Raw genomic sequence first — 57,671 nt, 5'->3', positions numbered from 1 at the left:
CCGCCGGCGATGCCAAGGATATTTCCGGACCGGACGGTCTTGCCCATCTGCACCGCTGCCGGGCGCTGGTCGATGCCGTCATCGTTGGCCTCAACACGGTCAAGGCCGACAATCCGCGTCTTTCCGTGCGGCTTGTCGACGGACCGTCACCAGTTCGCGTGGTGATCGATTGTCATGGTGGACTTGAGGGCAGCGAGGGCCTGTTTCACGACGGCGGCACGCCGGTGATCGTGATCGAGAGCACGGCCGCCGCCGAACGCGCTCTGCCGAACGCCACGATCCTGCGCCTGCCGCTCTCCGAGAACGGCCTCGCGACCGCCGCCATCGTCAGCGCGCTTGCTGATCGTGGCCTCAGCCGCCTTCTCGTGGAAGGCGGATCACGCACAATTGCCCGCTTCATCGAGGAAGGTCAGGTCGACCGGCTGCATGTCGCGATCTCGCCGCTGATCATCGGCGCAGGACCAAGCGGCATCAACCTTCCTCCGATTGCCCGCCTTGCCGACGCTCTGCGTCCGCCGGCAGATGTCTACAGCCTCGGCAGCGATATCCTGTTTGATTGCGCGCTTTCAGGAAGGCAGGGCGAGTAGATCGGCATGGCCCACCGTGCACAGGCTGCCGGGCTCTTCCATCACCGCGAGACGGAAGGCGATCCAGTCCTCGATATCGCCCGATGTCAGCCCGCCGATTTCTTGAAGCGGCTGACGGAAGCCCTCTATGAAGGCGCGTTGAAGAGCCGCGTTTTCCCCTGAGAGACGCCAGGAACTGTCCGCCGTTGAAACTCGAAAGCCGCGACCCGAGAAGAGCGAGGCAAGCCGCCCGGCAGCCGCCGGGCCAAGCGCGACGCCAAACCCCTTGTCGGTCTGCTGATGCCGGTTGAAGGCGGCAACCACCACGTCATCCAGCGGATGGGACAACGACCATACGATCCGGCCATCGTAATTGAGCGCGGCATAAAGTCCGACAGACCGGTCGGCAAGCTTTCCGGCGAAAGCAGCCGAGAAGGCCTCCGAGCAAAGGTCGAACAATGCCGAAGCGCTTACCATGGCGGCCTCTTGAAGCGGCAACCCGCCAAGATCGTTCAGATCCAGCCTCTGGAAGGAGATATGCGCCGCGCCCCCGCTTCGTCGTTCCGCCTCGTCCAGCAGCAGCGGATCATTATCGGCCAGCAACCATCTGGCGTCTGGGGGCATGACATCCGACAGGCTTCTGAGCGTCGAGCCGGTTCCGCAACCGATATCGATGATGAGCGGCGAGCTGATCCGCCCAATATGCCCGGTGAACTCATCCATCAGGCCCCGGTCACGGGCGGCCCTGTCGGCCGGTTCGCGCAGGGTGAGCCAGTCGGCGTCGAAGCTCATGCGATCTCCTTCAGCATTTTCGAAACGGTCCGGCCAGTCTCATGCCAGTCGTGAAGCCTGGCGCCCGCCTCTCGCGCACCGGCTGCCTTCAGGCGCCGCAGATCCGGGTTCGAAAGAAAGTTCCGCAAGGCCTCGGCAAAGGCTGCGGCATCATCTACTGGCACCAGCACGCCGGCACTTTCCGGCACCACGTCGGGCACCGCGCCCGCGCGGCAGGCGACAACGGGAAGTCCGCATGCAAGGGCCTCGGCGAAGACCATGCCATACCCCTCATAGCGGCTGGCAAGGGCAAACAGATCGGCTCCGGCGTAAAGCGGGCGGGTGTCATCGACCGCGCCCGAAAGCGTGATCCGATCGGCAAGTCCCGCCTCGCCGATCTGCCGTTCTATCGTCTTCGACGTTGCGGGATCCAGATCGCGGCTTCCGGCAATCGTTGCTGTCCAGTCGAGGTCTTCGACCATCTTCAGCGCGGCAACGAGAATGCCGTGGCCCTTGCGCGGGGTCAGCGAGCCGATGGACAGGATATGCGGCTTCCCGCCGCTTCCCCTGGCCTCAGGTGCCGGATCGGTTCCCGGAACGGCGACCGTGATCCTCTCTGGCGCAACGGCAAAACCGGCCGTCAGTTCCCGCGCGGTTTCCGGCGAGGTGACGACGACATGGCGGGCATGTTCCAGAGCGCGGGTCTCGCTCTTGCGCAAGATCTCCGACCGCTCCGGCGAGAGCCCGGTCTCGAGCGCGAGCGGATGATGCACCAGCGCGACCAGTTCGAGCCGCCCGCCTTCCCGCGCGGCAAAGCCGTCGAGAATACCGAAGGCAAGGCCGTCGATCATCACCAGCGCGCCATCGGGAAGCGCTGACAGCGCCGCTTCCGCCCTGTCCGTGGCAACCGCATCCGCATCGGGAAAACCGTCGCCGAGCGGCAGGAGATCGACCTGCCATCCCTCGTCCTCAAGCGCTGCGATCAGCCGCCGATCATAGCCGTAGCCGCCGGTGCGAAGCGCAAGGTTGCCGGGATAGGCGAAGACCAGCCTCAAAGCTCAGCCTCATACCAGCCGCGTGCGGCGTGGCTTTCGTGCAGGGTGACGCGGATCTTGCAGATCCTGTTGCTGCCCGGCCCGAGCCGGCCCTCGGCAACAGCCTCGGCCAGCCGGTCGAAGATATATTTGGCGATCACCTCCGTCGTGGTCACCTTGCCCTTGAAAGCCTCAAGCTCGTCGAGGTTCTGGTAATTGAGCGGTTTCAGCACCTCGCCCAGAACCGTGGTCGCGGCGCCGATATCGACCGCCAGCCCGTCCTCATCCAGATCGGCCGTGAAGAAGGCCGCATCGGTCACGAAAGTCGCGCCATGCATGGCCTGAGCCGGACCGAAGACCGGGCGGGGAAGGGAATGGGCGATCATGATGTGATCGCGAACCTCGACTGCAAACATTTAGGCTTTTCCTCAGTAGCGAATGCGGTGGCAGAGTGTGTCGGGCGAGGACAGTATGCCGGGATAGGCGGCCTCGATCTCCTCAAATGAAGTGTCGCCCGAAATCAGCGCGTCAAGGCGGTCATCGGCAAGAAGTTGAAGTGCCTTCCCCATGCGCCGCGCGAATGTCCAGCGCGCGCGATGATTTGCGGGAAGCGAGCCGACCTGCGAGCTGACAATTTCGAGCCTCTGTGCATGAAACGCACCGCCGAGCGGAATGGAGGCCTTGCCCGAACCATGCCAGCTTGCCTCAACGATCCGCGCCTGCTTGCCGGCAGCCTCGATCGCCGTCGCGAGCGCCTTGTCCGAGCCGGAAACATTGATGGCCACGTCGAAAGGCCCTTCATATCGGCTGGCGCTGAAGGAGAGGCCCAGCCGCTCCCCCAGTGTCGCGCGCTTCGCGTTGGGATCAATCAGCGTGGTCTCGGTGGCCGGAATGGATGCCGCCAGAAAGGCGACGAGCGCACCGACCGTGCCCGCGCCGAAGACGGCGACCGTATCGCCCGGCTGAATGCCAGCATCCCAGACAATGTTGAGCGCGGTCTCCATATTGGCGGCGAGAACCGCGCGCGCCGGCGGCAGACCGCTGGGCAAGGGCGAGAGCATCGCGGCGGGAGCCACGAACCAGTCCTGATGCGGGTGAAGGCAGAAGACGTGCCTTCCAATCAGCTCCTCCGGGCCTTCCCGCACTCGACCTACAGCGGCGTAGCCGTATTTCACCGGAAAGGAGAAATCACCCGCCATGTTGGGCCCGCGCATGCGCTGCCGCTCGCTGTCGGGCACCTTGCCGGAGAAAACGAGGTTTTCGGTTCCCCGGCTGATTCCGGAAAAAAGCGTTTCGACGAGCGCCTCGTCTGCGCCGGGGCCTGCAAGATCCTCACTCAGTAGAGCGCAGCGCCCGGCCTCGGGAAACCACAAGGCCCTCGCCTCAAGTCGTGCGCCCGACCTGTTCGTCGATGCATTTTTCGACAATTCCTTCTCCCTGCCGCACTGGAATTTCTGTCGCCCCAAGACGTCAACGACGCGATCTTTGTTCCGGATCACGCGAAGTTGCGCTTCAATTCCTGTTTTTTCTGCAGCAGACTGAACCACTTGGGAAGAGGAAACGTTCTCTAGTACAGACATTCGGATAGTCCGGATCGCCCGTGACCGCCTTTTGGCCGGCGAAAGGGCAGACAAGCCGCACGGAGGAGATTGCCATGAAGAACGAGCAATGTTTCGACTTTCAATCCGTCTCGCCTCAAATGGAGGTGGAGCGTGCGGTCGCGGAATTGCGCTTTGGCCGTCCCGTGATCATGCGCGACTGCGACCGGCGGATCGCAACGCTCGCGCTCGACTGCGTCTCGCCCTCTCTGTTCGACCAGTTTGCCCGCGCCACTGACAACCGTCACAGCCTCTACCTGACGGAAGAGCGCGCCGGCAGGCTTGGCATCGGCACCGTTTGCGGCATTGCCGTACCGCTTGCGGGCAGAAGCTTCGATGATGCCTCGCGCCTTGCCTATGCGCTTGGCGCTGAAAGGCCCGTGCTCTGGGAGGCCGCCGACCCGCTTGTGGCGGCCACGGCGGAGCTGGCGCGACTGGCCCTGTTGCTGCCCGCCATGGTGGCCCATGAGATCGATGCCGACGACAATCGCTTTGCCGCCTGTCAGAGCCTTGACGTAGCGCAACTGAAGGCGAGCATCATCGCGCGGCAGCATTTCCAGCAGGTAGTGCGCACGCGCGTCCCGCTCAAGGACATCGGCGATGCTGACTTCGCCGTCTTCCGTGGCGGGCTGGCGCAGAAAGATCAGATCGCCATCATTGTCGGCAATCCGGACCTGTCCCGTCCCGTCCCGGCTCGAATCCATTCATCCTGCATCACTGGCGACCTCTGCGGATCGTTGAAATGCGATTGCGGCGACCAGCTCAGAAACGGCCTTGCCCAACTGAAGGCCGCAGGCGGCGGGGTTCTGGTCTATCTCGATCAGGAGGGACGGGGCACCGGCATCGGAGCCAAGATGCGGGCTTACGGTTACCAGCACCAGGGTCTGGACACGATCGACGCCGATGCGGAGCTCGGGCTTGCAAGCGACCACCGCCGGTACGAGGCGGCCGCCGCCATGCTTGGCCTTCTCGGAATTTCCCGTGTCATCCTTCACACCAACAATCCGACCAAGATTGACGGATTGCGCGCAAACGGCATTGATGTAGCAGGCCATGTCCGCGTGACCGGCACGGTGACGCCCGACAATGTGAACTATCTGAGAACCAAGACCTTGCGCGCCGGCCATACGCTGGAACTCGAAAAACTGATTGCCGCCGGATAGAGGACGCATGAGCACGCTTGAGCCGCCGACCACCGGGCGAACATCATTACGCAGATTCCGTATGGCCGCTCAGTCAAGCGACCACGGCACGGCGCTATCTCGGGAGCATCGTCTCCTGAAGAGCACGCTGCCAACGCTCTTGGCCGTTTACCTTGTTTCGCTTGCGGCCTTCGCGACGCTGGCCACGCTGCTTGAAACGGGACCGGATGCCGTGATTGCTGCGGCACTGCTGCTGCTTGCCGTCTTCGCACTGGTTGTCCGCGCGCTGCCCGGACACCCTCATGCGCGCTTCGGCGCGGCCAATATCATCACCGCCATCCGGGCGGCCATGGCGAGTTTTATCGGCGCGGCGATACTGTTCGGCAACCTTGCCGATCTGGCGGAGCTTTACACCCTTTTCCTTCTCGTCATCGTCGCGCTCGCCCTTGACGGCGTGGATGGCTATCTGGCCCGGCGCACCGGTCTTCAGTCTGCGCTCGGCACGCGCTTCGACATGGAAATCGATGCATTCCTGATCCTGCTGCTTTCGCTAGCGGCGTTCCTGCTTGGAAAGGCCGGCGTCTGGGTGCTGGCGATCGGGCTGATGCGCTACGTCTTCGTGCTGGCACAACTCGGCCTGCCCTTCCTCGAACGCCCTCTGCCGCCGTCCTTCCGGCGCAAGCTGGTCTGCGTCGTTCAGGTGGCAGCACTCTGCATCCTGCTGTTGCCGGTCATCACGCCGCCAGCCTCGACAGCGGTTGCCGCAGTCGCCCTTATTCTGATCACCTATTCTTTCGGCGTCGATATCGTCTATCTCGTCCGGCAGCGTCATCGGGCATCATGACCGCGACGGCGCCTGAGCGCTGCCGCCAGGAAGACAAGTCCCTGCGGCGCAACGCCCAGAAGCGAGAGGAGGCCGTAAAGCAGGCTTGCCGAAAGCCCCTCGGCGCTCGTCAGCCCAAAGAGCGGCCAGAGGGCCGCGGCGGCCGCCTCGCGCGTGCCCCAGCCGCCGACGCCCGCCGGGATCAGCATTGTCATCAGGCAGAGCGGAATGACCGTGATCGCGGCAACAGGCGGAAGGGGAGCGCCGGTGGCATAAGCGGCGATCATGAAGACGGCGATATAGGAGAAAACCGTCAGCATGCTCAGGCCGGACTGGATTGCGAAAGCGCCGCGCCGCCAGAAAACGGCGGCAAGGTCGGGCTTGAGGGTATCGAACCGCGCCAGAAGCCTGCCACGCGCGATCGCAAGGCCAAGAACGACCGCGACCGCCAGAATGCCGACGCAGATGAGAACAAGCCGGTAGAAGCCGGATGGCAGACGCTCGGCCAGCACGAGCGGCCAGACGAAGAGCCCGGCACCCGCCACCAGAAAGAACGCGATCTGGCCTGAGAACCGCTCCAGGACGATTGCCGCCGCCGGCCGCTTCCAGCCCTCTTGCGTGCGGGCGCGATAGGCCCTCACAGCATCACCCGCCATGCCGCCCGGCAGGGTCTGGTTGACGAAGCTGGCGATGTAGTATTCGCGAACAGCAAGCCCGGCGGAGATGGCGTGGCCAAGCCGGCCTGCCGTGAACCGCCAGCGCAGCGCCGAGAGCAGGACCTGAAGCTGCACGATGGCAAGAGCGGCGACAACAGGCCCCAGGGATACATTCTCGAATGCCGCCGCGATTTCGGCGGGGTCGACAGCGACCACCAGTCCGGCAATGATCGCCAGACAGAAGACCACAGCAAGGACACCATATGCGGACAACAGCCGCTCCCTTCGAACTCACGCGGGTTTTTAATCACCCGAAAGGCAAGTCATGATGGCTGAGCCTCCGCGTTGCAAGCAGAACCTGCCGGCGCGGCTCGTCGGCGCGGCTCTGGCCTTCTCGCTCATCGCCCTTTTCGCACTCAACCTGCCGGACCATCCGCATGCCTTCTCACTTGAGGCCTTCCTGCATTTGCCGATCGAGATCCCGCTTCTGGGCCTGGCGCTGGTTCTTCTGCCGCGCAGGGTCGCGCTCTTCGTTGCGGCACTGGCGAGCCTCGCGCTCGGCATCGTTCTCTTCCTGAGGCTTGGCGATATCGGCGTGCAGGCGGCGTTTCAGCGCCGGTTCAATCCCTATCTCGATATCAGGATCTTCGCCGATGGCTGGAACGTGTTTTCCGGCGCGGTCGGTCCGCTCGCCGCGGCCCTGGCGATTGCCTGCGCCGTCATCCTCTTTCTCGGCCTGCTGGCTCTGTTCTTCGTTTCCGCGCGGACACTTGCCGGGGTATCGGGCAAGGCGGCGCGGTGCACGGCGCTCGCCTTTGCCGGCATTCTCGCGGCCGGGCTCGTTTTATGGGGCGCCGGGGCGGCCACGGGATCGCGGGCCTATGCGGATGCCGGCGGCTCCGCCTATGTCGTCCAGCGCGTGCAGGCGGTCGCGAAGGCGATGAAGGACATGCAGCGCTTCGACCGGCTTCTTGCCGAAAGCGACCCTCTGTCCGAAACGGATAAGCTGTTCCAGGCGGTCGAGGGGCGCGACATCGTGCTGATCTTCATCGAATCCTATGGCCGAAGCGCCGTCGAGGATCCCCGTTATGCACCGCTGATTGCTCCCCGGCTGGAGGCGGTCGAGGAGGAGCTGGCAGACTCCGGTTTCGCCGCCGCCAGCGGCTGGAGCCGGTCGCCAACCATGGGCGGGTTGAGCTGGCTTGCCCATGGCACATTCCTCTCCGGCCTCTGGGTCGACAATCAGGCGCGCTACGACCGGCTGATGATGAGCGGGCGCAAGAGCCTGAACCGTCTGTTCAGGGAGAATGGCTGGCGCACCGCCGCCATCATGCCGGCGATCACCATGGACTGGCCCGAGGGCGCCTATTACGGCTATGACGCGATCTTCGCCTCGGACGATCTCGGTTACGAGGGCGAGCCCTTCAACTGGGTGACCATGCCCGACCAGTATACGCTCAAGGCCTTCGACCGACTTGTGCGCCATGCAGACGAAGACCGGCCGGTGATGGCCGAAATCGCTTTGATCTCCAGCCATGCGCCTTGGACGCCGGTTCCGAAACTGATCGACTGGGCTTATATCGGCGATGGCAGCGTTTTCAACGAGCAGGCCACAAGCGGCGACCCGCCGGCGGTCGTGTGGGCAGACCGGGAAAGGGTGCAGCGACAATATATCGAAACGATCGACTATTCGCTTCAGACCATCGGCGATTATATCGCCCGCTTCGGCGAGGATGCCGTCTTCATCGTGCTCGGCGATCACCAGCCCGCGCCGCTCGTCACCGGGCCGGATGCATCGCGCGCCGTGCCCGTCCATGTCATCAGCCGCGATGAGGGGCTTGTCGCACGGTTCGAGGCGGAGGGCTTCACCCCTGGCATGGTCCCGGCCGCCGATGCGCCCGAACCTTCCATGGACACGATGCGCGCCAGGGTGATCAACATCTTCTCGGAACCGCCTCAGCCACGATAGCGCAGCCGGTCGATCAGAAGCCGCAGCGCAGAACTCATCTGGCGGCGGCTCGAATAGCAAAGATGGAAACCATCGAAGGGTTCGCACCAGTCGGAAAGAACGCGCCGGAGCCGGCCGGCCCTGATATCCGCCGCCACTTCCGGCAGGGTAACATAGCAGATGCCGTAGCCCTCGCGCGCCGCCTGAACACAGAACTCCGCCTCGTTGAACAGAAGCGGGCCGGAGACCTTGCGCACGATTTCCTCGCCTTTTCGCTCGAACTCCCAGTCGTAGGCCGCACTGGTCGCGCCGAAACGCATGACAATGCAATCGTGGCGGTCGAGATCTGCGGGATGAAGCGGTACGCCGCGCTGTTCGAGATAGGTGGGCGCAGCGACGGCAGCCATCTCGACGGCCGGGCCGACGGGAACGGCGATCAGGTCCGGGCCTACCATCTCCGCCAGCCTGACGGCCGCGTCAAAGCGGCCTTCGGCCAGATCGGCAAGCCTGCTGTTCGTGTTGATCTCGACCTGGATATCGGGATAGTCGCGCACCAGTTCCATGATCACCGGCCACAGGATGAAGCGCACCGCCGTGGCGGAGGCCGTCAGCCGCACCAGCCCGCTCGGCGTATCGCCCATGGAACGCAGTTCCTCAATGCGGGTTTCGATCTGTTCGAGGCCGGGTCTCAGCGCGCCGATGAGCTTTTCGCCCATATCCGTGGTCGAAACACTCCGAGAGGTGCGGTTCAGTACGCGAAAGCCAAGTGAGGCTTCGAGCCGCCTGATGGTGTGGCTGACGGCCGATTGCGAGACCCCGAGCCGGTTTGCCGCACGGGTGAAGTTCCCCTCCTCCGCGACGGTCATGAACACCGTCAGATCACCCAGTTCGTCACGCCGCATGTTTTCTCCGCTGGTTCGCTGGTTCGAGGCATGAAGCATAACGGGGAAAAACGCCGCCATCCATGAATTTCGCTCATTTGAGCAATGACGAAAATGACATGGTTCAAGAGAACGACAGGCCCTAGTTTCAGCCACATCACATTCCGGAGCCTAGATGAGCCAGACCGACGAAGCCAAAGATGCCGTCCGCCACGACACCGTCGCCCACCCCATGAGCGCGGTGTTCTCGATGACGCTGTGCGTCGCGATGCTGATCGCCTCCGAATTCATGCCGGTGAGCCTTCTGACCCCGATGGCGGAAGGCCTTGGCGCGACGGCCGGGCAAACGGGCCAGGCCGTGTCCGTTTCGGGTCTATTTGCCGTTGCCGCCAGCCTGTTGACGGCAACCGTTGCAGGGCGGATCGACCGCAAGATCGTGCTGCTTGTGATGACGACGCTGATGCTGGTCTCGCTGGTGATGGTGGCGCTGGCGCCGAATTTTGCCGTGCTGATGACCGCGCGTGCCCTGCTCGGGATCACCATCGGCGGTTTCTGGTCGCTGGCGACAGCCGTGCTGATGCGGCTTGTGGCGCCGGCGAAGGTGCCGCAGGCGCTTGCCATCATGTATACGGGCCAGGCGCTGGCCGCCGCCTTCGCCGCACCGATCGGCAGCTATCTCGGCGGACTGATCGGCTGGCGCGGGGTTTTCTGGGTGCTGGTGCCGCTCGTCGTCATCAACCTCTTCTGGCAGGCCATCGCCCTTCCCGCGCTTCCCGCCCGCAGCCGACTGACCTTTTCCAATCTGCTCGGCGTGCTGTTCCGGCCCTATTTCCTGCGCGCGCTCGGCGCGATCGTCTTCACCTGGGGCTCGGCGTTCACGATGTTCACCTATCTGCGGCCGTTTCTCGAAGGGGTCACGGGCGTCGGTGTGACGACGCTTTCGATCCTCCTGCTTGTCCTGGGTTGCGCCGGTTTCATCGGCACCTGGCTTGCGGGCAGGCTTGCCGGCGACCATGTAGGCCGCCTGCTTGTCGCCCCGCCTCTGGTCATGGGTGCGGTCACGCTCGGACTTCTGGCCTTCGGCCATTCGCTTGTTCTGGTCGCCGTTCTTCTGGCGGTCTGGGGCGCGATGAACACGGCCGTCTCGATCATCTGGATGGCCTGGCTGTCGCAGAATGTCGACGATGCGCCGGAGGCGGCCGGCAGCCTGATGGTTGCCGCCATCCAGGCCTCGATCCTGCTCGGGGCACTCATCGGCGGGCTGCTGCTCGATGCGTTCGGCATCGGCGCCACCTTTGCCGGCAGTATCGTAATGGCGCTCGCCGCCATCCTCTTCGTGGGCAGCGGCCGCTCGCTGCTCAAGCACTGAAACCATTAAAGGAGAAGACCATGCTTGGAACCGTGATGCATGCCCCCGGCGATGTCCGTTACGAGACCGTCGACGATCCGAAGATCCTCAAACCGACCGACGCCATCATCAGGCTCTCGGCCACCTGCATCTGTGGCTCCGACCTCTGGCCCTATCGCGGCGCACAGCCGCTTGATGAGCCGATGGCGATGGGGCACGAATATTGCGGCGTTGTCGAAGAGGTCGGCAGCGAGGTGAGGAATGTGAGGCCCGGCCAGTTCGTCGTCGGCTCCTTCGTTCTGTCCGACAACACCTGCCCGCATTGCCGCTTCGGCTATCCGTCTTCCTGCGAACAGCGCGAATTCATGACCGGTGCCCAGGCGCCCTATGCCCGCGTTCCGCTGGCAGACGGCACGCTGGTCGCCACTGAAAACATGCCGACCAACGACCAGATCCCGCATATGCTGGCCGTTTCCGACGTTCTCGGCACCGGCTATTACGCAGCCGAAGCCGCCGGCGTGAAGGAAGGCTCAACCGCCGTCGTCGTCGGTGACGGCGCCGTTGGCCTGATGGGCGTGCTTTCGGCAAAACTGATGGGCGCCGAACGCATCATCGCCATGAGCCGCCATGAAAGCCGGCAGAAGCTGGCCCTCGAATTCGGCGCGACCGATATCGTCGAGACCCGTGGCGAGGAAGGCGTTGCCGCAATCAAGGAGATGACCAATGGCGTCGGCGCCGATGCCGTGCTCGAATGCGTGGGCATGCAGGAGAGCATGGATCAGGCGCTTGGCTGCGCGCGTCCGGGCGGCGCCGTCGGCTTTGTCGGCGTGCCGCATGGCGTGACCATTGCCGGCGACGGCCTTTTCTTCCATCAAAAGCGCCTGTTCGGCGGTCCGGCCCCGGTGCGCCGTTACTTGCCGAAGCTGATGGACATGGTGCTGAAGAGCGAGATGCAGCCCGGCAAGGTGTTTGACCTGGAACTGCCGATTGATCAGGTCGCCGAAGGCTACAAGGCCATGGACGAGCGCCGCGCCATCAAGACGCTGCTGCGCGTTTGAGGCAACAGCCTTCCCCAGTTCAGTAGGCTGCATTGAAACCCGATCTCCCCCCTTGAGGGGGAGATGCCCGACAGGGCAGAGGGGGGTGAAGCGCCCCAACATGCACTGCGCCAGAGGAACGGCCATGTACCCCCCTCTGTCGCTTTCGCGACATCTCCCCCTCAAGGGGGGAGATTGTTGGCGGCAGAGACTTCGAACCAGATAAATGTCCTTCAAAATGCCGAGCCGCCATAAAGTAAGAGACTCGAGTTGCGAGTCCAACTCATATAGGCCTCTCAGCCGATCAGCCGCGCCGTGTAGATCTCCGTTGCCGGCAGCGGCAAAAGCCGATCGGACATTTCACGCTTCAGCGCCTCGTGACGCTCAACCTCTTCTGCCGTCTTGTCCTTCTTGCCGCCGAGGCGGACGAATTCTTCCAGCACATGGCCGGGCTTGATGACGGCTTCCGCCGTCTTTCCACGATAGGAAAAGCGGAACAGATAAGGCCCAGGCGGATCGGTGATCACGTCCTTGCCGCCCAGCGGACGGAAGACGGCCAGCCTGTTTTCCGTCAGCGCCCGCGTCACCATTTCCAACGCATCGCGCCCGCCAGGGCCTGTGAAGGCGGTCAGCACCGAGATTTCGCGGCGCTCCGGCGGCGCGTTATCCAGCAGCGGAAAGGCCGCCTGCATGGCCTTCAACCCATGGACTACGCCGCCGGGAAAACCGCCGCCGTGATAAGCCATGATGTCATTGAAGGAAAAGGTGAGGTCGCGGCCGCCTTCGCGGACCGTGATCGTGTCATGCATCGAGAAAACCCTTCAGATTGGGAATGAACCGGTCGAGAAAGCGCGTCGTTGCCGGCATGAAATGCGAACCGTGATGGAACATCGGATCAAGCGAGGAGATGATCATGCGTCCTCGCGTCGAGACCTCGTCGATATAGAAGATCGCGCGACCCTCGCCATCGCGTACCAGAACCTCCGCGCCCCTTGGCGGCGAAAACCATCCGTGAAGATGCCAGGTGACGTCGCGATCGGCGATGCCCGCCATCAGTTCGTGGTCGGGATTTGAAATCCGAACGCCGAGGTCGGCGCCGGGCTCCAGCCACCACCACCAGTTTGTCGGCGTCTGGGTGAAGGCCACATTCGGCAGCCAGAGATGGGACAGGCTTTCCCCGAGCGCGATCACCGTGCCGCCGGCGGAAAGGTGCCGATTGACGACCTCCCTTTGCGCGATCATGCGCTGCGCAGGGGTGCGACAAGGCACCCACAGCGTATCATCCGGCCGCAAAGCCTCGCCGAGCGCTTCCGGGCTTGTGATCACGTCAATCATTTCGCGGTAGCAGGGGCCTTCAAGGCTGCGGATATGGTAGTAGCAACCCGAAGAGGGCATCACCAGACGCCGTTTGACCTGCGGGGCGGTTTTGAAGCCGGGATACTCCTCTGCATCCGCCAGGCGCTCCCGATAGCACTTGCCGATCCCGCTCGCCGTGACCGGATCGGCGCATTCGCCGCCATCGGCCCAGGCGATGATCCGCGCGGCAAGCGTTGCCGGCAGGTCCCATTCGCGTCCCATCGTGGAGAGGTCGTTGCCTGCATGGCTGAAGATGCGACCGCCTTCCGGCCTTACCCAGACCCAGTCGACCGGCACGGCTTCCGGCCCGAGACCATTGACGATGACGGCGTCTTCCGGAGGCGGGTTGCAGCCGCGACCGTAGAAACCGGCGACGCCCTTGTTGGTCTCGAGCTTTTTCAGGTCGATGCCGTCGAAGATCGGGTGGGCATTGACGGCGGCCAGATCGAAATCCGCCCGTCTTGGCTCGGCGATCGGCCGATACTGTGCCATGCCGGCGACCAGCGGGCGCAGCATGTGCCCGTTGAAGAACCAGCGCCCGCCGCGATCGAGAAAGGCCCGGAGCGCCGCCGTAAGGTCCAGCATTTCATTCTGGTCAAGCTGGTTGCTGGTTATCAGGCCACCATGGCCGGCGAGATGTTCCGCGCGGAGATCTGCCTGCGCCACGATGGTCAAAAGCCCTTCGGCTTCCGCATCGCGAAACGTCCTGGACGGGCCTTCAAAGGCCGATTTGACATAGAGAACACTCATGAAAACTCCCTTCCGGCAAAGGCCGGTATCACCGCCTTGCGGCTACCGCCGGCCGGGCCCGCCATATCCACCCAGCGCATGTCGACGCCGTAAAGCCGCGCCAACGCCTCCGGCACGATCATCTCCTCGACCGGGCCGTGTATCTCGTGTCCGCCCGGCATCATCAGCAGCACGTCATCGGCGGCGGCCAGCGCATGGTTCGGATCATGGGTGGTGAACAGGATCGCCTTGTCGCGCCGCTCGCGCAGCATGTTCAGAAGATCGAGCGTCTTCGATTGGTTGCCGAGATCGAGCGCCGATGTCGGTTCGTCGAAGACGAGTGCGGGCGAGCCGGTGGCAAGCGCCCGGGCAATCAGGATCATCTGCCGCTGACCGCCCGACATGCGGTCATAGCGATGGCCCGACAGATGGGTAGCTCCCACGATTTCAAGCGCCTCTTGCGCCGCCTCGATATCGTCTCTGCCCGGCTGGCCGAAGAGCCCGATCTGGGCAGCGTGGCCCATGACCACCACGTCGAGGCCGGAGAGCTTTGCCTGCGAGGCGCCGTGCTGAGGCACATAGCCGGCGATTTTCGGCGCGGTCCGTGTTCCGCCGGCAAGTGGCTGGAAACCGAGAAGCGCGCGCAAAAGCATCGTCTTGCCGCGCCCGTTCGGGCCGAGGATCGCCATGGTGCGCCCGACCGGCACCTCGAAGCTTACATCGCGGAAGATGACGTTGTGACCGAAGGCGACGCTGGCGTTTTCTAGTCCGATCATGGCTGGTTGGCCTTCGAAAAATGCCGGCGCAGAAGAAGACCGAAGACCGGCGCGCCGATCAGCGCCGTCAGCACGCCGAGCGGAATTTCGGCGGAGGTCAGCGTGCGCGCCAGCGTGTCGACGAAGGTGAGATAGGCGGCCCCCAGAATGGCCGAGGCGGGGATCAGCACGCGGTGATCCTCGCCCACCAGAATGCGCGCGGCATGGGGAATAACGAGGCCGATCCAGCCGATGATTCCGGCGATCGCCACCGAGGTCGCCGTCATCAGCGCCGTGGCGATGAAGATGAACCAGCGTTCGCGGTCCGGATTGACGCCGAGCGAACGCGCTTCGGTATCTTCCAGCGCCAGAAGATTGAGCCGGTAGCGAAAGAGCCAGATGGCGACGATGCCGACGGCGAGCCCCGGAAGCCCGAGCCAGAAGCGCGCCCAGGTCGCGGTCGAAAACGAGCCCATCAGCCAGTAGACGATCGCCGGCAACGAGGTATTGGGGTCGGCAACGAACTGCACCACCGAGACAAGCGCGGAGAACAGCGCGCCGACCACCATGCCGGAGAGAATGACGGTGACGATCTCGGTGCGCCCGTTGATGCGCGCCAGAAGCCCGACGATGACGAGGGCTGCAAGGCCGAAGATGAAGGCCAGGCCTAAAAGCGTGACCCCGGCATAGCCGAGCAGAATGGCAAGCGCGCCACCAAAGGCAGCCCCCTGGCTGATGCCGAGCACCTGTTGCGAGACCAGCGGATTGCGGAACACACCCTGAAGTGCTGCGCCGCCGACAGCCAACGCCGCACCGGAAACGGCGGCGATCAGAACGCGCGGCATGCGCACCAGCAGCACGATCCGCTCGTCAATATTCTCAAGCGGCGCAGTGGGTGCCGCGATCCAGGCAAGGATGATCTCGGCGATCCGGCCGGGCGAGACGGAAAACCGCCCGGCGCCGATGGCAAAGATCAGGGCCGCGAAAAGTGCTGCAAAAAGGCCGACGAAGACGCCGGCCCGCAGAGCGCCGGACCCGCCATGAAGGCGGGCGCCGGCTGTCACATCGCTCATGACTTGGCCTTGAACTGATCGTAATTGGCAGCGCCCTCATTGAGGTCGGTCCAGAGAATGCCGTCGATGTCCTCTTCGGTCAGATCGTAATCGTAGATCTTTGCGTAGGCATCCTTCATCTCTGCGCGCAGGTCATAGTCGAAGACATCCGGGTGCAGGAGCTCGGCGAGCCACATCCAGGTCAGCGGGCTTTCCGTGTTCGGCGGGTCCCAGCGATAGCCGCCGAGCGGCATGCGGTAGACCTTGTGGTTCTGCGCCGCATTGGTGAGCGACAGGATCGGGTCCTCATAGATGCGCTCGGGCGAAATATCGCTCTCGAAATTGTTGAGCAGGATGACGTCCGGGTTCCAGGCGGCGATCTGTTCGGGATTGATGGTCACGCCATTGGCTTCGAGATCGGCAGACGCGCTCTTGCCGCCGGTCAGTTCGATGTACCAGGTGTTGTAATTGTTCTTCGCACCCGACGCCTTCAGCGTCTCCTGGGCGCGCAGAAGGTAAAGCACCTTCGGCTTGTCGGCCTCGTCAATGGCGGTGGCCTTGTCGGCGATATCGCTGGCGACCTCTTCGCGCCATTCGATCAGCGGACCGATGCGGTCGTCGCGGCCCATGGCAACGGCCGACATGGTCATGTATTCGCGCGCCTTTTCCTCCGTGCCGTAGGAGATCAGCATGGTCGTCAGCCCGGCATTGGTGATCGGATCGACCAGATCATTGCCGCGATCGGCCCACTGGATGACGAGATCGGGATTGGTCGCTGCCAGTTCCTCGACATTGGGAATGAAGTTCGGCGCGGTGATGTCGGAGGGGATGTCCTTGGCCTCCGGGTAGATCTTGCCGAGAATGCCGTCAAGCACGGCCTGTTTGGCAACCGGGTTCATGCCGACCTGCTTTTCGACGCCGCCATCGATCGCGATCAGCGTCGAGGCCATCGGCATCGGGATGGAGGCGACGCGCTCGGCGGGCTTTTCCAGAACCACCTCCCTGCCGGCCTGGTCGGTGATTTCGATCGGATCGGCATGGACAGCGCTTGCGCCGGCCAGGATGAGGGAAGCGATGCCGAGCGGCATGACGGTCTTCATGAAAAGCTCCTTTGACAAATGGCAGGTAGGAACTTTTATATTAACGTGATTTTTTTGGTCAAGTTTTATTGCAACCGCAGCGCTATTTGGTCGCAGGGCGGCGCGATTGATCCGGCGCCCCGACGCATTCGGTGTTCTGGAAGTTCACATTGTCTAGGACAAATGCCCCGCGCTAGCGCGGGCGCTTTTCCGCATGAAGCTCGCCCGTCGCCAGCACCGGAGAGGCGTCGATTCCCTCGGCATCCAGCATGGTGGCAACGCGCTCAAGCGAGGCAATGAGCTGAGCCTGCTCCCAGTCCTTCAGCGATTCGAACGCTTGCACGTAGCGCTGCTGGAGGGCATCCGGCGCGCTTTCGACCATGGCGCGACCGGCATCGGTGACGGTGACATTGGTCTGGCGCCGGTCGGTCTTCGACGGCACCCGCTCCACCATGCCGCGCGTGACAAGCTTGTCGACCAGCGTGGTGACGGAGGCCTGGCGGATGCCCATCTGGGTTGCCAGCGCCTTCGGCGTCACGCTGCCGCGCTCCTCCACGATCTGCAGCACGCGCAACTGCGCCGGCGTCAGCCGGGCCGACTGCGCCAGATCGCGTTCATAATTTTCTGTGGCGCGGAGAATCCGCCTGAGTGCGATCAGGCTCTGATCAACGCGGTCAACGGGTGTCGTCGTCATGTCTCTATTATTGCACGAAGGAAAATGCCTTCAACAGCAAAAAATCGCCCTAAATAATTAGCCATAATGAATCTTCCAAGGCCCTTGAGATTCCTAGGCTTTCGGCTGATTTTGCTGTTTTTGCTTATTTTTATGGTTTTGTGACGATGCCAACCTAAGGGTTGATGTTTCCGGCAGAGTTATTTACTTAGGAAGCCTAACTAATTGAAACGAGGTCATACGATGTCCCGGAATGTTGCCAAGCCCCGATCCAGCATGCCCCGCCTGCGCAAGCCCACTGCAGCGGACGGGGCCCAGATCTGGTCGCTCGTGAAGAGCTGCAAACCGCTCGATGAAAACTCGATGTACTGCAATCTCATTCAGGCGGAACATTTTTCCGACACCTGCGTGGTCGCCGAACTCGACGGCGAGATCGTCGGCTGGATTTCCGGCCACCTCATTCCCGCCAAGCAGGAATTGTTCGTCTGGCAGGTCGCCGTCGGCGAAAAGGCGCGCGGCCTTGGTCTCGGCAAGAAGATGTTGTTCGAACTGATCGAACGCGATGTCTGCGACGACATCACCCATCTGAAGACGACCATTACCGAGGACAACGACGCCTCCTGGGGCCTGTTCAAGAGCTTCACGCGCGCGCTTGGCGGCGAGCTGACCGACGAGCCGCATTACGAGCGCGACACCCATTTCGACGGGCATCACGATACCGAGCATATGGTGACCATCACCGTGCCGGAGCCCCGCGCGCTGGCGAACGCCGCCTGAGCCAAAAGCCCGAACCCTATTCCCGAAAAATCGCTTCAAGCGAAAGGACGACTCATGCCTATGGACATGATCAAGAATGATGTTTTCAAGCGCCGCGAAAGCGCCGCGCGCTCCTATTGCCGCAGCATGCCGGCCACCTTCACCCGTGCCAGCGGCTCGGAAATCTTCGACAAGGACGGCAATCGCTGGATCGATTTCCTCGCCGGCTGTTCCTCGCTGAACTATGGCCATAACGACGCCGACATGAAGGAAGCGCTGATCGAGCACATTTCCTCTGACGGCATTGCCCAGGGTCTCGACCTGCACACCGATGCCAAGAGCGATTTCCTCAAGGCGATGGAGACCCACATCCTGAAGCCGCGCGGCATGGACCACAAGGTGATGTTCACCGGCCCGACCGGCGCCAATGCCGTCGAGGCGGCGATGAAGATCGCCCGCAAGTCGACCGGCCGCACCAACATCATCGCCTTTACCAACGGTTTTCACGGCGTGACCATGGGCGCGCTGGCAGCGACCGGCAACGGCTATCATCGCGGCGGCGCTTCGATGGATACCTCCGGCGTCACCCGCCTTCCCTATGACGATTATGCCGACGGCGTCGACAGTGCGGCGCTTCTGGAGCAGATGCTTGCCGACCCGTCCAGCGGCGTCGACGAGCCGGCCGCGATCATGTTCGAGACCGTGCAGGGCGAAGGCGGGCTCAATGCCGCCTCTCCCGAGTGGATCCGTCGCATGGCCGAGATTGCCCGCAACCACGGCGCCCTGCTGATCATCGACGACATTCAGGCCGGCTCCGGTCGCACCGGTCATTTCTTCTCGTTCGAGGAAATGGGCGTGACGCCGGATATCATCACCATGGCAAAATCAGTTTCCGGCTTCGGCCTGCCGATGGCCCTGGTTCTGGTCCGCCCCGAACATGATGTCTTCGGCCCGGCCGAGCATAACGGCACGTTCCGCGGCAACACCCACGCCTTTGTCACCGCCCGCGTCGCCATCGAAAAATTCTGGACCAATGATTCCTTCCAGAAGGAACTGGCCGACAAGAGCACGATGCTGACCGGCGCGCTGACGCGCATTGCCGCCGAAATTCCCGGCGCGACGCTCAAAGGTCGCGGCCTGATGCAGGGCGTTGATGTCGGCACCGGCGAGCTGGCGGAAGAAATCTGCGCCCGCGCCTTCGACAAGGGCCTCATCATCGAGACTTCCGGTAACGAGGATCAGGTGGTCAAGGTGCTGGCACCGCTCACCACCTCGGAAGAAACCTTCGCCGAAGGCTTTGACATTCTTATCGAGGCCGTCCGCGAGACGATGGCCGCCAAGACCCAGATTGCAGCGGAGTAATTCGGAATGATTGTACGCGACTTGAACGAAATCATGAAAAACGAGCAGGACCGCGTGGTCGCCGACGCCAAATGGCGTTCGATCCGCATGCTGCTCGCCGGCGATGGCATGGGTTTCTCCTTCCACATCACCATTCTGGAAGCCGGCTCCGAGCACACGTTCGAATACAAGCACCATTTCGAAAGCGTCTACTGCATCAGCGGCAAGGGCTCGATCACCGATATCGCCACCGGCGAAACGCATCAGATCAAGCCCGGCGTGATGTATGCGCTGAACGAGCATGATCGCCACATCCTGCGCTCCGAGGAGGAGCTGGTGATGGCCTGCTGCTTCAATCCCCCGGTCACCGGCACGGAAGTGCACCGGGAAGACGGATCCTATGCCCCGGCGGAGGAAAACGCCTGAACCCATGGCCCATACAGTCGAAAAGATTGGCGGGACATCCATGTCCCGCATCAATGAGCTTCGCGACACGCTGATCATCGGCGGTCGCAAGACGTCAGAGCTTTACGGACGGATCTTCGTGGTCTCCGCCTTTGGCGGCATCACCAACCTTCTGCTGGAGCACAAGAAGTCCGGTGAAAACGGCGTCTACGCCGCTTTCGTCAACAACCAGAGCCACCATGGCTGGCACGACGCGCTGGACCGCGTCGCCGACGCCATGAAGGAAGCGCATTTCAAGGTGCTGGACAATCCGGCCGATATCGAGCGCGCCGATGCCTTCGTGCAGGAGCGCATTCTGGGCGCCCGCAACTGCCTGATCGATCTGCAGCGCCTGTGCTCCTACGGCCACTTCCGCCTGTCGGAGCATATGAGCCAGATCCGCGAACTGCTGTCGGGCCTCGGCGAGGCGCATTCGGCCTTCGCCACGACGCTGCTGTTGAAGCGCGCCGGCGTGAATGCCCGTTTCGTCGATCTTTCCGGCTGGCATGACGAGGGTGATCTGTCACTTGATAACCGCATCCGCCAGGGGATCGACGGCATCGACCTCAAAAGCGAGATGCCGATCGTCACCGGCTATGCGCAGTGCATCGAAGGGCTGATGAGCGAGTTCGACCGCGGCTATTCCGAGGTGACCTTTTCGCGCCTTGCCGCCCTTTCCGGCGCCAGCGAAGCGATCATTCACAAGGAATTCCACCTGTCGTCGGCCGATCCGGCGCTTGTGGGCGCCGATGCCGTGCGCAAGCTCGGCCGCACCAATTACGATGTCGCCGACCAGCTTTCCAATCTCGGCATGGAGGCGATCCATCCGAAGGCGGCGAAGACGCTGCGCCGGGCCGCCGTGCCGCTGCGCGTCACCAATGCCTTCGAGCCGGGGGATCCGGGCACGCTGATCGACGACCGGCCGGCGGACAAGCCGGGCGTCGAGATCGTCACCGGCCTGGAACTCTACGCGCTGGAACTGTTCGAGCAGGACATGGTCGGCGTGAAGGGCTATGACGCGGCGATCCTCGAGGTGCTGACGCGCCACAAGGTGCGCATCGTCTCGAAGGTCTCCAACGCCAACACGATCACCCATTATGTCGACAGCTCGCTCAAGGTGCTGCGCCGGGTGGAGAAGGATCTTTCCGAGCGCTGCCCGTCGGCGGAAGTCACGTCGAGGGCGATCGCCATGGCCTCGGTCGTCGGCCGCGATCTGAACGGGCTTTCGGTGCTGACGCGCGGCCTGCAGGCCATTGCCGCCGCCGGCCACGAGGCGATCGGCGCCAGCCAGGGTCCGCGCAATGTCGACGTCCAGTTCATCGTCGACCGCGACGCGCTGGACCCGGTCATCATCGCGCTGCACCGCGCGCTGGCCGAGCCGGAACGGCCCGCCCTTTCAAAGGCGGCATGATTGCCGGCAGGCAAGTCAACATGACGGAGAGGGGTGAAGGCCGGTCAGCACATGACCGGCCTTTCTTTTTCAGCGCGCCGCGCAGATGGTGGCGCGGCTGTTCGACCAGCACCCGCCCTTGCCCAGTTGAAAATCGTCGCCCAGCCAGCCCTGGGCATGGGTCGCGCCCGGCTCGCCGTTCCAGTGGCCCGAGGCAAAGCCGTTTCCGTCGGGACTGAGTTCGGCAAAATAGTCCGGCATGTCATTCACGCGGTTGGTGTTGATCCAGAGCCTTCCGGACCCGTCATTTTCCATCCAGATTGGGCAGTCGCCGCGCCGGTCGATGTAGGTCATGCCGTCGACGATCAGCCTGCAGCTTCCCTGAATGACGCTGGGCTCCCTTGTCGGCGGGGAGGCGGGCGGAGGCGCCGGCTGCGTCGCCGTCTGGCGGGCGGCGGCTTGGCGACCGCTGGCGCAATCGAGCATCATGTCGAGCGCGGCGGCGGAACCCGAAAGCGAATATCCCGGCCCGTCCGGCTCGAAATTGAGGTTCAGCCGGCTGCCGCGCTTGACGGCCGCGATGAAATCCTGGCCAACTGTGGCCGTGACGGCATCGGAAACCTGTTCGAAATGCGTGCGGAAGCCTCGCCCGTCGACAAGGACATTGTGCATGCCGTCCGCACGGCTGAAATCCGAAACCAGACGATACTGCCCGTCGGAAAACTCGAACCGGATCATCCGGCCGAAATACTCCTGTTTCGAATTGTCGATCAGTTCGGCGTAGCAGACGCCGGGGATCAACCGCTCGACCATCCAGGTCTGGCCGCCCGCTGCCACCTTCGCGGCAAACGCGTCCGGGTTGTTCTGCGCCGGGCGCGGGTTTGACGGCGCGCTGCACTGCTCGGCAAGGTCGGCGATATGCCGTCCGGCGCCGGTCACCGTCTCCTTCGTGTTGCGCATGCACCATGAGAAATGCATGTCCTTGTTCTCATGCAGACCCCGGCCGAAATCGAGGCAATCCGGGTTCTGCGTGATCGCCTTATGGGCAATGGCGACCGAAAACGCGGAATACCAATCGCAGAAATTTTCATCAGTCGGCTCGTCGGCGAAAGCCGGAGATATCCCCGCTGCCGAGAGAACCATCAATGCGCACCCGAAAACATGACCTATTGCTTTCATTATTGCCGGGCCCCCTGCCCCCTTCGAATAGTCACCGAAAGAGCTTGCCAGAAAGCCGGGCGCCCTGACAGCGCAAACATGAACTTGACGAAGGATTTATTTGTCCCGGAACAACCGGGCGGCAGCGATGGTATCGGCCTCACCGGGCTTCGTCGACCGGGACAACGGGTATGGAAATGTCGGCGATCAGCCCGAAATGATTAGAGCCGATACTGTCCTTCATGCGGGAAAGAGCCGTGATATGGGCTGGCGGCCGCACCAGAATATGGTCGATGGGCAAACCGATCGAGGGCGCACTGACCGGCCATGTTCGTGGCTCGCGGGCATGGGATCGCAACCCGACCTCCTGCATGAAAGCCTGAACTGTGGGAGAGAGCAGCGAGGAGTTGAAGTCTCCCCCCAGGATCATGGGCCCCTCAGCATCCTTAAGGATATGAGCCGCCCTCGTGAGTTCGATCTGTTGCTCGGCATCAAAATAGGGTTTCACCAGATGCATGGCGACCAGAAAGACATGCCCCCCGCCAAACGTGATCCGCGTCCGTATGAAACGGTTGGGAGACATCTTGCCCAGCGAGAATATCCCCACATCCTCCAGAGGATGTTTCGAAAGAACGATCAGGTCGCCGCGTTGCACGTCGCCGCTGCACCCGGCGCAATAAGGGTAGGCCTCCGAGAGTTCGTCCAGATGCGCCCAAATGGGACTGGATTCCAACGCGTAGACAACATCGCCATCCTGATCTTCAAGCCACTGCGCTATGGCATCTCCGTTTCGATTATGGCCCAGCATATTGAACTCGATGAGTTTCAGCGTGGTATAGCGCTGATCCTGCTTGAGCTGTGGCTGAACCACTCCATAGTGAAGGGCCCCGACCCAGATGGCGAGCAGAACGCTCGCAGCCAGAGGGAGCAAGGACCACCGATTTTTCACAAGCCCGAACAGCGCAAGCGAAAGAATAAGTGCCGCAACGGTGATATGCATCCGCATGCCGCCGACAAAAGCGAACAGCCACAAATTTGACAATGAGGGCAGTAAACCCAGAAAAATCGTCAGAACAGCGCAAATGGCAACCAAAGACCTGAGAAAGCCCAAGCTGAAACCCTGTGAATGTAAAGATCAAAAATATGGATGAGCTTTAGCACCCTGCTCCCACGGTGACAACGGGCGGAGGCCGATGCGCCGGGAATGCCGGAAGATAGAGCAGAACCGGCGTTGTCCCGCTGAACCGGCGTCAATGCCTCAAGAACAGCTTCCGTTTGCCACCGGGCCCAACCTGCGTCTCAATCGAAAACTGAACCAAGCAACGGTTCTGTTTTTCTCACTCATCCATTGCGAAAGGACTTCAAGTCTGTCGACACGTTCGAGCAGGCGAGCATTTGCACGGCAACATCCCGGTGACGGTCTCGGGCGGAACTCCGCATCGCAAGAGGAAGTGAAGGCAACCGCACGCGGCAACGCTCACTTGTCATAGTAGCCGCTTGCGCTATAGGCGTAGTAGGAGCCGTAGCTGTCGCCATAGCCGTAGCGTTTCATGCCTGAAGCGCTGATCTGGTTGAGGACCAACCCGTCAACCTTCGCATTCACGGATTCAATCATATCCAGCGCCTCAAAGAGCTGCGACCGGCTCGTCTGGTTCCACTTTACAACCATGACAACCCTGTCGACCTGTTTTGCCACGATACGGCTGTCCGGAACGATGAGGAGCGGCGGCGTATCGATAATGATGTGGTCGTAGCGTGACCGCAGCTCTGTCAGAAGGTTATTGAAGTTCTGGGAAGATACAACATCGGCGGCATTGGCCGTCGTCTTGCCACTGCCCAGAATATCAAAGCCGAACTCGTCGCTGCGCTGTATCACATCATCGAGGCTTGCTGTGCCGCCCAGAACCGACATCAAGCCTTTCTCCTGGTCGAGGTCAAAATACTCTCCCAGTGCACGCCGTCTGATATCCCCCTCCATGACGAGGACCCTTTTTGAAAGGCCGGTCATATTCAGGGCAAGCGTAAGTGAAATCGAGGTTTTTCCTTCGCCGGGCAGCGCCGAGGTGACCATGATGATCTGAGGATCCGTATCCACATTCGACAACAGGATCGAAGTCCTCAAATTGCGGATCGCTTCGGCTGCGGCCGACGTCCCATGTTCATTGAAGTAGGATAGGAACTTCCGGCGACGGTTGACGGAAATGAGCGGAACCTGCCCCAGAACCTGTTCGCCTGTCGCCTGCTCCAGTTCCGGCGCCGTGTGAAAGACCCGTTTGCGGCTTTCCCTCAGCAAGGTAACCGCAACGCCCAGTCCCAGTCCCATAGCCAGATAAATCACGAGAATGAACGACTTACGCGGCTCGATCGGACCGCCTGGCACGACCGCCTCGGCGATGATGCGGCTGTCGGGCTTTTGAATGCCCTGCTGCGCCGATGTCTCCTTCAGGCGGCCAAGGAAATACTGGTAGAGCAAGCGGTTTGCTTCAGCTTCGCGGGTGAGCTGCTGAAGCTGGATGAGTTCCTGTCCCTGACGCTCGATCTGATCGCTGAGCCGCGTCTCAGAGTTCTGGAGCGCGGTGAGGTTGCTGCTCTGGCGGGCCTGGTTCGCCTGCGCATCGGTAACGATATCGCTGTAGATCCTGTCGAATTCGGCAGCATCGGCGGCGTTGAAGGAGGCGGTCGCGGAAAGCTCCTCAAGTCGCGCATTACCGGAGACCGCGGCCTTTCCGCTGTAGCTTTCTGCATTTTGCAGCAGCGCCAGACGCGCCGATGCGTCCCGCGCTTCGGCGCGGGTCGTTTCAAGCCGGTCGCGCACCGAACTCAACTGCCGCTGCAGTCCGGCGAGAACCTCCGGCGTGATCATGGGATTGGCCGACTGAAACTCGCTGACTCTTATCTCGGATTGCTCGAGATCCTGCTGAAGCTGGCCGACCTGGTCTGTCAACCAGACAATGGCTTCCTTCATGCTGTCGCGTTTGACATCAATCTGATCCTGAACATATTGCCGCGCGATCGTATCGGCGATCATGGCGGCCTTCTGAGGGCTTTCCGAAGTGACCGTGATATTGAAAACAGATGTCGTCGGCAGGTTGCGGACATTCAGGTGTGCGCGTAGTGCGCTGATGACGGAATCACGAATAGCCCGCTCGACTACCTCCTCGTCGGGCGGCGCGGCGCTGCTCGGCTGTTCCGAGGAAAACCAGGACATGATGGCAGACTTGATGCGCACCTTCAGCGAAGGCTCGCGAAGACGGCCATTGAATTCGGGATCTTCTACCAAGTTGAGCTGGTCAACGACGTCGCCAAGCAACACGCGGGATTGTATGACCTGGATTTCCGAACCCATGGCGTTCGAGTCGTTGCTCAATTCGCCGATGACCGAAGGCAGGTCCACGATCTGCGATGTCTGGTTGTTGCGCATCACCTGAGCGGTCGCGCTGTAGATCGGTGTAGCCACATTGTAGGCGTAGTAGGCGCCCGCCAACATGGCGACCAGGCCGAAGGCAAGGATGATGAACTTGTCCCGCCACAGCGCCCTCAAAAAACGAAGGTCGATAACAGCCTCGTCACTATCGCGGGAATGAGCTGCACTCTCGGCATGCGAATGATGTTCCGTTGGCATAGGCTGAATGGGACCTTTTGTTTTTCTCCGCCGGAATGTATCGGCTCCGAAATGGCGGAATGCATATCCAGATGAATGTCTTAAATGCGAAATTTATAAAAAAAACAATGACGCGTCGTGTCAATAAACAATCATGTCACGTGAGGTTGAGGCCCGTCATCTCCTCAAGCTTTTTCAGCTTTCCTTCATTGTCGGCAATGCCGCCAAGCGCCCGGTCAAATTCCAACGCTTTGGCGCCCACAAGAAACCGATACCAGAAGCCCTGCAAAAAGTGATAGATTAACCCCTCTTTTCCGTCAAGGAACCCGAGCTGAATGAAATAGCGGTATAGAAAATAGCCAAGGGGGCCGCACCAGAACGGCAGCCGATTGTAGATATCTTCCTTGATGAAGCGTTTGATTCCGGCCTGCCTGGAACCGTCGTCGCGGCCGAGTTCCTCGCGTGCGAAAAGCCCGTAGCGCTGGTTCAGAACGTCCACGGCCTCACGGGTGGCATATTTGTTGTGCTTCTCGGTAAAGAACGTCAGATCGTTGAGGTTGTGATCCGAAAAAGCGTGTTTGAAGGTAACGGTCTGACCGCCCCAGACAATGATATGCTCATCCATCCAGCGGTTTTCGATGCGACCATGCCCTCGCCGCCAGATCCGCGTGAGAACCAGAGGATATCGCCCTCCGTGCCGGATGAACCGATCCAGAAAAATGTGCCGGCGCTTCAGGTTGACTGCGACCGTCTCGGGACCAAGCCCGGGGAGCCTTGTGTTGATCTCTTCGACAAGCGCGGCATCGAAGACCTCGTCGGCATCCATGCGCATGATCCAGTCCGCCGTGATCGGCGCGTTGTCCAGACCCCACTGGAACTGGCGCGCGTAGTTGATCCATGGATTGGTGAGAACGACAGCGCCGTTGGCGCGCGCTATTTCCGCCGTCCGGTCGGTCGAAAACGCATCGATGACGAAGACTTCCTTCGCGATCGCGCGGATGCTTTCAAGCGCGCGCGCGATGTGCCTTTCCTCGTTGAACGTCAGGATGACGACGGCAATATTCTTCGGACTTTCTTCAGCGATCAAGTTGATCCTCGCTCAGTGTTCGATCCTTGAGAACCCGTGCAGGGTTTCCTCCAACCACCTTCCACGGCTCGATATCCCGCACCACGACCGACCGGGCGCCCACGACAGACCCCTCCCCGATGGTCACTCCGGGGCCGACAAAGGCTTCAGCCGCGACCCAGGCATGATCACAGATCGTGATCGGCCGGGAGAAAAGGCGCCGAGCCTTGGTTTTGATCTCATGCGAAGCGGTGCAGATAAACGCCCGCTGACTGACGGTCGTGTAGTCGCCCATCTTCAAGGGGCCGATCGTATAGCAGTCGACGCCCTCGGCCAGGCAGGCGTAGTTCCCCATTTCGAGGTTCCATGGCGCCCAGACAAAACAGTCCGGCGCAACGCGGCTCCCTTTTCCAATTCGAGCCCCGAACCGTCTGAGCAGAAACAACCGCCAACGATCGAAGACGATGAAGCGGGGCGTCGGCCTGAACAGAAACAGATAGACGACACGCCAGATCAGCCGGCGCAAGCGCAAGCGAAATGACATTTCGTCAACGTAAAGACGCTTGACCTTTTCGGCCATCGTTCATCAAGCTCCCTGTTATCTAGAATTCTTCAACAATCTCGTTTTCAAGGACGATGCGCCCGTCGATCAACTCTTCCATCTGCCGGATGAAGCGAACCATCTCGTCAGTGCCCTGACCGCGATTGACGAGGCAATTGAATGTCTTGTCGGAGAATGGCTGCAAATCATAGTGCAGCGGAAAACGCTTCAAGATCACGTCATTCAGCCATTTGCGGTTGATCGGCGACTCCCGCCTGAAAATCTTCACCTTGTAGTTGAAAAGATAATACACCGCGGAAACGAACTTGAAGTAGCGGTCCTCCTCCCCCAGAACGCGATAGGGCGAGCCGGAGAAGATGCTTCCCAGGTTGGGGTACATGAAATCCTGATATTTGTGCCTCTTGGCATGATAGACTTCCATCTTCCCGAATATCTTCTGAGCGTCGCCGTGCGGCAATTCGAATGTAACGTCGCAAACAAACGCGCCGGATGCTTCACGCCGCAAAACCGATGAACGATGCGTGAGCTGCAATTCCGCGAGCGTGAAGAACCGCAGCGTTCCATCGGGCATCGCGAGCTGCGCGCCCACAAGATGGTCCTTGAGCTCATCGCCATAGGCGCCGGCATTCATGAACAGGCCGCCGCCAAGCGTTCCGGGAATCCCTTCAAACGCCTCAAAACCCGTGAGGCCATGAAACAGCGCCGCACGGGAAAGGTCGGGCACCATCACGCCGCCTTCGGCAACAATCTTGCCTGTCGCGCTGTCGACCGAGAGGTCCGCCATATTGGTGGACGAGACCAGGACGGGATAGTCAACCTGATCCAGAAACAGCAAATTCGACGTGTTGCCGATGATCTTGTAGGCAATGCCATGGCTCGTCAGAAATGCAAGCAGGCCGGCTGCCTGCTCGGCGGTCGAGGGCTTGGCGATCAGTTGAGCCCTGCCGCCGGTGCGAAGATAGGTCATTCGGGAAAGGTCGACGTCCTGGTCGAATGCGATCCCCAAATCCGTGCAGTGGCTGACGACTTCTGCGGCAATGCCATCTGAAAGAAAGGCCATAATCGGGCTCCGGCTAAAACTATTAAGAAATGTGTTCCAATTGCATGTTCAGGAAGTCCCGACCCGTCTTCTGCATGGCCTGGAGCCTTTCAGAGGTCTTTGCCCAATCAATCGGCTCGCCTATTCGGCGCCGCGCTGTTGCCACGTCGCCGGCCTCGACGAACCTGTCGGTGAGCTCCAGCTTCTGCAGAAGGTCCTTGGCGCGTTCGTTCAGGCCGCCTTTGACGCCAGGCAGACCAACGACGAGAAATGGCTTTTGCAGCAATATGCTCAGAACGGTGCCGTGAAATGAATTGGTGACAGAAAACTCTGAATTATTGATCAAGGAAACCCAGCCCGCCGGTGAGGGATAGACCGTCTCACCGATCTCCCGCCAGCGGCGATGTACATTGTAGGGCGACACGATCGGCGCGCCGACGGCCCGCGAAACCTCTTCCGTGACTTCACGGATCCCGTCTCCCGAACGCAACGCGTAGCAGAATACATGGCCATCGCGCACCGGTTCCGCGCGCTCCACCAGGCTCGAGAAATCGCCAAGCAAGATCGCGGGATCGGGCACGCACATGGCCTCGCGCCCGGTTATCGAGCGCAGGATGGATACACCGCTCTGCTCACGAACCGAAAGCCCGTCGACGGTGCTTATGTAGGTCTTGACGTCCTCATTATAGGCGGCAGCGAGCGTCGCCCGACCGAAACTGGGCGCATAGGTCACCCTACGGGCCTTCACCTCCGGCCGGAAGGCAAGGAAGTAGACAGGGTCCAGCCCCTTCTGATCGGACGGATTCCATATCTGGTCGCTGCCCGTGATCAGCATGTCGAACCGTCCTTCGGGGCTCGTCAGAAACGCCTCGACCTCTTCCTTCGTCTCCAGCCGCGGCCCGGTGACGCCGAGCACATCGCGGTGAAACGCCGCGAACAGCTCCGCCTGCTGCCTGTTGCCCAGATATTTGCGCTGCAGCCGCGAAAGCTTCAGATAGGCGATCTTGAGGTTGGATCGGAAACGGGACGGGTCGAGAAGGCCGGCAAAGTCCCCCCCCTCTTCCACGTAGCGAGGATGATAATTGACGAATTCCGCCTCGTGCCCTTGCTGGATCAGCCATTGACGCGTGCCATAAGCCTGCATCAACGCACCGAAATTTTCTGAAAAATGATAAGTGAATATTCCGATGCGTTTTGCCATCAGCAAACCTTTTCACCCTCTTCAGCAGGATCAGGTCATTGCTCTCGAAGAGCAATGATTGTCCTTATGACATAAATAATACATAAATTTAAAATATCTGAACTAAATTCAATTTAGATATTTTTCCGTCCAATTGATCTTCGAAACAATATTTTTTTCAATCATGGAGTTCAGCTTTTTCTCATCAAAGCATAACTGTTTGAATGATTCCTCGAGAACATCGAAATCCGACTCAAGCGCAATCGTGTTCAACATGTATCTTGTATAAGATTTTTCCAGATATATTGACTTTTCTCTCTGACCGAACTTCTGCTTTACCTTGTCCGGGTTTGGAAGGTCGTAGTGCAGGACATAGCCCCGGTAAAGACTCACAGGTTTCCTGGTATATTCCTGCCATTTGTGAACGCCGAAAATGAATTGTTCCGCCTCGGAGAGCCTGATGGCTGATTTGTAGCTTCTGTATCCAAGAAAATAGCCGATCGGAGCGACCCGTCCAGAAGCAGGGTGACGCAATCGACGTGACGCAAGCCCCCTGAAGCGGATCATGTAAAACCAGTACCGGGTCCATTCGGTGATTTTGGGTGATCGGAATATCCGCGTGACGGCAGCGGCCAGATATCGGCAAATCTCTTCGGAAACCGGAAAACGATTGAGGAAATAGACTCCTTCCCGGAAGGGATCCCGCACATCGTTCCGGTCAACGACAAGTTCGAGATTCCTCAGGATAACCTGGTCATATTTCCGGTCCACGGATCGAAAGAAGGCTTCCGCAGGCATTTCCTTCCCGTCTTGCCCGACCGGGTAGAATATCTCATCGGCATCAATACAAAGCAGCCAATCGAAACCCTGTTCCCTCGCCTTGACCGCCGCCAGCCAGGTGTTGAACTGCTTCCTCACATCCATGTTGGTGTCGAAATGTGACTTGATGCGCTCGAACCATTCCGGGACAGCGACATCAAGGCTGAGTTCGTCCGGCGGCAGGGTTTCGAAGCACTCCACGCCTTCGAGCCCTTGAACTATTTCCCGGGAGCCATCGGTCGTACCATCGAAGAAAACGAAAACCTTCGATGCTCCCATCGCCATGTGGGCCGCGATGGCATCAAGGATCGTATCCTCTTCATTCCTGATCGTATAGGTAACACAAAACGTGCACAAATCTGTATTTTCAGGCATATTTGAATCCAATTGCCAGACAATATCGGATTGTATTTCGTTCAAATTTTATTTTTTAAAATCAAGTATGTTCAAAAGGTCCGTCGCGGCCTGATGAACCGAGAAATTTGCTTCATAACATAAACGTGCGGACTCATACAGGCGGCGAGCAGCCTCATCCGGCAACGACAAGAAACGGCGAAGCATATCCTCTGTAGCATCTACGGTGTCGGTTGCACAGAGCCCCGCGCCGGCGTCCATTATCTCCCGCCAGATGTTGACCTGCGTCGAGATCAACACCGGCGTGCCTGCAGAAAGCGCTTCCGCCACGACAATCCCGAAATTCTCCTGATGAGACGGCAAGACAAAAGCCCGCGCGTCTTTGAAAGCGGCAGCTTTGACCGCGCCCGCAAGAGAGCCTGGCCAGTGAATGCGATCGGCGATATTCAGCCTTTCGGCCAGCTCCTGAAGGTCTTGCTGCCAACCTACCTGATCCGGTCCGGCGATGACGAGATCCAGCTTTTCATCAATGCCGGCAGTCCGCGCAAAGGCCTCGATCAATTGATCACAGGCCTTTTTGGGATGAATGCGGCTAAGAAAGAGCAGATAGTCCCGCCCTTCAAGCGCAGGAAGCGCGGCTTTGAAGGCCGTGCGTCCGTCTTCAATCTCTTGCTGGCCGATCAACTGGTCTTCGGCACAGAATGCCACGACCTGAGCTCGGTAGTCCTGGTGGCCCCGGAAAGCGGACGCAGCCAGCTTCTGCTCCTCGGCACAGGTGAACAGGACCGCGCGAGCATCTGTGAACATGCGTCCCTGCCAGGCTGTCCAATAGAGCTGCTTCGCCAGGTGCGTGACCGGCTTCGCCTTGCGAAAATAGCGGTCAAGCATCCCGTGCGGAAAAACAACCCAAGGCAGTTTGGCTCTCGTGAGAGCAGGGTAACCGCTGACGCTGGCGGAATGCCAGAGCCCATGAACTACGGCGGCGTCAGCGTTCGCCGCTTCTTCCAGGACAGCCTGCGAAAATGCGGGTACGGGAGCGCCAAAGCGGTTCTTTGGCCCGCACGCACGGACCTTGAACGCAAAGGATGAGACCCACTGCGCATCGGGCAAATCAAGCGTGACAAATACGCTTTCGTGTCCCCATTTCCTGTGTTGCTCAGCCATGACGCGAGCATATTCGATAGGGCCGCCGCCGGCAGGATCAACCGAAGCTATGAGGTGGATGATTTTCACGGAGGCCTCCGTTGCCCAATCACTGCTGTTCAAATGCCAGCGTGCGAACGCTTTCGACAAAATTCTTGACGTCGCCACGATCGGAGGCAGAGAACGCCGCTATCGCAAAATCATTCCAAAGTTCCTGATGGTCACTGAGCTGGACGAGAAACCAGGCCAAACCGGCAGGATTGTCAGGCTCAACGACGAAACCATTGACGCCGCTTCGAACCAGGGAATCCCGTGCGCCGCAACGATCCGATACGACCGCAGGCACGCCCATCGCCAGCGCCTCCACGACGACCAGCCCAAATTGCTCTTCGGTACTGGGCAATATCAGTGCAAGGCTGGAAGACAGAACCCTTGCGATGGCCTCCGTTTGAACGAAACCCCGAAACTCGACATCTTCGCTTATGCCGAGTTCCAACGCCTCGCGACGAAGATCGTCCTCGAGCGGACCCGAGCCGCAGATCACCAGCTTGCGCCTGATGCGCGCCTTTTCGCAGTAGGCGGCAAAGGCCTTCAAAGCCATGGATATGTTCTTTTTCGGAACAAGCCGCGCAATGATGGTGAAATGCCGTGCGTCGAACGGAACGCCGCCCGGAGCGGGCTCGGCTCCCGAAAGGGTCCGAATCCGCTCTGTGGACAGGGTGTCATATGCCGGAACGATCCGCTCCTCCTTGAGGCCGAGGAAACGCAGATAGTCGGCTGCACGCCCTTCGCAGGAGATGCCGCCCCGGTAGGGCGCCAGGAATATCCGCTTGATGAACTCATTCCAGAAAAAACGTTTCTTGTCGTCAAACTTCGAGTCGATAAGCGTGTAGATTTTCACGCCCGTCATTCTCAGGAAGAGCGAAAACAGAAATATGTCGATCCAGTCATAATGGCAGACAAACCATGTTGAGCGCGGCTGCTTGAGCCAGAACTTCAACATGCGCCCGAGCCTGGCGGGCGCCGATGGCCTTGGCTTGTCATCGCCGACCGAAGGAAAAAGCGTGACCTTTTGGAAGCCGGCCCCTTTTTCCGGGTCCCAGTCATAGGTCGAGCTCCGGCCGAGCAATTCAAGCCCGACGATCTTGGCCCTGTCGCCTAAGGACTCAGTCACCGCCTGACAGCGATCGGCGTGGGTCGGGCCGAAATTATCCCAAAGAAAAACAAGGTTGCGTGATCTATCCATACCCAAAAATCATTCTGACAGGTTAACGTCCCAACATGTCGGCCATGCGGATAATGGTCCGACGCGGCTGACAAAGGCGGTCAAGGCACTTCGTCGCCAGCCGGCGCGGCTCGGAACGCTGAGGTGCGGGCCCGCCAAAATAGATCTGTTCCATTCGCCGCATATCGCCCTGGAACTGTCCAAGGAGACGCTTGCTTCCGCTGATGCTGTCGGGGTGAATGACGAATGCCCCGATATAGCCGTTGAATTTGCAGATTTTCATCCCTGCACGGTCCATGTCGAACAGGATTTCGCCATCCCAACAGGTCTTGTTGGCGGCATTGAACCCGCCGATTTTCCGGAAGCTTTCAGCCTTGTAGAAGGTCGCCTGCTGAAGCATTTCAGTGCGTCCGGTCACATAGCGCAATGCCGAAAACGGCGACGAGATGATCCGCCTCGTCACTTTGCCATGGGCGTCTGTCATGACGCCATCGCCATAAACGCAATCGGCATCCGGATGCCGTTCGATCGCCCGGCGCGCGAGTTCCAGGCCATCTTCGAGCAGAAAGTCGTCTGCATTGATATAGAAGAACCAGTCGCCGGTTGCGCGCTCAAAGCCCTTGTTCAATCCATCGGCCGGGCCATCATCCTTTTCACGGACAATAGTCAGTCTTGGATCAGAAAGCGCTTCATATTCTTCGAGTATCAGCGGTGTCTCGTCGGTCGAGCCGGGGTCAATAATGATATACTCAATATCCTTGAATGGCTGCCCTAATATGCTTTCAATACAACGGCGCAAAAAAGCCCCTTGATTGAACGCATTCGTTACAATGGAAAACTTCATGACTAGCCTTAATATCTATTTTTTGGTTTATTTTTCGGTCTAATATTATTCTCAATAAGTATACAAGCAATCACGATATAGATCGGCGTAAAGACCCGCTGGGTCAGACCGAACGGTGAGAACATGATATCCCATATCGTCATCATCAATGGCAAGAGCTCCAAGGGACCACAGGGCCTGTAGCCGAACATGCCAGCGAAAACACCACGCAGAACCAGTGTCATTATATAGGCCCAGAACAGCCCGCCAAAGACACCATGGTTCACAAAGGCACTGAAAAAATACGAATGCGTTGGGATGCGGTCATCCGAAGTGACCGACGGCAGTTCCCATTGAATTTTCTCGCCCTTCTGCTCGAGCATCTGGAGATACTGCAGCCGAAGCTCGCCATCTCTCGCGTAGGAACCGAAGCCGAACAGCGGCTTTTGGGTGACGGCTTCTATCGCGACCAGCGATTCACTGCGCCCTCCAAGAAGAATGCCGAGGTTCTTCTGAGTCTGCTGAATGTATTTGTCCCTGACCTCGTCAGAGAAATACCCGCTCATCACCGCATTTCCGTAGATGCTCTCGGCAAGCGGCAAGGTGCTTAGGCCGATGGCGAGGAGAACGAGGCCCATTGCATTCCGACGTATCGGACTCAGCCCCTTGACGCCGATCATCGCCGAGAAACCAGCAAGAAATGTCATGAGAAAGAGCGAGCGGGCGTTCAAGATCAGGTGAACCAGGCTGAACCCCATGGTGAAGATGCCCTGAGCCTTGCGTGTTCGCAAACGCGACTGAAGCATGACCAGAAGGAGAATGGTCACGGCAACCCCATTTCCGAATTTCCAAGCGATGCCGATAAGGCCATCGGCTCCGAAAGCGGAAACGCCCAATACATTTTTCAGGAGCAAGGCCAGCGCCACGCCCACAAGCGCCGCGACATATCTCTCACGATGTCCGTTTACCAGGACGAAGAAAACATAAGCATAACCCGTTAACGTCCAGAAAGCTGCCTGCCACCGCATGATATCCGAAATGCTTGTTTGCGCGCGAATATCGGAAATAATTGATGCCAGAAACCAGAAGCCAAGAAAGACCAGTATTTTATTAAAATACTTCTGGTTCAGATTGAAATACCCGCCATTCACCAGGATAAATGGCACGAGAAAAAACAACAAAATATCTGATGCAAGAAGCGTCCCGATGACCGGAAGACGAATCAAAGTGAGCATGGGTATCGCAAAACACATGATGGTTTCAAAACGAACCCACGCCCTGTCCACTCTGATGGTCAGCGGCCTATCTGCGACCCGCCCTGCTCTGCGGTTTATCAAAATACCTTCCTTTGTATTAAAAGAAGTAATGACTTGGCTTCGAAGATCGGCGGTTTCGCGATACTCACCAGGTAGTAGCCAACAGAAAAATCGAGCAGCGACGAGGTCGTGATTATCGTCAGAACGCACATCGCCAAGTTTGGAATTATGACAGCGACCGCCATACCTGCAAGCCCCCAGTGCGGCCCCAGCAAAAACGCGGAAGCGACACCGACGGCGCTGAACGCCGCGAAGCCCCACACCAGGGGCCGATGTTTGTTTGATCCCAGCCTGACTGTCGCCGCGATCCGCCAGATCCCCTCCAATACCGACGCCAGAAGGAGCAGAAGAAAAACGGAGGATTCAAAGGCGATCCGCCCATGGGTCCAGTATCTGAAGATAGCGCCGCCGAACAGCACCAGGCCGATCGCGGCGATCAGGGACATCCAAAAGGTAACGCGTGACAGACGGATCAGCAGTTCGCGCAGGGCCGGGACATCTTCGTTCCGCTGCATAAGCCCTGCCTCCGCGCGTAGCGGCTGAACGAACATCTGCAAGGCCGTCGTGGCGGTTCTCGTAAGCGTTCGGTGCGTGCCGAATATTGCAACGGCGGCAGTGCCGAGAATCGCTCCCGTCGCCACCGTCATTCCTTGCATAGAGAAGGAGTAGGCCAATGGCATAAGCATATATTCAAGGCCGATCAGCAGAAGCGGCCAGAGCTTTTCGCTGCGACCCGAAACCATCCAAAATGTTGGAGCCAGATCAACACGCTTGAGCAGGAGCGCGCAAGCGGCATACTCGAGGATCGCGAAAAACAGGTTCTGAATGGCGACTTCTGCCGGCCCGCTGGCGAAGAAATAGACCTGAATGAAAGTGGCGAGTATTCGCAAATAGGCGCCGCCCGCACGTATCATCAAACCGATATGAAATAATTTCCGAACCCTTAGTCCCGCCAGCAAAGCGTTGGTATTCATCGAAACCATCGAGCTGGACAAAAGCGCAACGAAGGCAATTCTCATCTGCTCGGGCGAAAGAAGAGAAAGGTTAAACCAGTCGTGCAGCGGAAGAAGGAAAACCGCGATGATAAACACGCCGAGAATACCGGACGACCAGACAGTCGCCAGGGACGTATACTCACGGAAGAAAACCCTGACCGAGGTCTCGTCTTCCTGAGAAGCACGGCGCGCCAACTCGTTCGAGCCAGCCTGCAGGAAGCCTAAATCGGACATTGCGAAATAAATCGGAACAGCGCTTATAAGGAGCCATTCCCCGTATAGGTCGACAGACCAAACGGCCAGAAGGATTGGCACCAGAAGAAGCTGCTCAAACGTCCTGGCAACAAGCGACATTGCCGATGCGCCGCTGCCCTTCAGAATACGGCCGGAAACAGCTCTCATATTTTTCTATTCCACGCGGTTTTTCAACGAAACAGGCTCAAATATTCCATCGATCTGAGCTTCCTGTCCGATTAGATTGCAATGCCCGCAAAAGCGGAAAGGCTAGCCGATCTACAGTCCGGCTGCTTTCGCAAACTCTTCTTTGATCCACCTGACCATGTCATTGTGAAACGGTTCGAGAGCGCCCGGCGGCAATCGCATGAAGCCGTTCTCATGAATGACGGGAACGCGCTCGAAAAGCTTGAAGCGATCGTCAATCGCCTCAACGCGAACCGGCTTTCCGAAGGAAACCCCCGCAACGCCCGCATGAACCCGATCGGTCAGCACGCCATCGCAGTGCTTGTATATCGCGAGGAAGTTTGTCGGGTTGTAACTGATATAACTGTTCTTTTTGGAAAATATCAGCTGCGGAAACGGCGAGAACGCGTGTACCGGCCTGACGATATTCCATCGACCCACCTTCTCGGGCGATGGCCGGCTATGCTCGAAGAAGCGCATTACACGCCAGTTTCTCTGATTGAGCTGCTTTGGCCAATCGAGATCGATGCCGGAGGAAACCAGATCCGTTGCGTCCTCCGATACGTTTACGAAATTGGGCTCATAGCCGCGATAGTAGCTTGCACAGATATAGGGCCCACCGAGAGACATTTCGGGCAGATGCGGAATTTCATTGACGAAGAAGGCAAAGCAAATCCCGTCCAACTCGCACGGCGCAATACCCTCAAGCTTTTCAAAGCTGGGATGATCCCGCGTGTGGACAGCTACGGGAGGGTTCTCTTCGAGAAATGTCCGGATTTCCTTCATCAAGGACATATCGGTCGTGGCATGAATCGACATCAGGCTATATGTCTTGCCACGCCGGAGTATATCCTTGATCAAGGGACCATAAAGCTTAAGAAAATTGCCGCCAATGATCGGACCGGAAAATACATAGTGATCCGCATCAACCAGAAAACGGCTATCAAACACGTTTTTTACATATTTTCCCGGCCGAAAAGCGCGTTCCGACGGGCCATCGAAGCTGACCACGTTACAATGCGGCAGGTTCAAATGAAGTTGATTGAGGATCGAGTTTTGATAGAACGCATCCCCAATATTATTCCAGGTCGAACTCTCTACAGCTATCGTCTTAGTCACATCCATAACAAACCACACAATTTATATTGTTAATATTAAGAATAAACATAATCCACGATAATCTTGATTATCGCATTTCGGCTTCTTCACGAGACAGAATCTCCGACAATTCCGCCAGATCGCGCTCCTCAAATTGCCTGTCTCCGAGCCTTCGAGCAACCTGCTTGAGTACGGAATCTTCTCGCTGCCACCATTTCAGGGCGACAAGGGTCTTGATCGTCTCTTCGGAGAACCGTTTCTTGATCAGTTTCGCCGGAACTCCTCCCATGACGGCATAAGGAGGGACATCTTTGACGACAACAGCGCCAGCTGCAATGACAGCTCCGTCATGTATCGTGACGCCATCCAGCACAAGAACCCTGGCGCCAATCCACACATCATTACCGATTGTGGTCTGTAGGCTCTCGTGGAAATCCGAACTCTCCTCCAGATAGACGAGGCCGGTCTGACCGAGCGTTGAATAGAAGGCCGGATTGGTCGACAGATAGTTCGTTGGATGCCGCCCGAGTCCGCCGATTATGACATCGGGGCCGATACTGGAAAAGCGCCCGATCGTTGCGTCTTTCACTTTGCTTCCCTGACCGAGATAAGAACCTCTGCCAAAATGGGAGGTGCGGACAAAAGTGCTCTTCGTCAGTCGGACATGATCTTCAAATGTCGATTGGCCGTCCACGTCAGATGACATGGACGCATGAAAGCCTGCAACGCGCTTCTGCATGAGGTAACGTCGTCCCAGAGCACAGCCAACAACACCATTCCATTTGCGTGAAATCATTTTGCCAATCATGGGAGACCCTTCGCCAAACGTCGATCAAACTGATATTGCACACCAAGCTTCATAGCCAACCCTTTTCATCACGTCAGCCCGCGCGTCGGAAATAGCATTCCTGTCTGACCCCGCGAATTTTCTGCCTGGCAGGACTGCAGCTTCCGCAGAGACAGCGTCTTTCGTGTTCTCCGGAAGCCTCTGAAGCGCTTTGCAAGCCCCAAGCGTTTCCGCTTTTCCTCGAATCGAGAAATCGCTCTATCTCTTTGTTTTTGCGCGTTTCCGGATGGAATACCGGTATCCATTTTTCCTGGGAACGCTCCAGCCATGCTCTTGGCGCCAAACAATGAGGCAGCCCCGCCTCCTTGCTCATCGGAAATATCAATCTCAACCGCATTTGATATTTTCCGAACAGCGGCCTCTGGCACCTTTTCAAGCTCTTCATTCCGTAAATTCATCAAGCGCTCGGACTGCGCTTTGTCAAGTAAGTTTTCTGAATGAGCGGGCCGATTGAAAAAAGCTGATGTCAGTTCTCCGTTAATCCAGAATTTTAGAAGCTCACACAGGCTAAAATGGCGATTCCGTCGGCTATTTATCGAATAATAATTTGAATCTGTACCATAACAAGCGCGACATATATGATTTAAAATAAATCCACATACTGGTAAATTGATGAAACACTCCTTAAACTTACTGAAAGAGTGATGTTTTCGCATCAGCTTGGAACCTTCTGAAGAAATAACAGTCATGGTTCAGTTTATCGCAAAAAATCAACATCGCACATGCCGCATTTTGTTAGGTCTTCAACATCAAAATCGACCCAAACATTTCCTTTATCCCGGCATGCAAAAAATAGAACTTACATACATACGCGTCGTGAGGTTGCTTTCCCCTTCCACCGGAACCTGATGCTCTTACAAAAGTTCTCCAAAACAACGGAGCGCGAGATCAGATGCCCTGCCCCCGACAAAACTAATTGCCTAGACCATAAAGCCTCTCCAGATTATCACCATAATGCGATTGCGTGTACGCATTGCGGATAAGCGACCCGTTATGCGATCCCATATCGGCGAGCAGAGCCGTATCACGTAGCAGATCCTCAATTGCACCAATCAGGGCTTCGTGATCGTTGACCGGAACCAGAAGGCCGCCCTCGCCATGGCGCACGATTGAACCGGCATTTTCAGTCGTAATGACCGCGCAGCCCGCTGCCATGGCTTCGAAAACAACCCGGGCCGACCCTTCGGCCCGCGACGGAAACAGAAAGACGTCCGAGTGGTGCATCAGCATTGCGAGGTCATTTTGAGACAACACTCCGTGATATGTCACGCGCGGATCGGCAAGAAGTTCGGCATAGTCCTCCCGCGAAGACTGCGACAGAGAGCCCGCCAGATGCAGTTCGATGTTGGCCGAGGGAATAGCTGCCAATGCAGCGGCAATTTCATCGAAACCCTTTCGCGGCCCGATACCGCCGGCAAAGAGGAACCGTACCGGCCTCGAAGACCCAACTTCGTAGAAGCCTCGCTCATCAGGAAGCCTCGCAAGAAACTTGTCTTCGACGCCCTGATAGACGACGGCCAGGCGAGACTGATCGAACCCCATGAAGGAGAATGTCTTGGCTACGAAATCGGAATTCACAAGAACGATATCCGCCTTGTCGATGTCGTCCAGAACAGCGCCCCAGATACCGGTAGGCCTTGAAGGTCGATCCTCGGGAAACTTGCCCCTCCCATCCACGAGCACATCAAGCAGGCTTGGGTGGACGATTGAATGGTCGCAGATCGTTCGCATACCGGCTTCTGCGGCTACCTTGACCGAGGATTGCCCGAAACCCGCTCGATAGTGATAGATGCGGGCACCGTTTTCCGCCGCCTCGGGAAGATGCCTGGCGGCATTTCGACCATACATCTGAAATGACGTCGTCTGAAGGAAGGCATTGAGGGAGCCCGATTTCGGAAACCGCTGCAATGAAATGCCCGTCGCACTGACGAACTCGCTCCGCCTGTTTTGCCGGATCAGGTCTTCCGGTATAGCCTCCTGCCTGTTCAACAGCCGTGCAAATTTGCGGGCGCCCGGCAGGCGCGGGTTTGCCAAGAGCCTTTTCTCGAACCGGGTGGGATAGGCGCCGCAAAAAAGCATCGAGAGACGCCCGCGTTTCGCCATCTCAGCGGCCGTGAACAACAAGTGGAAGTTGCGGTCACCTGCCGATATTACCACGTCCCCCTGCGCGGCGCGCGTCTTGTCGTGCGTCATCTCGTATCCCGCTTCCAGTGTTCCCAAACCTGCTTCAAGCGACGTTTCGCAAGAAGACTTCGTAGGTATCCGCGATGCCGTCGCGAAGCGTACGGGCCCTGTTCCAGCCCAGTTCGTGCAGCCTGGCGCTGTCCATCAGCTTGCGCGGCGTCCCGTCGGGCTTTGTGCTGTCGAATGTGAGGGTTGCTTCATAGCCCACGACATCCGCGATCGTTTCCGCAAGCTCGCGGATCGTGACCTCGGCGCCCGAGCCGACATTGATATGCTCATAACCGGAATATTCCTTCAGCAGGAAAACCAGCGCATCGGCCAGATCATCGCAATGCAGGAACTCGCGCAGGGGCGACCCCGACCCCCAGACAACTACTTCCTTCTGCCCCGACAGCTTGGCTTCGTGAAACTTGCGCAAAAGTGCAGGCAGAACATGCGAGGATTTCAGGTCGTAATTGTCGCCGGGGCCATAGAGATTGGTCGGCATTGCCGAAATCCAGTCGCGGCCGTATTGCTTGCGGTAGGCTTGGCAAAGCTTGATGCCGGCGATCTTGGCGATCGCGTACCATTCATTGGTCGGCTCCAGCGGACCCGTGAGCAAAGAGTCCTCCGGTATCGGCTGCGGCGCCATCTTCGGATAGATGCATGACGAGCCGAGGAAGAGGACACGCTCCACATCCGCCTCATGCGCGGCATGGATCAGATTTGCCTCGATCATCAGGTTTTCATACAGAAAATCAACCGGGCGCGTGTCATTGGCGAGAATGCCGCCGACCTTGGCTGCGGCGACCACCAGGCCATCGGGCTTGGTCTCCTGCATGAAAGCATGGACGGCCTTCTGGTCAACGAGATCGACGACATCGCGGCCGGCGGTAATGACCTCGCAATCCTCGCTTTGAAGCCTTCGCACCAGCGCTCCGCCAACCATTCCCTTATGGCCGGCGACCCAGATACGCTTGCCAGCTAAATCATAATTCATCGATAAAATCCCTACTTTGCGAAAACGACCGGCTGCCATCATGCGTCATGGACAGTGGCTCACCAACGGCACAGCAACTCATTCACCTCTTTCGCTCTCCGATAGAAGAGCGCCAAAACTCTTTGCCCAAGACCACGAAAAAGGCCCAAAAAAAACGTCAAAAAAACTCAATTTAGCCTTTTCAGGGATAACCTGCTCCTTACCCACCTACGGGAGGGCCCTTCAAAATAAATATAGGAAATATAAGAAAAGACCAAAACGGAAAATATACACGCGGCCAAAAACACAAACAGTAAATCTCCTGTTAAATTCAGCACTTTCAGACCTAAAAATTTCACAAAAACTGTAATAACCAAAGGATGGATCATATAAATTGAATAGGTAAGCTGCCCAAGCGGCGCCAAACGCCTCGTAAAGAAACCAGCCTGCCGACGGGCGTCACAAATGAAAACAAGCGCGGCGAAACCATAGGTTAGCATGAGCATAGCTGCATGATAAGGCACAACCATCATGCCCGCGACAAGCATTGCTACAAGGGGCCAAAACGCCAGTTCCGGCACCGGAACTTTCGCTAGGGATTTCTCTGACAGCTTCAACCCGACGCCGAAAACGAAAGCCGGTATTGCTCGCAAGACTCCCCAATCCGCAGTTCGTTCCCACCAATTATCCACGAAAATAAAGAGGAGAAGAACCGCCGCCCCCGAAAGAAAGAAAGCGCGGAATGCGCTCTGCCTTATAACCCCGAGCGTCAATGGAAGGAGAACGTACATTGCCAATTCGGCACTTATCGACCAGTTGACAATATTAAAGGTCAGATGGTCACAGATCGAGAACGACTGAAGTAAAAGCAGATTCGGAGCAAAGCAACTCCAATCATACCTCTCAGGACTGAACAGAGAAACACCAATTATCGCAGCAGTGATAGGCACCAGGGCGTATGCCAGCATGGTGAGCAGATGCAACGGCACCAAACGGGCAACCCGGGCGACCAGAAAATTATAGTAGTTTACTGCGCCCCATCGTGTCCGACCGTAAACATGGCAAATATCGATTCCCGATATGATAAAAAACAAATCGACCATGCTTTGGAGACCATCAAACCACCGGGCGGACCAACCAAAGTCAAATCGAAAATGAATGAAGACGACCCCGAATGCAGCGATGAAACGCAAGACATCGAGATGTAGAAAGTCCTCACTCTCGGTATGGAGACCAGCATAGGAGAACACACCGCCTTCGGCAACTTCCGACGGTCCAGTTGAAGCCAACGGCGCACGACGGCTTTCCGACGACGATTTGCTCATTCTTGCTTCCTCTTCCGCTCGTTGGATGACAGTTCAGGTCCGCCCTGCTGGTCAAACCAACCTATCCCTCAACGCTTACAGGAAGCTCCAGACCATGCGCCTTCAAAAGGGCATGGCGGCGGGCGGCCTTGTGGTCGGCTTCGACCATTTCCCGGCACATCTCGCGGGCCGTGATCTCAGGCACCCATCCGAGTTTTTCCTTGGCCTTCGAAGGATCGCCCAGAAGCGTGTCCACCTCGGCCGGGCGGAAATAGCGCGGGTCGATCCTGACGATGACATCTCCGGGCTTGACCGCCTGTGCCATATCGCCCTCGACCTTGGTAACCGTACCGGTTTCCTCGATGCCCTTGCCCGAAAATTCGAGGGTAATGCCGAGATCGGATGCGGCCCAGGTAATGAACTCGCGGACCGAATACTGCACGCCGGTCGCAATCACAAAATCTTCCGGCGCATCCTGCTGCAGCATCATCCACTGCATGCGAACATAGTCCTTGGCGTGTCCCCAGTCGCGCAGGCTGTCGATATTGCCCATATAGAGACACGGTTCCAGGCCCATGGCGATATTCGAAAGGCCGCGCGTGATCTTGCGGGTCACGAAGGTCTCGCCGCGGCGCGGGCTTTCATGATTGAACAGGATGCCGTTGCACGCGAACATGTCATAGGATTCGCGATAGTTGACCGCAATCCAGTAAGCGTACATCTTGGCGACCGCGTAGGGAGAGCGCGGGTAAAACGGCGTCGTCTCGCGCTGCGGGATTTCCTGGACGAGACCGAACAGTTCCGACGTCGACGCCTGATAGAAGCGCGTCTTCTTCTCAAGCCCGAGGAAGCGGATGGCTTCGAGAATGCGAAGCGTCCCGACTGCATCCACATCCGCCGTATATTCGGGGGCTTCGAACGAAACCGCGACATGAGACTGCGCACCGAGATTGTAGACCTCATCGGGCTCGATGTCGCGAATGATCCTGGTCAGGTTCGACGTGTCGGAAAGGTCGCCATAATGCAGCTTCAGCCGAGTATCGTTCAAATGCGGGTCTTCATAGAGATGGTCGACGCGCTGGGTATTGAAGAGCGAGGCACGGCGCTTGATGCCATGCACTTCGTACCCTTTCTCCAGAAGAAGCTCTGTAAGGTAGGAACCATCCTGTCCCGTAATCCCGGTTATAAGGGCCTTTTTCATTGAAATTTCCTCACGTTTTCGGCTTCCGTTGCTGCTCGATTCGGCTTTCCGATGAGCGTTTCAAACTTGTTCTTCAGACGACCCAGGATCGCTGTCATATCCCAGCGCGTCAACGCGCGCTCGCGCGCCATCTTGCCCAACGACAATCGCTTGTCCGGCTGGTCAAGCAGTTCTTCGATCGCGCTTGCCATAGCCTCGCCGTCACCGGGCGGCACCACAATTCCGGCCCCTTCAACCTCGCTTGCAAGGGCTGTACTGGGAAGCGCCGTCGCGACGACGGGGCGCCCCGACGCAAGCATGTTCGTCAGTTTCGACGGCAGCACCAGATCGGCCGCGCCGGCAATCTGCGGCAGGAGGTGAACATCGGCCATGCCCAGAAGATCACTCAGCTTCTCGACCGGCTGAAGCGGGAAAAAGCGAATCATCGGAAGATCTTCGCTCTCGCGAACAAGCTGGGACCGCATCGGTCCGTCACCGCAGACCACGATGGTCAGGTCATTGCGGTGCTTGAGCCGCCGGGCGATCTCGACCAGAATTTCAAGCCCTTGCTTGTTCGCGAGATTTCCCGAGTAAAGCGCCACAAAGGGCGTCGTGATACCGAGTTCGGCCTTGAGCGGCGACAGGCCTTCTACAGGCCGGATCTTCTCAAGGTTCGCCCAGTTCCGCAGCTCGTAGATCCGGTTTTCGGGAACATTCTTCTTCCGAAGCTTTTCCACCATCGGCTTTGAGATGGAGCTGATGCAATCGAAACGCCTCAACACAAAGCGCTCGAAAGCCCTTGCAATGCGCCCCATGCGGCTGTCTTCCGCAATCAGGCCTGTCGCGAATGCCGCCTCGACTTCGTAATCCTGAATGTGCAGCCAGGCCTTGGCCCCGCAAATCCGGGCGCCGAGCCAGCCCACGGGGGCGGACACCATCGATGGCGCCACAACGAAGACGATATCGGGCCGGCCAGTCAGCGCCTTCCACAAGACAACGGGAAGCGCCGTGATGGCGAAGCTCGCATGATGCAGAATACGCCGTGCTCCGGTCGGGTTCTTCGGAACATAAAGCGGGCAGTGCACGGCGCGAACGCCGCAGGCACTGCGTTCTCTTCGCCACGCAATCCCCTTCCAGCCCTCGAAGACCTCCCAGCGGGGGTAATAGGGCAGCGCGGTGACGACGTCCGTCCTCATGCCTTCGCCCGCGAAATGCTCGGCCAGGCCGGACGTGTAGACCGCAGTCGAGATGATTTCAGGCGAATAATTGATGCCTATAATGAGAAGACGCATATGAGCATTTTTATCCATCAAGCCATTTTTTGAAATGACGCTGCAAAAACCATAAAATGAAAATCGTCTAAATATGTCTCGATTGAAATCATGCTGACTTCATGCCGTGAAAGTCAAGCCAGATCGGTAAAAGCTCCCCATACCACGAAAAAAGGGTTGGCGAAATCGCTGTCGCCGGCCTGATCGGTCTTACCATACACGAAAATTGTGTTGTCTGTGCAATAGGTCATTCCGCCGGCGGCTCTCAGCACAGCGTCGCCGGCAGCGGTATCCCATTCCATGGTCCGCCCGAAGCGCGGATAGACATCGGCAAGGCCTTCGGCAACAATGCAGAACTTCAGCGACGAGCCGACCGACGTGAACTCTGTCACGCCAATTTTCCGCATGAAGGCCTCGGTTTCCGGATTGTTGTGCAGCCGGCTGGCGACTGCGACGAGCGCGTCCCCTTTCTGCCTGCAGGAAATCGGAACAGAACCCGTCACCCTGCCGTCGACGATGCTCAGCTTCTCCGCACCGCCTTGCATTGTGCGATAGGCCACGCCCCGCGCCGGGGCGTAGACAATCCCCGCAACCGGCACGCCGTTTTCGATCAGCGCGATGTTGACGGTGAAATCCTCGCGCCTGTTGATGAACTCCTTCGTGCCGTCCAGCGGATCGACCAGAAAGAAAGGCCCTCCGGAAATGTCCGGGATATGTCCGGCAGCAACGGACTCTTCGGCGACAACCGGAATATCCGGAAACGCCTTGCCGAGATGGCCCAGGATGATCTCCTCGGCCTTTTCATCGGCGATCGTGACAGGCGATGCGTCGTCCTTGTAGGAAACATCGATGCAGCCTTCGTAGATCGTCATGATGGCCTTGCCGGCTTCCAGCGCCGCCTCGACGAAGACCTGGTTCATGTCCGCTTTCCGCATCAGTCCTTCCGCTCCATCCGCGTGAGATAGTCCTCAATCCGGCTTGCAAGCTCGAAGGGATCGTGCCCGACGGTGTGGAGATGGACCTCAGGGCTTTCCGGCACCTCATAGGGCGACGAAACGCCCGTGAAATTCTCGATCTCACCGGCCCGTGCCTTCTTATAGAGGCCTTTCGGATCGCGCTCGGCGCAGACTTCGAGAGGCGTATCGACGAAGATCTCGATAAACTCGCCATCGTCCATCATCTCGCGCGCCAGGCGCCGTTCGGAACGGAAGGGAGAGATAAACGAGACGAGCACAATCAGGCCTGCATCCGCCATCAGCCGCGCAACTTCCGCGACGCGGCGGATATTTTCAACGCGGTCCTCGGCGGTAAAGCCGAGGTCACGGCTGAGCCCGTGGCGGATATTGTCGCCGTCGAGCAGATAGGTATGCTTGCCCTTGGCATGCAGAAGCTTTTCCAGCGTATTGGCCAGGGTCGACTTGCCCGATCCCGGCAGCCCGGTAAACCACAACACAGCAGGCTTCTGGGCCTTCAGTTCGGCATGGGCCTGCTTGTTGACATCGACGGCCTGCCATTGGACGTTCTGGGAACGGCGCAACGGAAAATCGATCATGCCCGCCCCGACCGTCTTGTTGGTGAGGCGGTCGATGATGACGAAATTGCCGGTTGCGCGATTGTCCCTGTAGGCATCGAAAGCGATCGGCGATTGGGTCGAGAAATTGCAGACGCCAACTTCGTTCATCCGCAGGGTTTTGGCAGCCTCATGCGCGAATGTGTTGACGTTTACATGATATTTCAGTGCGGTAACGGTAGCAGATGTCGTATCCGCCTCGGTGCGCAGGATATAGGAGCGGCCGGGGATCATCGCTTCGGCATCGAACCAGATAACCTTGGCCTGGAACTGGTCGGCGACGCTGGACCGCGCCTCTGGCGCAACCAGAATATTGCCACGCGACACCTCGATCTCATCCTCGAGCACAAGCGTCACAGCCTGTCCCGCCTCCGCCGAAGGCAGATCTCCATCCATCGTGGAAATCAGCTTGACCTTCGAGGCCTGGCCGGATTTCGCAACAGTCACCATGTCGCCCACGGCGATCCTGCCGGAAGCAAGCTGCCCCGAAAATCCGCGGAAATTGAGGTTTGGCCGCGTGACGAGCTGAACCGGCATGCGGAACGGCTTTTCGACCATGTCGGATTCGACCGGAACCGCCTCCAGATGTTCCAGAAGAACCGGGCCTTTATACCATGGCATATTCTCCGAGCGCACGGTGACATTGTCGCCGTAGCGCGCCGACATGGGAATAGGCACGACCGTCTCGAAACCGAGGTCCTTTGCGAACTCCATGTAGTCTGCAACGATCCGATCATAGACCTCCTGAGAAAAACCCATCAGGTCGATCTTGTTGATCGCAACGACGATGTGGCGGATCCCCAGCAATGACGCGATGTAGGAGTGACGGCGCGTCTGACGCAGGATACCCTGCCGGCTGTCCACGAGCACGACCGCGAGGTCCGCCGTCGAGGCTCCGGTCGCCATGTTGCGAGTGTATTCCTCATGGCCGGGCGTATCGGCAACGATGAATTTCCGCTTCGCCGTTGCAAAAAAACGGTAAGCGACATCGATCGTGATGCCTTGTTCCCGCTCAGATTCCAGGCCGTCGACAAGCAAGGCGAAATCGATGTCTTCGCCGGTCGTGCCGTGTTTTGCGCTGTCGCGTTCAAGCGAGGCAAGCTGATCCTCGAAAATCAGCTTCGTATCGTAAAGCAGGCGGCCGATCAGGGTCGACTTGCCATCATCCACCGATCCGCATGTGAGAAAACGCAGCAGCGTTTTCTGTTCCTGCACGGCAAGATACTCTATCATGTCGCCGGAAAAATCGGAGAGATCCGTCATCAGAAATATCCCTCGCGCTTTTTCTTCTCCATGGAACCGGCTTCGTCCTTGTCGATCGCCCTGCCCTGTCGCTCGGAGGTTCGCGCCGTCAGCATCTCACGGACAATGCCCTGCAGGTCAACGGCATCGGATTCGACGGCGCCAGTCAAAGGATAGCATCCAAGGGTGCGAAACCGGACCATCTTCTCCTCGACCTTTTCGTCGGGGCTAACCCGCATGCGCTCGTCATCGACCATGACCAGCATCCCGTCTCTTTCGACGACGGGGCGCTTTGCCGCAAAATAAAGCGGCACGATCGGTACATTCTCCTTCATGATGTACTGCCAGATATCGAGCTCGGTCCAGTTCGACAAAGGGAACACGCGGATCGATTCACCCTTGCCGACGCGGGTATTGTAGGTCTTCCACATCTCAGGACGCTGGGACTTCGGATCCCAGGCATGCTGGGCGTTGCGGAAGGAGAAGATACGTTCCTTGGCGCGCGATTTTTCCTCGTCGCGCCGGGCCCCGCCGAAGGCCGCATCGAAACCGTATTTGTCGAGCGCCTGTCTCAGGCCCACCGTCTTCCAGATGTGGGTATGCGTGCTTGAGCCGTGGTCAAACGGATTGATTGCGCCCTCGACCCCTTCCGGATTGACATGGACGAGCAGATCAATGCCGAGTTCCCGGGTCATCCGCTCGCGGAACGCGTACATGGCCTTGAATTTCCAGGTCGTGTCGACATGCAGAAAGGGAAAGGGCGGTTTTGCCGGATAGAAGGCTTTTCTGGCCAGGTGCATCATCACCGATGAATCCTTGCCGATGGAATAAAGCATGACCGGTCTTGTAAAATTCGCCGCCACTTCGCGGAAAATATGAATGGACTCTGCTTCCAGCCTCTGCAGGTGCGTAAGAGACATTGCGATTCCTGAAACTGAACTCTGTAGATTGGCGCCGAGCGAAAACCTCAGCCTGTTGCGGGCGTAGCCTAAACCGACAAATTTTACATTCCTGAGTTTTCTCTTTCCGCGACAAAATCGGCGTTCGGCCGGCCCGATCAAAAAAGGCGCCGAAAGCCAGGAACAACGACGGAGACTGAAACAGTTACCCGTGGCGGCTGAAAATAAATCAAATAAGAATTTGAATTTCGGCCATTATCCTTTCATAGAAGAAGGACCCGTGCAAGATCGGCAAAAGGCCGAAGTCAATTCGCGACGCGCCGAAAAATTAACTTTCCCTCACAGCGCGATTGTGAAGTCAATCTGACGCGCCCGCAGTAGCGAAAGGCGTTCATGTTTGCTACGAAAGCCTTCGTATTTGCAAAAAAAATTTGACGCGAATTTTCAGGTCGCACGAACTTGGATTATTTCTATCTGACTTCGACGCTTTTCGTTGTTTTGGGCGCGATTATCGCGTTCGCCACCGACCGCTTTTCAATCGAAGCGGTGTCGCTTGGCGTTCTTGCGGCGCTTCTGGCAATCTACGGCCTCGTCCCCTATCAAGGTGACAATGGAGAAAGCCTGTCATCCGCGGAGCTTCTGTCCGGCTTTTCTTCGCCCGCGCTCGTCACGGTTCTGGCCCTTCTGATCGTCGGCAAAGGCCTGTTTGCGACTGATGCCATGGAAGGCATAACCCGGCATGCCAGCCGGCTCTGCGGAAGCCGGCCGCGGTCCGGGATCGCCCTTATTCTCGTCGCCGCCGGTTCGACATCGGCCTTCCTCAACAATACGCCGGTCGTCGTGATCTTCATCCCCGTGCTGACCTCGCTGGCCGCGAGCTTCAAAATTCCGCCCTACCAGATCTTCATGCCGCTCTCCTTCGTCACGATCCTTGGCGGCATGACAACCGTTATCGGCTCCTCCACCAATATGATTGCCGCCGGCATCGCCGCGGAACGCGGCCTTCATATCAGTCTTTTCGACATCACCGGTCTGGGCGTCATACTGGCGCTTGTCGGCTATGTTTATGTTCTTTTGTTTCTTCCTCGCGTGCTGCAGGCAAGAAAGACCGAACATGATGCCAGCACGAACGGCGATGGCGGGCAGTTTGTCGGCGAGATCGCGATTTCCGCGACAAGCCGGTTCGCCGGACTTGCGCCGCGTTCCGGCTTTTTCCCCCAGATCGCTCCGTTTTCGTTGCATTCCATCGTGCGCGCCGACGAAGTGCTTCTGCCGCCATTTCACGACGACATAAGGCTTCTGCCCGGCGACCTGCTGGAAGTCGCCGCAAGCCGCAAGGCCTTTCTGGACGTCATCGCCAGCGGCGAAGCGGTGACATTCGGCCAGGATCCTGAAAGCCCTGGCGAAAGCGCCCCTCGCAGGCCCGGTCCGCATTATCACCTTGCCGAGGCCGTGATCGCCCCGGGCTCGCGCTTTGAAGGCAGGACGGTGCGTTTCTGCGGCATCCAGCCCCAGTTTCACGTTTCCATCGTCGGGATCAGGCGAAAGAACCGGATGGGCCGCGGACCTTTCGGATTCCTGAGGCTCGAGGCCGGTGACACGCTTCTTCTCGGCGGCATCGAAGACGACATCATGTCGATGCGGGGCAATCACGACATCCTGCTGCTCGAACACTCCGCCCAGTCGGTTCCGCCGCGAAGCCGGGCTCTTGTCGCAGCGCTCATCTTCGCGGCCGTCGTGCTTCTTTCCGCAACCGGCGTTTCGCCGATCGCTGTCAATGCCGTTCTAGGCGCCCTGGCCATGATCGCGACGGGCTGCATCACGCTGCAGCAGGCCGCGCGCGCCTTCGACCGGCAGATATTCCTGCTGATCGGAACGTCAATCGCCATGGCGACCGCGCTGGAGGTATCCGGCGGAGCATCGCTTATTGCAAGCGGCGCGATAGCATTGTCCGGCGGCTCTTCGCCCGCCATCGCCATAACGATCCTGTTCATCGCCGTGGCGATCCTGACCAACGTGATCTCCAACAACGCGGCAGCGGCACTCTTCATGCCGATAGCGCTGGACATGGCGGGCCGTATCGGCGCGCCGCCGCTTGCCTTTGCCGCCGCAGTCATCTTTGCCGCCAACTGCTCCTTCGCAACACCGATGGGCTATCAGACCAATCTGATGGTCATGGGCCCCGGCCACTATACCTTCGCGGACTTCATCCGCGGCGGGCTTCCGCTGGTCATCATCATGGCCCTTGTCTTTGCCATACTGGCGCCGTTCTACTACCAGTTATGACCGGGGACCGATGAGCCTTGAAAGTGAATGCGAAACCGGAGTAGCGTGCCGCAGCATTTCAATTCGACCGGCTTGAGCGGCCTTTGTTCGTCCAGCCAATTGCCGCAACGCGGTATCGACGGAAACATGCCGGCAAAGTCCGGGCGACCGGATGCTTCGGCGCAACAGTGCCGCGCCGACCAAGGACACTTCACAGCACAATAACCTATTGATTTTGAGAGCTGATCATGAAAATCGCTGTCGCCGGACTTGGCTATGTCGGACTTTCCAACGCGGTCCTGCTTTCCCAGAATCACGATGTCACCGCCGTTGATCTGAACGAGGAGCGCGTCCTTCAGGTCAATGCCAGGAAAAGCCCGATCATTGACGCCGAGATCGAGGACTACCTCAAAAACCGTCCGCTCCGGCTGACCGCGACGACCGACCCGAACCTGGCTTTCTCGGACGCCTGTTTTGTCATCATCGCGACCCCGACCAATTACAGCACGGAAACGAATTACTTCGACACGTCCTCGGTCGAAGCGGTCATCCGCGCGGTCAGGGCCGTCAACACCGATGCGACCATCGTCATCAAGTCAACGATCCCGGTTGGATATATCGAACGCATTCGCAGCGAGTTCGGCACGGATCAGGTTATCTTTTCGCCCGAATTTCTGCGGGAAGGCCATGCGCTTTACGACAATCTGCATCCCTCGCGCATCGTTGTCGGCGAACGCTCCGAGCGCGCGCGCAGATTTGCCGGTCTCCTTCTCGAGGGTGCGATCAAAAAGGACACGCCCGTACTGTTCACCAATCCGCCCGAAGCGGAGGCGATCAAACTCTTCGCCAATACCTACCTCGCCATGCGCGTGGCTTATTTCAACGAGGTTGACAGCTATGCCATGGCACACGGGATGGACACCCGTCAGATTGTCGACGGCATCGGGCTCGATCCCAGGATCGGAAGCCACTACAACAATCCCTCTTTCGGCTACGGGGGATATTGTCTGCCGAAGGATACGAAGCAGCTTCTGGCAAATTATGCGGAAGTGCCGCAAAACCTGATCCGGGCCATCGTGGATGCCAATACCACGCGCAAGGATTTCATCGCCGAACGCGTCATAGCCCTGAATCCGGAGACCGTCGGCATCTACAGGCTGGTAATGAAGGCCGGTTCGGACAATTATCGCGATTCCTCCGTTCAGGGCATCATGAAGCGCATCAAGGCCAAGGGCATCCGCGTCATTGTCTACGAACCGGTCCTCAAGGACCCCGAATTCTTCCGCTCAAAGGTTGTCAATCAGCTCGAACTCTTCAAGCAGCAAGCCGACGTCATCGTCGCCAACAGGGTTACCAACGAGATCCGGGATGTGAGCGATAAGGTCTTTACGCGGGATTTGTTCGGTTATGACTAGCCAGCGGCCTGAACCGCCGCCGCGAAACTCGAGCATCTGAGCCTTCGGCTTCGCCGTCGTCGAACGGCAGCAGATCCCATGCCGTCGATCCCATGCCGCCGGCCGTCGGTGAGCGTTGGGCCTGAAACGTGCGACCAGACACATTTGCTTGCGTAATGAAGCCGGAATTGGCATGGTCGCGCCCGAATTTCCTTTGTGTTTTCCAACGACAGACCGTTTTGGTCTCCATCTCTGCGGAGTGAAAATTTGTATACGGAACGTTTGCCTCTTCCGGGCCTGATGCTATTGGCGCCCAGGCGTTTTGGCGATGAGCGCGGCTTCTTCTCCGAAAGCTGGAACCGGAAGACGTTGTCGGACATCGGCATCGAGATCGATTTCGTTCAGGACAACCATTCGCTCTCCAGCGCTGTCGGCACGGTAAGGGGGCTGCATTTCCAAGCGCCGCCGCACGCCCAGGCCAAGCTTGTGCGATGCGGTCACGGCCGGCTCTTTGACGTTGTAGTCGATGCGCGCAAGGGATCACCGACCTTCGGCCGGTGGTACGGTGTCGAGCTGTCCTTCGAAAACGGCAGACAATTGCTGGTTCCGGAGGGCTTTCTGCACGGCTTCATGACGCTCGAACCGGATACCGAAATCATCTACAAGTGTTCGGACTACTACGCGCCTGAATGTGACGGCGCGGTGCGCTTCGATGATCCTGATATCGGCATTGACTGGCCGCTGAAAGACATTGAATTCACGGTCTCCGCCAAGGACCGGGAGGCGCCGTCTTTCGCCGCGTTTGACAATCCGTTTTCATTCTGAGGGACCAGCATGAAACTCCTCGTCACCGGTGGCGCCGGTTTTATCGGTTCAGCCGTGGTTCGCGCGGCCATTGCCAAAGGCTATGCCGTCGTCAATCTCGATGCCCTGACCTATGCATCCTGTCTCGATAATGTAAAAAGCGTTTCCGACGATCCGGGCTACGTTTTCGAGCACGCCGATATCCGTGACCGGGCAGCTCTTGACCGCATCTTCGCGCAACACCGGCCGGACGCCGTCATGCATCTGGCGGCCGAAAGCCATGTCGACCGCTCCATCGATGGTCCCGGCGACTTCGTCGAGACCAATATCAACGGTACCTATAACATGCTCGAGGCAGCCCGCAGCTATTGGGTAGCCGAAGGCCGGCCGTCGGAATTCCGCTTTCACCATATCTCGACGGATGAAGTGTTCGGCTCGCTTGGCCCGACGGGAATGTTTACCGAGGACAGCGCCTATGATCCGCGCTCGCCCTATTCGGCGTCCAAGGCGGCATCGGATCATCTGGTTCGCGCATGGCACGAGACCTATGGCCTGCCGGTGCTGATCACCAATTGTTCGAATAACTATGGACCTTATCATTTTCCGGAGAAGCTGATCCCGGTCGTTATCCTCAACGCGTTGGCGGGCAAAGCGATACCGGTCTACGGCAAGGGCGAGAATATTCGCGACTGGCTCTATGTCGAAGATCATGCCGACGCACTCCTGACCGTTGTCCGTCGGGGCAAGCCCGGCCGCAGCTACAATATCGGCGGCGAGAACGAACGCACCAACCTCGAACTCGTCAACACCATCTGCGCGATCCTGGATCGGAGCCGGCCGCTTGCATCCGGCTCCTATGCCGATCAGATCGCATTCGTGACGGATCGTCCCGGTCATGACATGCGCTATGCGATCGATCCGACCCGCGTGCGCACCGAACTCGGCTGGCAACCTTCCGTTTCCGTCGAGCAGGGCCTTGAAAGAACGGTCCAGTGGTATCTCGACAACGAGGACTGGTGGCGAAACCTGCTGAGCCGCAAGGGCGTGGGGGAAAGACTGGGGGCGAAATCATGATCCTGGTATTCGGAAAATCCGGCCAGGTGGCCTGCGAACTCCAGGCGATCATCGCGGATGCGCGGTTTCTTTCGCGCGATGATGCCGATCTTTCGGATCCGCAGGCCTGCGCCGAGCATATCCTGTCGACGCGTCCCGACGCCGTCATCAACGCTGCCGCCTATACCGCGGTGGACAAGGCCGAGGACGACGAAGACAGGGCCATGATCGTCAATGGCGATGCTCCGACCGCCATGGCCGAGGCTTGCGCAACGCTCGGCATTCCCATTGTTCATATCTCCACGGACTACGTCTTTGACGGCAATGGTGACACGCCCTTTCCGCCCGACTATCCGGTGGAGCCGCTCGGCGCCTACGGCCGCACCAAGCTTGCGGGAGAAAAGGGCATTCAGGCATCCGGCGCAGCGTTTGCGGTCTTGCGAACAAGCTGGGTGTTTTCGTCGTTCGGCGGCAATTTCGTGAAAACCATGCTACGGCTTGCCGAAACCCGCGAAAGCCTCAATGTGGTCGCTGACCAGATCGGCGGACCGACGTCTGCCCGTTCGATCGCACGGGCCTGCGCGACGATGGCACGCCAGTTGATCGCCACACCGCAAAAGTCGGGCATCTATCACTTTTCGGGAAGCCCGGATGTGAGCTGGGCGGATTTCGCCCGGGCCATTTTCGAAACCGCCGGCAAGAACGTCAGGGTCAATGACATTCCGACATCCGACTATCCGACGCCGGCCGCTCGGCCGCTGAATTCACGCCTCGACTGTTCGTCGCTGAACGTCTTCGGCCTCTCACGGCCCGACTGGAAGCCCGAGCTTGAGGATGTGATCGCAAAGCTTGAGGTGAGAACATGACATCACGGAAGGGCATCATACTGGCCGGCGGCTCCGGAACGCGGCTCTACCCGCTGACGCTTGCGATCTCCAAACAGCTTATGCCGGTCTACGACAAGCCGATGATATATTACCCGCTTTCAGTCCTGATGCTGAGCGGGATCCGCGAGATCGCGATCATAACGACGCCGGAAGATCAGGAGCAGTTCGTGCGGCTTCTGGGAGACGGCAGCCAATGGGGCATGGCGTTCACCTATATCGTACAGCCTTCTCCCGACGGGTTGGCGCAGGCCTATATTCTCGCTGAGGATTTCCTGGACGGCGCGCCATCCGCCATGATCCTCGGCGACAATATCTATTTCGGCCACGGCCTGCCGGAAATTCTGGCAAAGGCGGACGGCCGGAAAGAGGGAGGCACGGTGTTCGGCTATTATGTTGCCGACCCCGAACGTTATGGCGTCGTTGCCTTTGACGGTGAGGGCCAGGTCAGCGAGATCATCGAGAAACCCGAGGTTCCGCCGTCGAACTATGCCGTAACCGGACTTTATTTTCTGGATGGCGATGCACCGAGACGCGCGCGCGAAGTCAAGCCTTCTCCCCGCGGTGAACTTGAGATCGTCACACTGCTGGAAAGCTATCTGAGGGACGGCGCGCTCAGCGTGGAGCGCATGGGCCGGGGCTATGCATGGCTGGATACCGGTACCCATTCAAGCCTTCTTGATGCCGGCAACTTCGTTCGCACGCTTGCCGTTCGTCAGGGCATGCAATCGGGATGCCCCGAGGAGATCGCCTATCGCCAGGGCTGGATCGACGGGGATCAATTGCGAAGCCATGCCGAAAAGTTCAAGAAGACCGCCTATGGCCGTTTCCTGTTTGGCCTTCTCGAAGCCTCGCCACAACATCCCGTCGGCTGAAGGCTGGCCGGTGAACTTTCCCGTATTTCCTCGTTTCTGCCTGGCGCAGAGCGCACCAAGCCCTTCCCGGTCCAGCATCTGTGCGGAAAGATAACCTTCGATCGGTCCGTCGCTCTTGTCGACATCGCGGGCCGCTGCTTTGTCTGCACGGTCGGATTGGCAAAATCGACGCTCAGTCCTTCCTGCGGTCAAAGAAGGCGGCGATGCCGGTCCGGGCCTCTTCGGTTTCCCAGCGATCGGCAAGCGCTTCGGCCGATATCCGCATCGCGTCCTTCGGATCTATGTCCGGCAATGACATGCAAAGCGCCTTTGCCGCGCTCACTGCGCCGGGAGCGCATTGGAGGCAGGCACCCACCTCTTCTTCGATCGCGGCATCGATATCGCCCGCTGAGCAGGCGCGGGCGACAGCGCCGGCGCGGTGCATGAAATCAACGCCAAAGGGCCGGGCGCTGAAGAACACCTGCCGGGCGAAGGCCTCGCCGAATTTTCTGACCACGAAGGGGCCGATCGTGGCCGGGATCAGACCGAGCCGGGTTTCGGTCAGCGCGAACCTGGCGGTTTCCTCCGCCACGACAATGTCGCTTACGGCAATCAGACCGAGCCCACCGCCATAGGCTGGCCCCTGAACCCTGGCGATCACCGGCTTCGGCAGTTCGTTCCAGAGCTTCAGCATGCGCGCCAGCGTCAGCGCCTCGGCGATCTTGCCGGCACGGTCCTTTTCACTTTGCGCGCGCATCCAGGAGAGATCGCCTCCCGCGCAAAA

General features: G+C 58.9%; 53 protein-coding genes (2 of these 53 running past the window's edge). 16 read left to right on the top strand and 37 right to left on the bottom strand.

Annotated features, from left to right (window positions below; genetic code table 11):
- Positions 1–587 carry the 3' portion of a RibD family protein gene (locus tag GGR30_RS13170; RefSeq protein ID WP_183486982.1) on the top strand. It extends 175 nt beyond the left edge of the window, so the window shows 587 of its 762 coding nt (coding positions 176–762); its start codon lies off the left edge, out of view; its stop codon occupies positions 585–587.
- Here GGR30_RS13170 and GGR30_RS13165 read toward each other — a convergent pair.
- From GGR30_RS13165 to GGR30_RS13150, 4 genes are read right to left on the bottom strand one after another with little or no spacing between them, the layout of a single operon-like run.
- On the bottom strand, positions 567–1,358 hold the full coding sequence (locus GGR30_RS13165; RefSeq protein ID WP_183486980.1) for a methyltransferase domain-containing protein: 792 nt from the start codon (positions 1,356–1,358) through the stop codon (positions 567–569). The two genes, GGR30_RS13170 and GGR30_RS13165, sit on opposite strands and share 21 nt — an antisense overlap.
- Positions 1,355–2,392, bottom strand: coding sequence for a glycosyltransferase family 4 protein (locus GGR30_RS13160; protein ID WP_183486978.1), 1,038 nt, complete (start codon positions 2,390–2,392; stop codon positions 1,355–1,357). The genes GGR30_RS13165 and GGR30_RS13160 overlap by 4 nt, the downstream gene beginning before the upstream one ends.
- Positions 2,389–2,787, bottom strand: a complete 399-nt coding sequence (locus tag GGR30_RS13155; protein WP_183486976.1) for a 6-pyruvoyl trahydropterin synthase family protein — start codon at positions 2,785–2,787, stop codon at positions 2,389–2,391. The genes GGR30_RS13160 and GGR30_RS13155 overlap by 4 nt, the downstream gene beginning before the upstream one ends.
- 12 nt (positions 2,788–2,799) lie before the next feature.
- Entirely contained in the window at positions 2,800–3,798 is a 999-nt protein-coding gene (locus tag GGR30_RS13150; RefSeq protein WP_183486975.1) for a zinc-dependent alcohol dehydrogenase, read from the bottom strand.
- A 227-nt stretch (positions 3,799–4,025) separates the two neighbouring features.
- Between GGR30_RS13150 and ribA the strand changes: the two genes are divergently transcribed.
- The gene (gene ribA / locus GGR30_RS13145; protein ID WP_246413839.1) at positions 4,026–5,132 is read left to right on the top strand and encodes a GTP cyclohydrolase II RibA; all 1,107 of its coding nucleotides are present in this window, start codon (positions 4,026–4,028) and stop codon (positions 5,130–5,132) included.
- A 61-nt stretch (positions 5,133–5,193) separates the two neighbouring features.
- A complete protein-coding gene (locus tag GGR30_RS13140) occupies positions 5,194–5,955 on the top strand; it encodes a CDP-alcohol phosphatidyltransferase family protein (protein ID WP_183486974.1) in 762 nt (253 codons plus the stop codon).
- Here the strand turns inward: GGR30_RS13140 and GGR30_RS13135 are convergent.
- Positions 5,940–6,863, bottom strand: a complete 924-nt coding sequence (locus GGR30_RS13135; protein ID WP_183486973.1) for a lysylphosphatidylglycerol synthase transmembrane domain-containing protein — start codon at positions 6,861–6,863, stop codon at positions 5,940–5,942. The genes GGR30_RS13140 and GGR30_RS13135 overlap by 16 nt on opposite strands.
- Before the next feature lie 52 nt (positions 6,864–6,915).
- On the opposite strand from GGR30_RS13135, the gene GGR30_RS13130 reads away from it, so the two are divergent.
- Positions 6,916–8,559: a sulfatase-like hydrolase/transferase gene (locus tag GGR30_RS13130; protein ID WP_183486972.1), complete on the top strand. Its 1,644-nt coding sequence runs from the start codon at positions 6,916–6,918 to the stop codon at positions 8,557–8,559.
- On the opposite strand, the gene GGR30_RS13125 is transcribed toward GGR30_RS13130, so the two are convergent.
- On the bottom strand, positions 8,547–9,440 hold the full coding sequence (locus tag GGR30_RS13125) for a LysR family transcriptional regulator (RefSeq protein ID WP_183486971.1): 894 nt from the start codon (positions 9,438–9,440) through the stop codon (positions 8,547–8,549). The genes GGR30_RS13130 and GGR30_RS13125 overlap by 13 nt on opposite strands.
- Before the next feature lie 154 nt (positions 9,441–9,594).
- Between GGR30_RS13125 and GGR30_RS13120 the strand changes: the two genes are divergently transcribed.
- On the top strand, positions 9,595–10,788 hold the full coding sequence (locus tag GGR30_RS13120; protein ID WP_246413836.1) for an MFS transporter: 1,194 nt from the start codon (positions 9,595–9,597) through the stop codon (positions 10,786–10,788).
- 20 nt (positions 10,789–10,808) lie between these two features.
- Complete coding sequence (locus tag GGR30_RS13115) at positions 10,809–11,825, top strand: zinc-dependent alcohol dehydrogenase family protein (RefSeq protein WP_183486970.1); 1,017 nt, start codon at positions 10,809–10,811, stop codon at positions 11,823–11,825.
- Positions 11,826–12,100: 275 nt separating this feature from the next.
- On the opposite strand, the gene GGR30_RS13110 is transcribed toward GGR30_RS13115, so the two are convergent.
- The 6 genes from GGR30_RS13110 to GGR30_RS13085 all read right to left on the bottom strand — a co-directional run bounded on the left by GGR30_RS13110 (position 12,101) and on the right by GGR30_RS13085 (position 17,469).
- Entirely contained in the window at positions 12,101–12,613 is a 513-nt protein-coding gene (locus tag GGR30_RS13110) for a hypothetical protein (protein ID WP_183486968.1), read from the bottom strand.
- On the bottom strand, positions 12,606–13,910 hold the full coding sequence (locus GGR30_RS13105) for a hypothetical protein (protein WP_183486967.1): 1,305 nt from the start codon (positions 13,908–13,910) through the stop codon (positions 12,606–12,608). Before GGR30_RS13105 ends, GGR30_RS13110 begins: the two co-directional genes overlap by 8 nt.
- Positions 13,907–14,665 carry an ABC transporter ATP-binding protein gene (locus tag GGR30_RS13100; protein ID WP_183486966.1) on the bottom strand — a complete coding sequence of 253 codons (759 nt, stop codon included), beginning with the start codon at positions 14,663–14,665 and terminating at the stop codon, positions 13,907–13,909. The genes GGR30_RS13105 and GGR30_RS13100 overlap by 4 nt, the downstream gene beginning before the upstream one ends.
- Positions 14,662–15,717 carry a FecCD family ABC transporter permease gene (locus GGR30_RS13095; RefSeq protein WP_183486965.1) on the bottom strand — a complete coding sequence of 352 codons (1,056 nt, stop codon included), beginning with the start codon at positions 15,715–15,717 and terminating at the stop codon, positions 14,662–14,664. The genes GGR30_RS13100 and GGR30_RS13095 overlap by 4 nt, the downstream gene beginning before the upstream one ends.
- A complete protein-coding gene (locus GGR30_RS13090) occupies positions 15,714–16,796 on the bottom strand; it encodes an ABC transporter substrate-binding protein (RefSeq protein ID WP_183486964.1) in 1,083 nt (360 codons plus the stop codon). The genes GGR30_RS13095 and GGR30_RS13090 overlap by 4 nt, the downstream gene beginning before the upstream one ends.
- A 172-nt stretch (positions 16,797–16,968) precedes the next feature.
- A complete protein-coding gene (locus GGR30_RS13085) occupies positions 16,969–17,469 on the bottom strand; it encodes a MarR family winged helix-turn-helix transcriptional regulator (RefSeq protein WP_138746704.1) in 501 nt (166 codons plus the stop codon).
- A 222-nt stretch (positions 17,470–17,691) separates the two neighbouring features.
- Here GGR30_RS13085 and ectA point away from each other — a divergent pair, with 222 nt between their 5' ends.
- From ectA to GGR30_RS13065, 4 genes are read left to right on the top strand one after another with little or no spacing between them, the layout of a single operon-like run.
- Positions 17,692–18,225, top strand: coding sequence for a diaminobutyrate acetyltransferase (gene ectA, locus GGR30_RS13080; RefSeq protein ID WP_183486963.1), 534 nt, complete (start codon positions 17,692–17,694; stop codon positions 18,223–18,225).
- 54 nt (positions 18,226–18,279) lie between these two features.
- Positions 18,280–19,566 carry a diaminobutyrate--2-oxoglutarate transaminase gene (ectB, locus tag GGR30_RS13075; protein ID WP_183486962.1) on the top strand — a complete coding sequence of 429 codons (1,287 nt, stop codon included), beginning with the start codon at positions 18,280–18,282 and terminating at the stop codon, positions 19,564–19,566.
- Positions 19,567–19,572: 6 nt separating this feature from the next.
- Positions 19,573–19,971 (top strand): ectoine synthase, encoded by a 399-nt coding sequence (locus tag GGR30_RS13070; protein ID WP_183486960.1) that lies wholly within the window; start codon positions 19,573–19,575, stop codon positions 19,969–19,971.
- A gap of 4 nt (positions 19,972–19,975) precedes the next feature.
- Positions 19,976–21,400 (top strand): aspartate kinase, encoded by a 1,425-nt coding sequence (locus tag GGR30_RS13065; protein ID WP_183486959.1) that lies wholly within the window; start codon positions 19,976–19,978, stop codon positions 21,398–21,400.
- A gap of 69 nt (positions 21,401–21,469) precedes the next feature.
- Here GGR30_RS13065 and GGR30_RS13060 read toward each other — a convergent pair whose 3' ends face one another.
- The 24 genes from GGR30_RS13060 to cysD form a co-directional block, all read right to left on the bottom strand.
- Positions 21,470–22,522 carry a DUF1176 domain-containing protein gene (locus GGR30_RS13060; protein ID WP_183486958.1) on the bottom strand — a complete coding sequence of 351 codons (1,053 nt, stop codon included), beginning with the start codon at positions 22,520–22,522 and terminating at the stop codon, positions 21,470–21,472.
- A gap of 175 nt (positions 22,523–22,697) precedes the next feature.
- Positions 22,698–23,648 carry an endonuclease/exonuclease/phosphatase family protein gene (locus tag GGR30_RS13055; RefSeq protein WP_183486957.1) on the bottom strand — a complete coding sequence of 317 codons (951 nt, stop codon included), beginning with the start codon at positions 23,646–23,648 and terminating at the stop codon, positions 22,698–22,700.
- A gap of 366 nt (positions 23,649–24,014) precedes the next feature.
- Positions 24,015–26,159 carry a GumC family protein gene (locus GGR30_RS13050; protein ID WP_183486956.1) on the bottom strand — a complete coding sequence of 715 codons (2,145 nt, stop codon included), beginning with the start codon at positions 26,157–26,159 and terminating at the stop codon, positions 24,015–24,017.
- Between the two features lie 136 nt (positions 26,160–26,295).
- A complete protein-coding gene (locus GGR30_RS13045; protein WP_210288041.1) occupies positions 26,296–27,225 on the bottom strand; it encodes a glycosyltransferase family 2 protein in 930 nt (309 codons plus the stop codon).
- The gene (locus GGR30_RS23590) at positions 27,215–27,784 is read right to left on the bottom strand and encodes an LbetaH domain-containing protein (RefSeq protein WP_183486955.1); all 570 of its coding nucleotides are present in this window, start codon (positions 27,782–27,784) and stop codon (positions 27,215–27,217) included. Before GGR30_RS23590 ends, GGR30_RS13045 begins: the two co-directional genes overlap by 11 nt.
- 22 nt (positions 27,785–27,806) lie before the next feature.
- Positions 27,807–28,826, bottom strand: a complete 1,020-nt coding sequence (locus tag GGR30_RS13035; RefSeq protein ID WP_183486954.1) for an FAD-binding protein — start codon at positions 28,824–28,826, stop codon at positions 27,807–27,809.
- A gap of 22 nt (positions 28,827–28,848) precedes the next feature.
- The gene (locus GGR30_RS13030) at positions 28,849–30,006 is read right to left on the bottom strand and encodes a polysaccharide pyruvyl transferase family protein (RefSeq protein ID WP_281378125.1); all 1,158 of its coding nucleotides are present in this window, start codon (positions 30,004–30,006) and stop codon (positions 28,849–28,851) included.
- A gap of 108 nt (positions 30,007–30,114) precedes the next feature.
- The gene (locus tag GGR30_RS13025; RefSeq protein ID WP_183486950.1) at positions 30,115–31,179 is read right to left on the bottom strand and encodes a glycosyltransferase family 2 protein; all 1,065 of its coding nucleotides are present in this window, start codon (positions 31,177–31,179) and stop codon (positions 30,115–30,117) included.
- 48 nt (positions 31,180–31,227) lie between these two features.
- Positions 31,228–32,391 (bottom strand): glycosyltransferase, encoded by a 1,164-nt coding sequence (locus tag GGR30_RS13020; RefSeq protein ID WP_183486948.1) that lies wholly within the window; start codon positions 32,389–32,391, stop codon positions 31,228–31,230.
- A gap of 19 nt (positions 32,392–32,410) precedes the next feature.
- Entirely contained in the window at positions 32,411–33,547 is a 1,137-nt protein-coding gene (locus GGR30_RS13015) for a glycosyltransferase (protein WP_183486946.1), read from the bottom strand.
- A 22-nt stretch (positions 33,548–33,569) separates the two neighbouring features.
- The gene (locus tag GGR30_RS13010; protein WP_183486944.1) at positions 33,570–34,370 is read right to left on the bottom strand and encodes a glycosyltransferase family 2 protein; all 801 of its coding nucleotides are present in this window, start codon (positions 34,368–34,370) and stop codon (positions 33,570–33,572) included.
- Between the two features lie 8 nt (positions 34,371–34,378).
- Positions 34,379–35,686 carry a hypothetical protein gene (locus GGR30_RS13005; protein WP_183486942.1) on the bottom strand — a complete coding sequence of 436 codons (1,308 nt, stop codon included), beginning with the start codon at positions 35,684–35,686 and terminating at the stop codon, positions 34,379–34,381.
- The gene (locus GGR30_RS13000) at positions 35,683–37,062 is read right to left on the bottom strand and encodes a lipopolysaccharide biosynthesis protein (RefSeq protein ID WP_183486940.1); all 1,380 of its coding nucleotides are present in this window, start codon (positions 37,060–37,062) and stop codon (positions 35,683–35,685) included. Before GGR30_RS13000 ends, GGR30_RS13005 begins: the two co-directional genes overlap by 4 nt.
- 111 nt (positions 37,063–37,173) lie before the next feature.
- Positions 37,174–38,205, bottom strand: a complete 1,032-nt coding sequence (locus GGR30_RS12995) for a polysaccharide pyruvyl transferase family protein (RefSeq protein WP_183486938.1) — start codon at positions 38,203–38,205, stop codon at positions 37,174–37,176.
- 61 nt (positions 38,206–38,266) lie between these two features.
- Positions 38,267–38,986, bottom strand: coding sequence for a CatB-related O-acetyltransferase (locus tag GGR30_RS23585; RefSeq protein WP_183486936.1), 720 nt, complete (start codon positions 38,984–38,986; stop codon positions 38,267–38,269).
- Between the two features lie 68 nt (positions 38,987–39,054).
- Complete coding sequence (locus GGR30_RS12985) at positions 39,055–39,714, bottom strand: hypothetical protein (protein ID WP_183486934.1); 660 nt, start codon at positions 39,712–39,714, stop codon at positions 39,055–39,057.
- 223 nt (positions 39,715–39,937) lie between these two features.
- Entirely contained in the window at positions 39,938–41,218 is a 1,281-nt protein-coding gene (locus GGR30_RS12980) for a glycosyltransferase family 4 protein (protein ID WP_183486932.1), read from the bottom strand.
- A 34-nt stretch (positions 41,219–41,252) separates the two neighbouring features.
- Positions 41,253–42,188: a GDP-L-fucose synthase gene (gene fcl, locus GGR30_RS12975; protein ID WP_183486930.1), complete on the bottom strand. Its 936-nt coding sequence runs from the start codon at positions 42,186–42,188 to the stop codon at positions 41,253–41,255.
- 167 nt (positions 42,189–42,355) lie between these two features.
- Positions 42,356–43,492 carry an acyltransferase family protein gene (locus GGR30_RS12970; protein ID WP_183486928.1) on the bottom strand — a complete coding sequence of 379 codons (1,137 nt, stop codon included), beginning with the start codon at positions 43,490–43,492 and terminating at the stop codon, positions 42,356–42,358.
- A 61-nt stretch (positions 43,493–43,553) separates the two neighbouring features.
- Positions 43,554–44,672, bottom strand: a complete 1,119-nt coding sequence (gene gmd, locus GGR30_RS12965) for a GDP-mannose 4,6-dehydratase (RefSeq protein WP_183486926.1) — start codon at positions 44,670–44,672, stop codon at positions 43,554–43,556.
- A complete protein-coding gene (locus tag GGR30_RS12960) occupies positions 44,669–45,961 on the bottom strand; it encodes a WcaI family glycosyltransferase (protein WP_183486924.1) in 1,293 nt (430 codons plus the stop codon). Before GGR30_RS12960 ends, gmd begins: the two co-directional genes overlap by 4 nt.
- A 95-nt stretch (positions 45,962–46,056) precedes the next feature.
- Positions 46,057–46,857, bottom strand: coding sequence for a 3'(2'),5'-bisphosphate nucleotidase CysQ (gene cysQ, locus GGR30_RS12955; protein ID WP_246413833.1), 801 nt, complete (start codon positions 46,855–46,857; stop codon positions 46,057–46,059).
- Entirely contained in the window at positions 46,857–48,755 is a 1,899-nt protein-coding gene (gene nodQ / locus GGR30_RS12950; RefSeq protein WP_183486921.1) for a bifunctional sulfate adenylyltransferase/adenylyl-sulfate kinase NodQ, read from the bottom strand. The genes cysQ and nodQ overlap by 1 nt, the downstream gene beginning before the upstream one ends.
- A complete protein-coding gene (cysD, locus tag GGR30_RS12945; protein WP_183487119.1) occupies positions 48,755–49,660 on the bottom strand; it encodes a sulfate adenylyltransferase subunit CysD in 906 nt (301 codons plus the stop codon). Before cysD ends, nodQ begins: the two co-directional genes overlap by 1 nt.
- Positions 49,661–50,092: 432 nt before the next feature.
- On the opposite strand from cysD, the gene GGR30_RS12940 reads away from it, so the two are divergent.
- The 6 genes from GGR30_RS12940 (at position 50,093) to rfbA (ending at position 56,908) form a co-directional block, all read left to right on the top strand.
- Positions 50,093–51,919: an SLC13 family permease gene (locus GGR30_RS12940; RefSeq protein ID WP_183486919.1), complete on the top strand. Its 1,827-nt coding sequence runs from the start codon at positions 50,093–50,095 to the stop codon at positions 51,917–51,919.
- Between the two features lie 227 nt (positions 51,920–52,146).
- Positions 52,147–53,313, top strand: a complete 1,167-nt coding sequence (locus GGR30_RS12935; RefSeq protein ID WP_183486917.1) for a nucleotide sugar dehydrogenase — start codon at positions 52,147–52,149, stop codon at positions 53,311–53,313.
- A gap of 246 nt (positions 53,314–53,559) precedes the next feature.
- A complete protein-coding gene (gene rfbC, locus GGR30_RS12930) occupies positions 53,560–54,117 on the top strand; it encodes a dTDP-4-dehydrorhamnose 3,5-epimerase (RefSeq protein ID WP_183487117.1) in 558 nt (185 codons plus the stop codon).
- 9 nt (positions 54,118–54,126) lie between these two features.
- Positions 54,127–55,170 carry a dTDP-glucose 4,6-dehydratase gene (gene rfbB, locus GGR30_RS12925; RefSeq protein ID WP_183486915.1) on the top strand — a complete coding sequence of 348 codons (1,044 nt, stop codon included), beginning with the start codon at positions 54,127–54,129 and terminating at the stop codon, positions 55,168–55,170.
- On the top strand, positions 55,167–56,015 hold the full coding sequence (rfbD, locus tag GGR30_RS12920) for a dTDP-4-dehydrorhamnose reductase (RefSeq protein WP_183486913.1): 849 nt from the start codon (positions 55,167–55,169) through the stop codon (positions 56,013–56,015). Before rfbB ends, rfbD begins: the two co-directional genes overlap by 4 nt.
- Positions 56,012–56,908, top strand: a complete 897-nt coding sequence (gene rfbA, locus GGR30_RS12915) for a glucose-1-phosphate thymidylyltransferase RfbA (RefSeq protein WP_183486911.1) — start codon at positions 56,012–56,014, stop codon at positions 56,906–56,908. The genes rfbD and rfbA overlap by 4 nt, the downstream gene beginning before the upstream one ends.
- 172 nt (positions 56,909–57,080) lie before the next feature.
- On the opposite strand, the gene GGR30_RS12910 is transcribed toward rfbA, so the two are convergent.
- A protein-coding gene (locus GGR30_RS12910; RefSeq protein ID WP_183486909.1) for an enoyl-CoA hydratase-related protein crosses the window boundary here: on the bottom strand, positions 57,081–57,671 show its 3' portion. Its footprint extends 189 nt past the window's final position; only the last 591 of its 780 coding nucleotides appear in the window; its start codon lies off the right edge, out of view; it ends in the stop codon at positions 57,081–57,083.

The sequence above is a fragment of the Martelella radicis genome (assembly GCF_014196625.1).
Lineage (GTDB): Bacteria > Pseudomonadota > Alphaproteobacteria > Rhizobiales > Rhizobiaceae > Martelella > Martelella radicis.
Note: the sequence above shows the minus strand (reverse complement) of the source record. Positions and strands in the feature narration are given on the sequence as shown.

What these genes read in the sequence shown, in the direction of transcription:
- GGR30_RS13165 (WP_183486980.1), bottom strand. Translation starts at nt 1,358, where the DNA reads ATGAGCTTCGACGCCGACTGGCTCACCCTGCGCGAACCGGCCGACAGG.
- GGR30_RS13155 (WP_183486976.1), bottom strand. Translation starts at nt 2,787, where the DNA reads ATGTTTGCAGTCGAGGTTCGCGATCACATCATGATCGCCCATTCCCTT.
- ribA (WP_246413839.1), top strand. Translation starts at nt 4,026, where the DNA reads ATGAAGAACGAGCAATGTTTCGACTTTCAATCCGTCTCGCCTCAAATG.
- GGR30_RS13140 (WP_183486974.1), top strand. Translation starts at nt 5,194, where the DNA reads ATGGCCGCTCAGTCAAGCGACCACGGCACGGCGCTATCTCGGGAGCAT.
- GGR30_RS13130 (WP_183486972.1), top strand. Translation starts at nt 6,916, where the DNA reads ATGATGGCTGAGCCTCCGCGTTGCAAGCAGAACCTGCCGGCGCGGCTC.
- GGR30_RS13125 (WP_183486971.1), bottom strand. Translation starts at nt 9,440, where the DNA reads ATGCGGCGTGACGAACTGGGTGATCTGACGGTGTTCATGACCGTCGCG.
- GGR30_RS13120 (WP_246413836.1), top strand. Translation starts at nt 9,595, where the DNA reads ATGAGCCAGACCGACGAAGCCAAAGATGCCGTCCGCCACGACACCGTC.
- GGR30_RS13115 (WP_183486970.1), top strand. Translation starts at nt 10,809, where the DNA reads ATGCTTGGAACCGTGATGCATGCCCCCGGCGATGTCCGTTACGAGACC.
- GGR30_RS13110 (WP_183486968.1), bottom strand. Translation starts at nt 12,613, where the DNA reads ATGCATGACACGATCACGGTCCGCGAAGGCGGCCGCGACCTCACCTTT.
- GGR30_RS13105 (WP_183486967.1), bottom strand. Translation starts at nt 13,910, where the DNA reads ATGAGTGTTCTCTATGTCAAATCGGCCTTTGAAGGCCCGTCCAGGACG.
- GGR30_RS13100 (WP_183486966.1), bottom strand. Translation starts at nt 14,665, where the DNA reads ATGATCGGACTAGAAAACGCCAGCGTCGCCTTCGGTCACAACGTCATC.
- GGR30_RS13095 (WP_183486965.1), bottom strand. Translation starts at nt 15,717, where the DNA reads ATGAGCGATGTGACAGCCGGCGCCCGCCTTCATGGCGGGTCCGGCGCT.
- GGR30_RS13090 (WP_183486964.1), bottom strand. Translation starts at nt 16,796, where the DNA reads ATGAAGACCGTCATGCCGCTCGGCATCGCTTCCCTCATCCTGGCCGGC.
- GGR30_RS13085 (WP_138746704.1), bottom strand. Translation starts at nt 17,469, where the DNA reads ATGACGACGACACCCGTTGACCGCGTTGATCAGAGCCTGATCGCACTC.
- ectA (WP_183486963.1), top strand. Translation starts at nt 17,692, where the DNA reads ATGTCCCGGAATGTTGCCAAGCCCCGATCCAGCATGCCCCGCCTGCGC.
- ectB (WP_183486962.1), top strand. Translation starts at nt 18,280, where the DNA reads ATGCCTATGGACATGATCAAGAATGATGTTTTCAAGCGCCGCGAAAGC.
- GGR30_RS13070 (WP_183486960.1), top strand. Translation starts at nt 19,573, where the DNA reads ATGATTGTACGCGACTTGAACGAAATCATGAAAAACGAGCAGGACCGC.
- GGR30_RS13065 (WP_183486959.1), top strand. Translation starts at nt 19,976, where the DNA reads ATGGCCCATACAGTCGAAAAGATTGGCGGGACATCCATGTCCCGCATC.
- GGR30_RS13060 (WP_183486958.1), bottom strand. Translation starts at nt 22,522, where the DNA reads ATGGTTCTCTCGGCAGCGGGGATATCTCCGGCTTTCGCCGACGAGCCG.
- GGR30_RS13050 (WP_183486956.1), bottom strand. Translation starts at nt 26,159, where the DNA reads ATGCCAACGGAACATCATTCGCATGCCGAGAGTGCAGCTCATTCCCGC.
- GGR30_RS23590 (WP_183486955.1), bottom strand. Translation starts at nt 27,784, where the DNA reads ATGGCCGAAAAGGTCAAGCGTCTTTACGTTGACGAAATGTCATTTCGC.
- GGR30_RS13035 (WP_183486954.1), bottom strand. Translation starts at nt 28,826, where the DNA reads ATGGCCTTTCTTTCAGATGGCATTGCCGCAGAAGTCGTCAGCCACTGC.
- GGR30_RS13030 (WP_281378125.1), bottom strand. Translation starts at nt 30,006, where the DNA reads ATGGCAAAACGCATCGGAATATTCACTTATCATTTTTCAGAAAATTTC.
- GGR30_RS13025 (WP_183486950.1), bottom strand. Translation starts at nt 31,179, where the DNA reads ATGCCTGAAAATACAGATTTGTGCACGTTTTGTGTTACCTATACGATC.
- GGR30_RS13015 (WP_183486946.1), bottom strand. Translation starts at nt 33,547, where the DNA reads ATGGATAGATCACGCAACCTTGTTTTTCTTTGGGATAATTTCGGCCCG.
- GGR30_RS13010 (WP_183486944.1), bottom strand. Translation starts at nt 34,370, where the DNA reads ATGAAGTTTTCCATTGTAACGAATGCGTTCAATCAAGGGGCTTTTTTG.
- GGR30_RS13000 (WP_183486940.1), bottom strand. Translation starts at nt 37,062, where the DNA reads ATGAGAGCTGTTTCCGGCCGTATTCTGAAGGGCAGCGGCGCATCGGCA.
- GGR30_RS12995 (WP_183486938.1), bottom strand. Translation starts at nt 38,205, where the DNA reads ATGGATGTGACTAAGACGATAGCTGTAGAGAGTTCGACCTGGAATAAT.
- GGR30_RS23585 (WP_183486936.1), bottom strand. Translation starts at nt 38,986, where the DNA reads ATGATTGGCAAAATGATTTCACGCAAATGGAATGGTGTTGTTGGCTGT.
- GGR30_RS12985 (WP_183486934.1), bottom strand. Translation starts at nt 39,714, where the DNA reads ATGACTGTTATTTCTTCAGAAGGTTCCAAGCTGATGCGAAAACATCAC.
- GGR30_RS12980 (WP_183486932.1), bottom strand. Translation starts at nt 41,218, where the DNA reads ATGACGCACGACAAGACGCGCGCCGCGCAGGGGGACGTGGTAATATCG.
- fcl (WP_183486930.1), bottom strand. Translation starts at nt 42,188, where the DNA reads ATGAATTATGATTTAGCTGGCAAGCGTATCTGGGTCGCCGGCCATAAG.
- GGR30_RS12970 (WP_183486928.1), bottom strand. Translation starts at nt 43,492, where the DNA reads ATGAGCAAATCGTCGTCGGAAAGCCGTCGTGCGCCGTTGGCTTCAACT.
- gmd (WP_183486926.1), bottom strand. Translation starts at nt 44,672, where the DNA reads ATGAAAAAGGCCCTTATAACCGGGATTACGGGACAGGATGGTTCCTAC.
- GGR30_RS12960 (WP_183486924.1), bottom strand. Translation starts at nt 45,961, where the DNA reads ATGGATAAAAATGCTCATATGCGTCTTCTCATTATAGGCATCAATTAT.
- cysQ (WP_246413833.1), bottom strand. Translation starts at nt 46,857, where the DNA reads ATGCGGAAAGCGGACATGAACCAGGTCTTCGTCGAGGCGGCGCTGGAA.
- nodQ (WP_183486921.1), bottom strand. Translation starts at nt 48,755, where the DNA reads ATGACGGATCTCTCCGATTTTTCCGGCGACATGATAGAGTATCTTGCC.
- GGR30_RS12935 (WP_183486917.1), top strand. Translation starts at nt 52,147, where the DNA reads ATGAAAATCGCTGTCGCCGGACTTGGCTATGTCGGACTTTCCAACGCG.
- rfbB (WP_183486915.1), top strand. Translation starts at nt 54,127, where the DNA reads ATGAAACTCCTCGTCACCGGTGGCGCCGGTTTTATCGGTTCAGCCGTG.
- rfbD (WP_183486913.1), top strand. Translation starts at nt 55,167, where the DNA reads ATGATCCTGGTATTCGGAAAATCCGGCCAGGTGGCCTGCGAACTCCAG.
- rfbA (WP_183486911.1), top strand. Translation starts at nt 56,012, where the DNA reads ATGACATCACGGAAGGGCATCATACTGGCCGGCGGCTCCGGAACGCGG.